We start from the raw sequence: 57,671 nt of genomic DNA, 5'->3' as shown, positions 1-57,671 counted from the left end.
CGCCGGGTCGGCGCATACAGCCCCAGCGGCTGGTAGCCCCAGCTGCCGTCGAACGGGTGCTCGTTGACCGGCAGCAGCTCGATATGGGTGAATCCCATGTCCTTCACATAGTCGATCAGCTGCACCGCCAGTTCACCGTAGCTGAGCCAAAAGTGGTTATCGGTGTGGCGGCGCCATGAGCCGAGATGCACCTCGTAAATGGCGATCGGCTGGTCAAAATCGTTGGCGCGGCGGCGCGCCGGCGTCGGCGGCACCACCTCCGGCAGCGGCGCCACCAGCGAGGCGGTATCCGGGCGCATCTGCGCCTCAAAGGCGTAAGGATCGGCTTTCAGTTGGGTATTGCCATAGCAATCGACGATTTCATATTTGTACAGCTGCCCGGCCCGCACGCCGGGCAAGAACAGCTCCCAGATGCCGTTCTCACGCCGCAGACGCATCGGGTGGCGGCGGCCGTCCCAGAAGTTGAATTCCCCCACCACCGAGACGCGCTGCGCGTTGGGCGCCCAGACCGCAAAGCTGACGCCGTCGACGCCATCCAGCGTGACGAGGTGAGCGCCCAGCCGTTCATAGGGGCGCAGGTGCGTGCCTTCGGCCAATAACCAGCTGTCGATATCCTGCAGCAGCGGGCCGAACCGGTAGGGATCGTCGACGATCTGTTGATGATCGCGCCAGCTGACCTGCAGCTGATAGCGGAAAGGATTTTTTCGCCGCGGCACCACGGCGCTGAAGAAACCGCGCGGATCGTCGCAGTTCAGCTGCACCAGTCGCCGGCCGGTTTGCTGTTCCACCAGCCAGACTGCGCCGGCGTCCGGCAGCAGCGCGCGCACTTGCAGACCGTTATCGGTCGCATGCATGCCAAGCAGAGCAAAGGGATCGGCGTAATGGCCGGAGATGATCTGATCAATCACGTCACGATCGGGAAGTACAGGCATAGTCTTCTTCCTTAGATTAACAGCATGATCTAAGCACGGCTTGTTGGTTATTCCTTGGCCGTTTTGGTCATCATGCAATGCATTCGGACTCTAAAGCGTGATTGCGGTCGGTTATTGACCAATCTTTACTCTGCCGACCTGAATTTCGCTCTTTATGCTTATTTTTTGAAATATTTCAGTCATGGTGAAAAAGTGTTCACCCCTGCGTTAAGCATAGCCAATGTCTGTTAAAAACTGCTCGGCATTGGTGAGGAAAATTCTTCATTAAGAAAACTGCCAGCCTGACGGCATCTGCATGCGGCGGCCGACGAGAAGAGATGCGGGGTACAGCCCAATGAAACGAGACTTGCGATAACGCTGCCCGACGCGGCGCGCAGCGAACAAAAAAGCGGAAAATAAGGCGTTAGGGGGCTGAAAGCGCTCAGCCCCCAGGAAGTATGGGTTTACAGCAGGATGCGCAGCATGCGGCGCAGCGGCTCGGCCGCGCCCCACAGCAGTTGGTCACCCACGGTGAACGCCGACAGGTACTCCGGCCCCATATTCAGCTTGCGCAGACGGCCGACCGGCGTATTCAGCGTGCCGGTCACCGCCGCAGGCGTCAGTTCGCGCATGGTCAGCTCGCGGTCGTTCGGGATCACGCGCACCCAGTCGTTGTGCGTCGCCAGCATCTGCTCGATTTCCGGCAGCGACACGTCTTTTTTCAGCTTCAGGGTGAACGCCTGGCTGTGGCAGCGCAGCGCGCCCACGCGCACGCACAGGCCATCGACCGGGATCACGCTGCCGGTGTTGAGGATCTTGTTGGTCTCCGCCTGGCCTTTCCACTCTTCGCGGCTCTGGCCGTTGTCGAGCTGCTTGTCGATCCACGGGATCAGGCTGCCGGCCAGCGGCACGCCGAAGTTGTCGGTCGGCAGTTTGCCGCTGCGGGTGGCCTCGGTCACCTTGCGCTCGATATCCAGAATGGCGGAGGCCGGATCCTGCAGCTCTTTCGCCACGTCGGCGTGCAGCATGCCCATTTGGGTCAGCAGTTCGCGCATATGGCGCGCGCCGCCGCCGGAGGCCGCCTGGTAGGTGGCGACCGACGCCCACTCCACCAGATCGTTGGCGAACAGGCCGCCGAGGGACATCAGCATCAGGCTGACGGTGCAGTTGCCGCCGACGAAGGTTTTGATGCCTTTGTCCAGGCCCTGCTGGATCACCGCGTGGTTGACCGGATCCAGAATGATGATGGCGTCATCCTGCATGCGCAGCGACGAGGCCGCGTCGATCCAGTAACCCTGCCAACCGCTGGCGCGCAGCTTAGGATAAACTTCGTTGGTATAATCGCCGCCCTGACAGGTAATAATGATATCGAGCGCGCTCAGGGCGTCGATGTCATAGGCATCCTGCAGCGTGCCCTGCTGGCCGCCGAAGGCCGGCGCGGCAGAACCGTGCTGCGAGGTGGAGAAAAAGACCGGGCGAATGGCGTCGAAATCGCGCTCTTCCGTCATGCGTTGCATGAGAACCGAGCCGACCATTCCGCGCCAACCGATGAAACCAACGTTTTTCATAATATCTGTGTCCCGCCCGGATAAGGGCTTATTAGGTGATAACGAGTTGTGTGCAATATCTCCTCACCTTACAAAATGTCGGCGCGGGCGCAAAGTGAATTTATTCGATGGCTGGGGATTTCTCAGCAATCCTTCTTATATAGCCGTCGTCTTTCAAACTGCAGCGTTGTTACCTGCACGTAGTTACGTGGCCCATCCGTGGGCCACGCCCCAAGGGGCCGCTGCGAGCAGCGTTCAAATCTGCTCCCGGCAGATTTGTCATACCCCAGTCACTTACTTGAGTAAGCTCCTGGGGATGCGATCGCTGGGCGCCTAGCTGCAATTTGAAATCCATAGGGTATAGGCAAGGACGCGGCCGAAAAGGCCGAGGCGTTTTCCCGATCACGAGGTCACCATGACAGAGATGATTTCCGCTACGGTATTGCTGTTTTTAATTATGGATCCGCTGGGCAACCTGCCGATTTTCATGTCGGTGCTCAAGCACCTGGAACCGCGCCGCCGCCGCGTGGTGTTGATTCGCGAGCTGCTGATCGCCCTGCTGCTGATGCTGATCTTCCTGTTCGCCGGCGAGAAAATTCTGGCGTTCCTCAACCTGCGCACCGAAACCGTCTCCATTTCCGGCGGCATCATCCTGTTTCTGATCGCCATCAAGATGATTTTCCCCTCGCAGGAAGGAAACAGCTCCGGGCTGTCCGCCGGCGAGGAGCCGTTCCTGGTGCCGCTGGCGATCCCGCTGGTGGCCGGGCCGTCGATTCTGGCTGCATTGATGCTGCTGTCGCACCAGTATCCGCATCAACTGCCCCATCTGGTGGCGGCGCTGTTGATCGCCTGGGGCCTCTCTGCGGCCATTTTGCTGATGTCGAACCTGTTCCTGCGCCTGCTGGGCAGCAAAGGCGTCAGCGCGCTGGAGCGGTTGATGGGGCTGATTCTGGTGATGCTGTCGACCCAGATGTTCCTGGACGGCGTGCGGGCTTACATGAAGCTGTAGGCGCCTGGCGGCGCCGACAACGGCCCGCGCTCAGCGGGCGGTAACGCGGCGAATATAGGCGAGCGTATCGGCGACCACGCCGTCCAGCGGCTGGTTGATGTCGATCGCTTGCACATCCGGCTCCTGCTCGCCCGGCTCTTCCAACGTGGCGAACTGCGAAACCAGCATCTGCGGTTTGAAGAAGTGACCTTTGCGCTGCTTCAGGCGCTCCTCGATCACCGCCTTGTCGCCTTTCAGGTAGAGGAAATGCAGGTTGCTATTCCCTTCGCGCAGGCGGTCGCGATAGCTTTTCTTCAGCGCCGAGCAGACCAGCAGCGACACGGGATTGGTGCGTTGCATGGCGAAGATGGCGTCGTTCAAGGCCGCCAGCCACGGGGCACGATCGTTGTCGTCCAGCGCATGCCCGGCAGCCATCTTGTTGATGTTGGCGCGCGGATGCAGATAATCGCCGTCCAGCATGGCGGCATCGGCCTCGCGGGCGACGGCGCTGGCTACGGCGGATTTGCCGCTGCCGGACACGCCCATCAGGATAAATACGTGATTCTGCGGATTGCTCATTGTGTCATGCCCTTATGGGAACTGGCGCAAACGCGCCAAATGCGTCCCGACTGATAAAGATACTTTGGAACGCCGACGCCCCGCAGGGCGCCGGATAACGATTATACAACCGTCGCCAGCAGCAGGCAGCCCACCAGGCCGCACACCGAGATGATGGTTTCCAGCACCGACCAGGATTTGATGGTTTCCATGATGCTCAGGTTGAAGTACTCCTTGAACAGCCAGAAACCCGGATCGTTGACGTGCGAGAAGATAACGCTGCCGGAACCGACCGCAATCACCATCAGCTCAGGGCTGACGCCGGTAGTGGCGATCAGCGGCGCCACGATGCCGCCGGCGGTGATTGCCGCCACGGTGGCGGAACCCAGCGCCAGACGCAGCGCGGCGGCGATCGACCAGGCCATCAGGATCGGCGAAACGTTGCTGCCTTCCATCAGACCGGCGATGTACTTCTCAACGCCGCTGTCCACCAGCACCTGCTTGAAGGCGCCGCCGCCGCCGATGATCAACAGCATCATGGCGATGATTTTAATCGAATCGGTGATGGTGCCCATCACTTCATCCATGGTGCGGCCGCGGTTCAGGCCGAAGGTGAAGATAGCGATCAGCACGGCGATCAGGGTCGCCATCACCGGGTCGCCGAAGAACTCGGCGAAGCGCAGCAGGCTGTGGCCCTTCGGCAGCACCATTTCAGCGACCGCGCGCAGCGCCATCAGGATCACCGGCACCAGCGACGTGGCGACGCTGACGCCAAAGCTCGGCATCTCCGCGTCGGTAAAGGTTTTCGGGTTGTACAGGCCTTCCGGCACCGGCTTGTCGATGCCTTTCAGGAAGCGGGCATAGACCGGGCCGGCCAGGATCACCGTCGGGATCGCCAGCAGCGTGCCGTACAACAGGGTTTTACCCATGTCGGCATGGAAGATGGTGGCGATGGCGGTCGGGCCCGGGTGCGGCGGCAGGAAGCCGTGAGTCACCGACAGCGCGGCGGCCATCGGCACGCCGACGTACAGCAGCGGAATGCGCGCGGAGGCGGCGATGGTGAACACCAGCGGCAGCAACAGCACGAAGCCCACTTCGTAGAACAGCGCGAAGCCGACGGTGAAACCGGTCAGCACCACCGCCCATTGAATGTGTTTTCTGCCGAACTTGTCGATCAGCGTGGTGGCGATGCGCTGTGCGCCGCCGCAGTCCGCCAGCAGCTTGCCGAGCATGGCGCCGAAGCCCATGATCAGCGCCAGGCTGCCCAGCGTGCCGCCCACGCCGGCCTTGATGGAGCCGATGACCTTATCGACCGGCATCCCCTGTGCAATCCCGACCGCCAGAGCAACCAGAACCAGAGAGATAAAGCCGTTCAGCTTGAAGCGGATCATCAGCAGCAGCAGCAGCGCTACGCCGCCTGCAACAATCACTAATGGCATAGTTTTTCTCCAACCTTTTATCGCGACTCTCTTTACGATAGGCGTAAAGCGTGCGGTTGTTTTATTTTTAGGCTCTTTCCCGGTGTTTAAGAAGAGCTGTAGGTGTTGTTGATTCAGAGGTTCAGTCTTGCAGCAAGATGACCGCCCACTCGTTGTTACCGGTATCATGATACCGGTAACAACATAAGCCTCGGAACCGGGTAAGCGGCTAAAATTCGCGTTCTGGGACAGAGATCAAACTTATGTCGGCAACGAGCGGCGGGCTTACAGGCGGGATAACCAGCGCGCCTCAGGACGCGCTGCAAAAAGAAAGGGTGTTAAAACAGAACGTTAAAATGGCTCAGATGCTGCCGCCTGGGATCACGGTGAAACCGACGTCCACCATGCGCGGGCACACCGTTTCGCCGCGCAGCCGGGCCAGCAGGCGCTCGGCGCCGATCTGCCCCATGCGTTCGCGCGGGGTCAGCACGCTGGCCAGCTTCGGCACCATCACCTGACCGATGTCATGGCCGTGGAAACCGGCGATCGCCATGTCCTGCGGGATCGACAGCCCCTGTCGCTGGCACTCGAAGGCCGCGCCGATCGCCAGGTCATCGTTGGTGCAGAAGATACTGTCGATCTGCGGATAATCGCGCTGCGCCTGGCGCAGCAGCTCGCCGCCGGCGGAATAGGAGGAAGACCGCGCGGTCATGATGCTGTACGGCTCCAGGCCGGATTCACGCATCGCCTGCTCATACCCCTGTTGTTTGATGATGGTACGTTCATCCTGACGGGCGCCGAAGTAGACCACGTGACGGTGGCCGTGCGCGATGATTTGCTGCGTCATCTGGCGCGCCGCCTCGAAGTTGTTGAAGCCCACCGCCAGATCGATGCACGGCGAGACGCAGTCCATCAGCTCTACCACCGGAATGCCCGCCACCTCGATCATCTTCAGGGTGCGCGGCGTGTGGTGGCGCTCGGACAGGATCAAACCGTCGATATTGTAAGACAGCAGCGAGGTCAGACGCTCTTCTTCACGCTCCGGCAGATAGCCGTAGTGCGCCAGCATGGTCTGGTAGTTGTGCGCGTCGGTCACGCTTTCGATGCCGCGCAGCACTTCGGCGAACACCTGGTTGGTCAGCGACGGCAACAGCACGCCAATCGCCCGGCTGGTGGCGTTGGAGAGAATGTCCGGCGCGCGGTTGGGGATGTAGCCCAGCTCATCCAGCGCGACGGCGATTTTTTGCTGCAGGGCGGCGGAAACCTGGTCGGGATTGCGCAGATAACGGCTCACCGTCATCTTGGTCACGCCCACCTTGTCCGCCACATCCTGGAGTACCGGCCGTTTTTTCTTCATTATCAATGAACTGACTAACCGTGAATGGGCAGTCATTTTAGCAAAAAAAACGGCGCGCCGATATTGTCGGTTATGCGACGGCCAACGCAAAAAGGGCTCACACCGTGAGCCCTTCATACGCAGACAAAGGGGGAAAAAGCGTGGTTTCTCCCCCTTTGTGACGAGCAGCCGAAAATCAATAAATTGATTTTCCTTGTTTTTATATGTTTTGCCGGCGTTAAGTCAGGCAACGTCGGCAGGCGAATCACTCACTTCAAGGGCTCACACCGTGAGCCCTTGATATTTACCGCTTAATCACACCGGCGGCAGATCGAACAGCAGGATTTCGCTCTCTTCGTCGGCCTGAATCGTCAGCGCCGATTCATCCCACACCGCAAACGCGTCGCTGATGCCGGCGGCCTGGCCATTGACCGAGACCTTGCCGCGCACCACCTGGATCCAAATGCGGCGTCCGGCGTCGATCGCGTATTCCGCCTGCTCACCTTTATTCAGCGCCCAACGCGACAGCGTCATGTCCTGGAACACCTTCAGCGAGCCGTCACGCGCATCCGGCGACAGCACCAGCTGACAGCCCTGCGGCGCGTCGAACATGCGCTGTTCGTAGCGCGGCTCCAGCCCGACCTGATCCGGGATGATCCAAATCTGGTACAGGTGCAACGGACGATCCTGATTGGCGTTGTACTCGGAGTGACGCACGCCGGTGCCCGCACTCATGATCTGGAATTCGCCGGCCTGGATCTGCTCCTTGTTGCCCATGCTGTCCTGGTGTTCCACCGTGCCGCTCAGCACGTAGGTCAGGATTTCCATGTCTTTATGCGGGTGGGTACCGAAGCCCTGCCCTGCGTCGATCACATCTTCGTTGATCACCCGCAGCGCCGAGAACCCCATAAAGTTCGGATCGTAGTAATCGGCAAATGAGAAGGTGTGCCAGCTATCCAGCCAGCCATGATTGGCGTGGCCGCGGTCTTCCGCTTTACGTACATAAATCATATTCAACTCTCCTCAATGTTTTTTTACAGTCTAGTCCTGCCAGCAGAATAAGAAAGCGTAAAAAACTCATGCCTCTGTTCAAAAATTTCGATGAAATGAAACGGCGGATGGGCAGCGGATTTGTTGAAAGCGGGAACGACTGAAAAATGGCAAAAAAAAAGCCAGCACCCGAGCTGGCTAAGTAAACACTGGAAGCAATGTGAGCAATGTCGTGCCTTCGCAGCGAGAGTATCAAGGGTTGATGCCCTCCCCGGAACGCATCGCAATAATAATCATTATCATTCGCACCTGTAAAGCGTTTTTTTTGACCCGTTTAAATAATATTGACTCAAGGCAGTAAACGGATAAATTCAGAGGTTATTCAACCGGTAAGCGACAGGAGCAGCGAGATGAGCGAGATCGTGATACGCCACGTGGAAACAACGGATGCGCAGGCCCTGCATCATCTTTATTCTCAGACGCCCGTCTACCGCGATACGCTGCAGCTCCCGCTACCGTCCGTCGAGTCCTGGCAGAAGCGCCTCGCCAATCCCGAACCGGGCACGCATAACCTGGCCGCCATCATCGACGGGCAGCTTGCCGGCCAGTTGGTTGTGATGCTGAATCAGCGCGTTCGCCGCCGCCACGTCGCCACCTTTGGCATCGGCGTCGATCCGCGCTACCACGGTAAAGGCGTCGGCAGCCGCCTGATGCAGACGATGCTCGACCTGTGCGACAACTGGGCGGCCATCGAGCGCATCGAACTGACGGTGTTCACCGATAACCCGGCGGCCATCGCGCTGTACCGCAAATTCGGCTTTGAGATAGAGGGCACCAGCCGCGCCTATGCCATGCGCGACGGCGTGCTGGTCGATGCCTACCATATGGCGCGTCTGCGCTCCGGGCAGCCACGCGCAGATGCGTGATCTCATCCCCCCGCAGGGGCCGCTGCACCGGCCCCTTAACATCAACCGCCGAACTTTTTTACAAGCGCTGGCCGGCCTGACCGCCGCCGCCGGCATGTTCTCTCCCCTCACCCCATTAGGTGCCGCTATGCCAACTTCCGCCACCGGGCGCCCTGGCGCCCGCAACCTGATTACCGATGTGCCGGGCCTGAAGGTCGGCGTGGCGCAGGACAGCCGGGTGCGCACCGGCGCGACGGTGATCCTGCCGGACAGCCCAGCGATGGCCGCCGTGGACGTGCGCGGCGGCGGCCCCGCTACCCGGGAAACCGACGCCTTGGGCGAAGACAATCTGGTGCAAACCATCGATGCGCTGACGTTCAGCGGCGGTTCAGTTTACGGCCTGGCGGCGGCGGACGGCGTCGCGGCCTGGCTGGGGCAACAGGGCCGAGGCTACGCGCTGCGCCCAGCGCCCGGCGTGCCGGTCTCCCCGATCGTGCCCACCGCCTGCCTGTACGATCTGGCCAACGGCGGTGACAAAAACTGGCAGCTCACGCCGCCGTATCGCCAGTTGGGCATCGACGCGGTCGGCAAGGCTGGATTGGACTTTCCGCTGGGCACCGTCGGCGCCGGCTACGGCGCCATGACCGGCATGGGCAAGCTGAAAGGCGGCCTCGGTTCGGCGTCTATCGTCGCCGCCAACGGCGCTACCGTCGGCGCGCTGGTGGCGGTCAACAGCCTGGGTGCGGTGGTAGCGCCCGGCACCCGCGCCTTCTGGGCGACGCCCTATGAAATTGACGGTGAATTCGGCAACGGCGGCGCGGCGGCGCTGGCGCAACTGCGCGCTCAGGGCGAAGACTGGATGGTGCAAGAGCCGCAGGGCGGCAGAAAGAACACCACCCTGGCCTGCATCGCCACCGATCTGGCGCTGACGCGCGTGGAGTTGAAACGGGTGGCCATCATGGCGCAAGACGGCATGGCGCGCGCTATTCGCCCGCTGCACAGCCCGTTTGACGGCGACGTGGTGTTCGCCCTGTCCACCGGGCAGCGCGAAGTACAGGGCAGCCGCGAACTGGCGGTGCTGCAGATCGGCGCGCTGGCGGCGGACACCCTCGCTCGGGCGATCGCCCGTGGCGTATACGCCGCCACGCCGTGGCCGGGCAGCCAGGTTGCCACCTGGCGAACGCTCGGCGGCTAACGCGCCGCCATCAAAAAGGGGCGCTGGCGCCCCTTAATCATAATTAACCCTCGCCGCTTAAATGCCGGCGGTTTCCCGAATATAACGGCGCGCTTTTACCGCATACTCGAACGGGTTGGCCAGCGCCGGATCCTGCTCGGCCTCCACCACCATCCACCCTTTGTAACCGCGCTCGTCCAGCAGCTTGAACACCGGCCTGAAGTCGATCACGCCATCACCCGGCACGGTGAAGGTGCCCTTCTTCACGCCGTCGAGGAAGCTCAGCTTGTTGGCCTTCACTTCCGCCACCACCTCATCGCGCACGTCCTTCAGATGGATGTGGTTGATGCGCGGCAGATACTTCTCCAGGATCGCCATCATCGCCTGCTGGCTGCCTTCCGAATAGTAGGCGTGGCCGGTATCGAACAGCAGGTAGACGTCGTCGTTGACCATGCTCATGTAGCGATCGATTTCGGCGGTGGTCTGAATGCCGGTGCCCATGTGGTGGTGCAGACACACCTGCATGCCTTTGCCGGCGGCGATCTTCGCCAGCTCGTTGTAACCGTCGGCCACCCGCCGCCACTCTTCATCGCTGAAGTACGGCTTCTCTTCGAACACCCCTTTGGTGGTGCCCTGAATGCTCTTGCTCTGTTCGGAACAGCCGATCACCCTGGCGCCCATGGCATGCAGGAAATTCATGTGGTTGATAAATTCATCGATGGTTTTGTCTTTCTGACCATCGGCGAAAAAGGTGCTGAACCAGGCGTTGCAGATCTGGATGCCGCGAATATCCAGCATCGGCTTCAGCACCGCCGGATCGCGCGGATATTTGCTGCCCACTTCGCTGCCGGTGAAGCCGGCCAGCGCCATTTCGCTGACGCACTGCTGAAAGGTGTTTTCCTTGCCCAGATCGGGCATGTCGTCGTTGGTCCAGCCGATCGGCGCAATGGCCAATTTCACGTTGTCTTTATTCATGGTCTGCCTCGGTCCTTGGAGGGCCGCCGGTGCAAACGCCGCCGGCGAGCCGAATAAGATTAGTTGCCCAACAGCTCTCTTTCGATGCGCTCTCTGGTCGCCACCGCCTGGCTCGGCATCTTTTCCGGATAGCCGAACAGCGAGGTGCAGATGATCGATTCGCCGCCGACCTTGAAGTTGCGGTTGGCGAATTCCATGTCGCGCAGCGTCTGGAACAGGGCGTCGAAATTCACCTCACCTTCGCCGATGCCGACATGCTGGTGCACCGCGGCGTCAACGCCCGGCGGGTTGACGATATAGCGGCAGTGCTTGGTGTGGTTCATGGTGTCGGCGATCAGCACGTGGGAAAGATCGTCCCCGGCGTACTTCAGCATGCCGGCCACGTCGCCCTGACCCTTGTCGTAGTAGAAGGTGTGCGGCACGCTGTAGAGGTATTTGACGTGGTCGCTGCGCAGCGATTTCACCAGATCGGCGGTTTCGTTGCTCAGCTCACAGAAGTCCCACGGATGCGACTGGATCTCCATACGGATGCCCTCACGCTCGACGATCGGCAGCAGCTCCTCCATCGAGCGATACCACAGCTCCTCGCAGAGCTCCGGCTCGTTGGGGTTACCGGCCAACTCGGTGTTGATCACCTGCACGCCCATCTCCACCGCGATTTCGATCATCCGTCGCCAGTTTTTGACCGCCGCCTGGCGGCGATCTTCCCCCGGCCCGGACCAGCGATACACCACGATAAATGAGGATATTTCCACGCCGGTCGCTTTCAGGGCGTTTTTATACTCCGCCATGATTTCGCGGCTGGCCTTCGGATGCTTGTAAAACGGGTTGATCTGCGGGTGCGGCGACTGCTCGATGTACTTATAGCCCCAGTCCGCCACCTGCTGAACCATTTTGGTCACGCCCAAATCCCGGATAACGTCGACATCAAAAGCGATCTTCATGGTCACTCCTCTGCAATCGTGGGTACGGGGTTCAAGCCGATGGCTTGTTGTAAAACGCCGGGCGCGCCGGCAGGGTCACCGGTACGATCTCGCCGCTGAGCTGGGCCGCCACGCAGGCGTCGGCGGTCACGGCGGCGGCGTAGCCGTCCCAGGCGGAAGGCCCGGTCAGTTGGCCCGCGGCCACGTCGTTGATGAACCCCTGCAGCTCGACGTCATAGGCGTCGATAAAGCGATCCTTCCAGTCGGTCAGGATTTCGGTCGACAGGCGGGCGCCGCTGCGCAGCTGCACCGAGGACGGCTCCGGCAGTTTGGCGATGCCGGTTTCCCCCACCACTTCACACTGAATGTCGTAGCCGTACTGGCAGTTGACGAAAATCTCGACGTCGATGCGGGTGCCTTTGGCGGTTTCGAACAGCACAATCTGCGGATCTTTCAGATGCGGGAACGCCTTCGGGCTCTTGCGCGGGAATACCACCTGCACCGACACATAGTCGTCGTCGAGCAGCCAGCGCAGCACGTCGATTTCGTGGATCAGGGTGTCGGTGATCGCCATATCGGTGGTGTAAGCCTCGCCGACCGTCGGGTTGCGGTGCGCGCAGTGCAACATCAGCGGTTCGCCGATCTGGCCGCTGGTCAGCACCTGTTTCAGCGCGCGATAGCCTTGGTCATAGGGGCGCATAAAGCCGACCTGCACCAGCCGCTTGCCGTGCTTCGCTTCGGCATCGACGATGTTTTTGCAGCCCTGCGCGGTCACCGCCAGCGGTTTCTCGCAGAACACCGGTTTGCCGGCGGCGATGGCCGCCAGCACGAATTCTTCGTGGCTCGGCCCCCAGGAGGTGACCAGCACCGCCTGCACGTCGGCGGCCTTGATCAGATCGTGGCCGCTGTCATACACCCGCGCATCCAGCTGCAGATCGTTCACCGCCTTGGCGGCGTTGTCGCGATTGATGTCGTTCACCGCCACGACGCGGGCGCCCTGCAAAACTTTACTGCAGCGACGGATATGATCGCGGCCGATGGCGCCGGTGCCGATAACCCCAATGTTCAAAGTCATTTTCGCTACCCTCTGGAAAGTGTGTTGTGTTCGAAAACGAATCAGTAATCGCGCGCCTTATCGATGTTTTCCTGCAGATTGCGCGCCACTGCGACGATTTTCTCGCTGTCGGCCACCTGAGCGCCGCCCACGCGCCACCAGCTGAGGTACTTGTGCACCATGGTCTTCGGCAGCACTTTGATGTCGAGCAGCGTGGACACGGTTTGCCTGCGGGCGTCGGCCAGCGCGTCGAGCAGCTGCTGCTCGGTGGTGACGCGATAGGTTTTGCACCCGTAAGCCGCCGCCAGCATGGCGAAATCGACCGGCACCAGTTTGCCGTCGAGCTTGCCGCCCTCTGGATTACGGAAGCGGAATTCGGTGGTGTAACTGTCCATGCCGTGTTCCATCTGCAGGTTGTTGATGCAGCCGTTGGTCATGTTGTCAAACAGCACCACGTTGATCTTGCAGCCTTCCTGAATCGAAGTGACCAGCTCGGAATGGAGCATCATGAAGGCGCCGTCGCCCACCATCGCGTACACCTCGCGCTGCGGCTCGGCCAGCTTGACCCCCAATGCGGCGTTCACCTCGTACCCCATGCAGGAGTAGCCGTATTCCACGTGGTAACCGTGCTCGCCATGGTTGTGCCACACCCGCTGCAGGTCGCCCGGCAGGCTGCCGGCGGCGGCCACAATCACGCTGTCCGGCGGCAGCTCGCGGTTCAGCACCCCCAGCACCCGGCTTTGCGTCATCGCCGAGTCGGTCTGCGCGATAAATTCGGCGAACACCCGTTCGCGATCGAGGTGATCGTCTATTTCCGGCACAAAGCCTGCGCCGCTGTATTCCACCGCGTAAACCCGCTCGGTCTCTTCACGCTGGGCGCCGCGCGCAGCGGCGATGGCGTCGCCCCAGCCGGCGCGATAATCAGCCTGCGCCAGCAGCGCGCTCAGTTCGCTCAGGCCCTCGCGGGCGTCCGCCAGCACCTGCACGCCGTCGAGCTTGCCGGCATCAAAGGCGCTGACGTTGATATTGAGGAAGCTGACGTCCGGATGTTGAAACAGCCATTTGGACGAGGTGGTGAAATCGGTGTAACGGGTGCCGACGCCAATCACCAGATCGGCCTGTCGAGCCAGCGTGTTGGCCGCCAGGCAGCCGGTTTCGCCGATGCCGCCGAGGTTGAATTCATGATCGCTCGGCACCGCGCCTTTGCCGGCCTGGGTTTCGGCGAACGGAATGCCGAAGCGCTCGGCGAATTCGCGCAGCGCCCGCCCGGCCTGCGAGTACTTCACGCCGCCGCCGCACACCAGCAGCGGTTTGCGTTTGGCCGTCAGCAGCGCCAAGGCGTCCGCCAACATGCCATCGGTCGCCGGGCGGCGATCGAGCCGGTGCACGCGTTTTTGGAAGAAATAGTCGGGGTAGTCGTAGGCTTCCCCCTGCACGTCCTGCGGCAGACACAGCGTCACCGCGCCGGTTTCCGCCGGATCGGTCAGCACGCGCATCGCGTTGATGCAGGCGCTCATCAGCTGCTCCGGCCGCACGATGCGGTCCCAGTACTTGCTCACCGCGCGGAACGCGTCGTTGGTGCTGATGCTGAGATCGTAAGACTGTTCGATTTGCTGCAGCACCGGGTCCGGCTGGCGGGAAGCGTAAACGTCGCCCGGCAGCAGCAATAAAGGGATGCGGTTGGCGGTGGCGGTAGCCGCGGCGGTGATCATATTGGCGGCACCGGGGCCGACCGAGGAGGTGCAGGCGTAAATCTGCCGGCGCAATTTCTGCTTGGCGAAGCCGATCGCCGCGTGGGCCATCCCCTGTTCGTTACGGCCCTGGTGCACCCGCAGATCGCCACTATCCTGTTCCAGCGCTTGCCCCAACCCCAGTACGTTGCCGTGGCCGAAAATCGCGAAAATGCCCGCGACGAATTTGGTTTCCACCCCGTCGGCCAGCAGATACTGGTTATCGAGAAATCTGACGAGCGCCTGCGCCATGGTTAGCCTGATCTTGCCCATTTACTCACCCTTTAGATTGAGGGCCGCCCCGGAAAGGGCTCGCTCCGAGCCGACAATCCCGTGTTTGTGTTACGCGGCGGCAGCTATTATCTTGAGCAGGCGATGCCCGCTGCTCACGAAGTCGACAACCTGAAACGTGAAGCGATTATAAACAAATATATTTTTCATAAAATCACATTACAGAAGAAACATTTCATTTTGCGATAAAGATCGCATATTAGATGAAAAGCCCGTTTCATCTCGTGGTTTGGCCTTTACCGGCTTAGCGCCGCGCACCGGCCGGGGAACCCCATCAGCACTCAGGGCGACCGTCTTTCATCCTGCCCCGGCGCCTCTTTGCCGCACGCCCTCCGCCACCCTCTCATGGCGACTTAATCCGCTTTTTCCGCTCCTCCGTCGATGTTTTAAACGCATCACATTTTTGGGGTGTAAATTTCATTTCATATTGAAATTGAAATTTTCATTCCCCATACTGTTCCCATGCTTCCTGCAAGGCGCCACGCTCGGGCCGCCGCCGGAGTTTTGCTTAAACAGAAGGAAACGGGTATGGCTACACAAGAAAAACAGCTTGATGTCATTTGTCTCGGGCGCATCGCCGTCGATTTCTATGCTCAGCAGATCGGCGCGCGTCTGGAAGACGCCGGCACATTCGCCAAATACCTCGGCGGCTCTTCCGGCAACGTGGCCTACGGCACCGCCATTCAGGGGTTGAAATCCGGCATGCTGGCCCGCGTCGGCGATGAACACATGGGCCGCTTTCTGCGTGAAGAGCTGCAGCGCGTCGGGGCCGATACCCGCTGTCTGATCACCGACAAACACCGGTTAACTGGCCTGGTGATCCTCGGCATCAAGGATCAGGAAACCTTCCCGCTGATCTTCTACCGCGAAAACTGCGCGGACATGGCGCTGACGCCGGACGACATCGACGAAACCTACATCGCCAGCGCGCGCGCGCTGGCCATCACCGGCACGCACCTGTCGCACCCGAACACCCGCGCCGCCGTGTTGAAGGCGCTGGAATACGCGCGCCGCCACGGTTTGCGCACCGCGCTCGACATCGATTATCGCCCGGTGCTGTGGGGGCTGACGTCGCTGGGCGACGGCGAAACCCGCTTTGTGGAATCGGCACAGGTGACCCGCGAGCTGCAGGAAGTGCTGCACCAATTCGATCTGATCGTCGGCACCGAAGAGGAATTTCATATCGCCGGCGGCAGCACCGATACGCTGACGGCGCTGAAAAACGTGCGCCGGACGACCGCGGCCACGCTGGTGTGCAAGCGCGGCGCGCAGGGCTGCTCGGTGTTCGAAGATGACATCGCCGACGACTGGGCGCAGGTGAAGCTGCACGCCGGCGTGCGGGTGGAGGTGCTGAACGTGCTGGGGGCCGGCGACGCCTTTATGTCCGGTCTGCTGCGCGGCTATCTGAACGATGAGGGTTGGGATCAGTCCTGCCGCTACGCCAACGCCTGCGGCGCATTGGTGGTCTCGCGCCACGGCTGCGCGCCGGCCATGCCGACCAAACGGGAGCTGGACGACTACCTGCAGCGTGAACAACAGGTCACGCGCCCGGACCGCGACGCGCGCCTGAACCACCTGCACCGGGTCACCACCCGCAAGCAACAGTGGCCGGAACTGTGCGTGTTCGCCTTCGATCACCGCAAGCAGCTGGCGGACATGGCGCGCGAAGCCGGCGTCGGCGAGGAACGCATCCCGCGTCTGAAGACCCTGCTGCTCACTGCGGCGCGACAGGCCGCCGCGCAGGCCGGCCTCAACGGCAACAGCGGCATTCTGGCCGACACCACCTACGGGCAGGCGGCGCTGAACGAGATCACCGGCCAGGGATGGTGGATCGGCCGGCCGGTGGAGCTGCCCAGCTCGCGCCCGCTGCGCCTGGAGCACGGCAATATCGGTTCGCAATTGATCGACTGGCCGCAGGAGCACGTGGTGAAGTGCCTGGTGTTTTATCACCCGCACGACGCGGCGGAACTGCGCCGCGAACAGGATGCGCTGATCGCCGACGTCTACCGCGGCTGCTGCAAATCCGGTCACGAACTGCTGCTGGAAGTGATCCTGCCGGACAGCAACGCCGACAAGGACGAGCGCTATTACCTGGAGATGATTGAACACTTCTACCAGTTGGGCATTCAGCCGGACTGGTGGAAACTGCCGCCGCTGAGCGCGGAAAACTGGCAGCGGGTCGGCGCGCTGATCGACGCCTGCGATCCCGACTGCCGCGGCGTGCTGATCCTGGGGCTCGACTCCCCGGAGGCGGTGCTGAAGGCGGGCTTTGCCGCCGCCGCAGATGCGCGCTGGGTGAAAGGTTTCGCCGTCGGCCGCACCATTTTCGGCCAACCTTCGCGCCGCTGGCTACAGGGGGAAATCGACGACGCGGCCCTGATCGAGCAGGTGAAACAAAAATACCTGACGCTGATCGGTTTCTGGCGCCAGTACCGTCCGCAGGCGGGCGGCGCGCACTGACAGCAACAGCAGGTTCACGTCCCCTTAAGGCCATTTCGCCGCTTTAAGGGGATTTTTTTGCCCATTTTCTGTGAAGTCGCGCAATGTGCGATCGAATAAATCGCTTTTTGAGGAAATGAAATTTCCGCTCCGTCTGTTAAAATACCCTGTCAATATTTCAGGCGTCAGGCCAATGCGCCTTCACCCCACTGCGAGCCGAATGGATGAACAACCCAACTCAACTTTCGCTGTTACAGGACGAGATCCGCCACCGTTATGAAACGCTGAGCAAGCGTTTGAAGCAGGTGGCGCGCTACATTTTGGATAACAGTAACAGCATCGCTTTCGATACCGTTGCCTCCATCGCCGCACAGGCCAGCGTGCCGCCCTCCACGCTGATCCGTTTCGCCAACGCCTTCGGCTTCAGCGGCTTCAACGAAATGAAGCAGGTGTTCCGTCAGCATCTGATGGAAGAGACGGTGAACTATACCGAGCGCGCGCGTCTGTTCCGCCAAACCTCCACCGACGACAACGTCGCGCCGGAGAAACCGGCGGAGATTCTCAACGTATTCACCATGGTCAACGCGCAGGCGCTGCAGCAACTGGCGATGCAAATCGCCCCCGAGCAGCTGGATCGCGCCGTCGAGCTGCTCAACAACGCCGAAAACATCTACGTGATCGGCCTGCGCCGCTCGTTCAGCGTCGCTTCCTACCTCACCTATGCGCTGCGCCATCTGGAGCGCCGCGCGTTTCTGATCGACGGCCTGGGCGGAATGTTCACCGAACAGCTGAGCATGGTGAAACCGAAGGACGTAGTGATCGCCATCAGCTATTCGCCGTACGCCCGCGAGGCGGTGGAACTGGTGGAATTGGGCGCCAAGCGCGGCGCGCAGCAGATCGCCATCACCGACAGCCAGGTCAGCCCGCTGGCCGCCTTCAGCGACGTCTGTTTCGTGGTGCGCGAAGCGCAGGTGGACGGGTTCCGCTCGCAGGTGGCTTCGATGTGCCTGGCGCAGACGCTGGCGGTCTCGCTGGCGCTGAATAACGCCCGGGACGAGTAAAGCTGACAAAAAAGCCCGGCAAGCCGGGCCTCAAGCGCCTATTGCGCGGCGGGGTAGCCGTCGCCGTTAATCCAGGCGTGGTCTTTTTCCCAGGTGAACTTCCACTGCCGCACCGGCCCGGCCATCACGTTGAGGTAATAGTTGTCGTAACCCGCCAGGGTCGCCACCGGGTGATAACCGCGCGGCACTTTCACCACGTCGCGATTGTAGACCGGCATGCACTCGTCGAGCGTGCGGTCGTCGGTATAGACGCGCTGCATGCAGAACCCTTGCTCCGGCTGAATGCGGTGATAGTACGTCTCTTCCAGATAGGTTTCGTCCGGCGAGTCTTCTTGATCGTGCTTGTGGCTCGGATAGGAGCTGGTGTTGCCCTCGTCGGTGTAAACCTCCACCACCAGCAGACTGTCGGCCGGCTCGCTGTCCGGCAGAATGTTGTGCACCAGCCGCTGGTTGCGCCCCTTGCCGCGCCGCTCCACGCCGATATCCGCCGGCGTGATCAGCCGTGAAGGCAGGTGGCCGCCGCCGGGCGCGCTGCACACCGCCAGCTCCACATCGGTTTCTGCCCGCACGTCGATGCGATCGTGGTGCGGCACATACACCGCGTAAGGCGGCGTACGTTCGAACGGACTCATGCGTTTGCCGATATGCGGGTATTCGGCGCGCCGCGTGGCGACGGAGGCGATACCGGCCACCAGCACCAGACACAGTTCCTTGTCGCCGCATTCCAGCTGCAGCGACTGCCCGGCAGCCAGGCGGTAAACGTCAAAGCCGACATAGCGCCAACCGGCATTTTCCGGCGTCACGTGCTGGATACGCCCCTCGGCGTTTGGCGTCTGACATTTGGCAAGCAGTGAAGACATTTCGATTCTCCTGTTAACTCGCAGTGCAAAGGCCGTTGCTCCGAAGGAGCAACGGCCTGGCCTGAGTGTGAAAGCGCTTAGCCCAGCGTCGGCATGCTGAATTCGGACACCGTCTGCTGCCCGGCCGGCCAGCGCGCGGTGGCGGTCTTCATGCGCGTGTAGAAGCGCACGCCGTCGGTGCCGTGCACGTTCAACGCGCCGAACACCGAGCGCTTCCAGCCGCCGAAGCTGTGGAACGCCATCGGCACCGGCACCGGCACGTTGACGCCGACCATTCCGGCCTGCACGTCTTGCACGAACTGGCGCGCATAGTGGCCGCTGCCGGTGAAGATGGCGCTGCCGTTGCCGAATTCATGGCCGTTCACCGTGTCGATGGCGGTGCGGTAGTCCGGCACCCGTACGATGCCCAGCACCGGCCCAAAAATCTCTTCGCGGTAGATGCGCATGTTCGGCGTCACATGGTCGAACAGCGTGCCGCCGACGTAGTAGCCTTCAGGATAGCCCGGCACCTGATAGTTGCGGCCGTCGGCCACCAGGGTGGCGCCTTCTTCCACGCCCAAATCGATGTAGCCCAGCACCTTTTTCTGGTGAGCGGACGACACCAGCGGCCCCATTTCATTCTCTTCGCCGCCCTGCTGCAAGCCCGGCCCGACGCGCAGCTGCGCGATCAGCGGCTTCAGTTTGGCGATCAGTTTATCGGCAGTGTCGTCACCGACCACCACGGCGATCGGCAACGCCATGCAGCGCTCGCCGGCAGAGCCGAACGCGCCGCCCATCAGCGCGTTGACCGTGGCGTCCAGATCGGCGTCCGGCATGACGATCGCCTGGTTCTTCGCCGCGCCGAAGGCCTGCACCCGCTTGCCGTGCGCGCTGGCGGTGGTATAGATATGTTCCGCCACGGTGGAGGAGCCGACGAAGCTCACCGCCTGAATGCGCGGATCGGTACACAGCTGCGCCGCATCTTCATTGGCGCAGTGCACCACGTTGAACACGCCGTCCGGCAAACCGGCTTCCTTCAACAGTTCCGCCAGGCGCACCGAGGCCGAAGGCACCAGCGCCGGCGGCTTGAGGACGAAGGTGTTGCCGCAGGCCAGCGCGATGGGGAACATCCACATCGGCACCATCGCCGGGAAGTTGAACGGAGTAATGCCCGCCACCACGCCCAGCGGCTGCATCAGCGAGAAGCTGTCGACGCCGCTGCCGACGTCCGGCGAGTACTCGCCTTTGATCAGATGCGGGATGCCGCAGGCGAATTCGACCACTTCCATGCCGCGCGTCAGTTCGCCCAGCGCATCCGAATACACTTTGCCGTGCTCGCTGACGATAAGCTCGGCCAGCTCGTCGCGGTGCTGTTCCAGCAGCGCCTTGAAATTGAACATGATGCGCGCGCGGCGCAGCGGCGTAGTGCGCGACCAGTCGGCGAACGCCCGGTGGGCCACGTCGATGGCCTGCTTGACTTCGGCGGCGGTGCTCTGCGTGACGCGCCGCTCAACCTGCCCGCTGGCCGGGTTGTGCACGTCGACGGTCTGATTGCTGCTGCTCAGGCACACCTGCCCGTCAATAAAGTTACCCACGGTTTTCATGTCACGCCCTCTTTTCAAGTCCGCTGTCGCCTGGCCACACGCAGGCGGCGCGGCGTTAATCGTCCCGCTCGCCAAACCCCGTCGGCAAGCCGGCTACATCCTGACCGGATGCAGCAAACTCTATTTCATTGAAAAAAAAGTTTCAAATAAATTGTTTTGAAAAATTTATTTTTAGTGCGTGAGGTCGCAATTTTGCGGTGTCGATCGGGTTGGCGCTTTCATTACCGCGCCAATCAAGGCGCGGTTTCGCAGGAGAGTCCATCGCTAATGCACACTGACTTTGCTACAGAAAATCCGCACTGCGCCTGACCTGCGGCCGTTACCGCCTCCCTCCGAGCGCCCAAGGCGCCCGGATCGCTCGCGACGGTTTTTTTTGAACTGGATCTAAAAATCAATATTCCATTATTCACTAATTATGAAATAAATGTTCTTGTTTGTTCCAGCATTTATCAACGACATCGCCTTGATGACAGGCACGGTTCACACCCTTCCGCTCGCCCTCTTCCCGACACCCCAACCGTGCGGACGGAAGCCAGGATAAAAATCGGAGCAACACATGTCATATCAGCGTAAGCACAATACCGGTTACATATTGCGAATTTGCGGCATCGCCGCCCTGGGCGGCATTCTGTTCGGCTACGACACCGCCGTGATCTCCGGCGCGATCGAAGCGTTGAAAACCTATTTCGATCTCAGCCCGGCCGAAACCGGCTGGGCCGTCTCCAACGTGGTGATTGGCTGCGTGATCGGCGCCTTCGCCGCCGGGCCGCTGGCGGCGCGCTGGGGCCGTAAAAAGGCGCTGATGCTGGCGGCGCTGCTGTTCACCGTTTCCGCCGTCGGCGCCGCATTGGCCCCGACCTTCACCTGGTTCGTCATTTACCGCATCATCGGCGGGCTGGCGGTCGGCATCGCCGCCACCGTGTCGCCGATGTACATGTCGGAAGTGTCGCCGAAAGACATGCGCGGGCGGGCGCTCAGCATGCAGCAGTTCGCCATCGTCTTCGGTCAGATCGTGATTTTCTACGTCAACTTCAAAATCGCCAGCCTCGCCAGCGAAGCCTGGCTGGTGGAAATGGGCTGGCGCTGGATGTTCGCCTCGGGCGTGATCCCCTGCATTCTGTTCTGCATACTGGTGTTCGTCATTCCGGAATCGCCGCGCTGGAACGTGATGATGGGCCGCGACGATCAGGCGCTGGCGATGTTGACCAAAGTCTCCAACGCCGCCCACGCGCAGAATCTGCTGAAAGAAATCAAAGACTCGCTGCAGCAGGATCAACAGCAGCAGCACCGGAAGCTGAACTACGGCGATGTGCGGGTGCGTTTCATCCTGTTCGTCGGCTGTATGATCGCCATGCTGCAACAGGTCACCGGCGTTAACGTGATGATGTACTACGCGCCGGTGGTGCTGAAAACCGTCACCGAAAACGCGCAGGAAGCGCTGTTCCAGACCATCTGGATCGGCGTGCTGCAGCTGGTCGGTTCGGTCATCGGCGCCATGCTGATGGATCGCATGGGCCGCATTCCGTTGATGCGTTACGGCACGCTGGGCGCCATCGCCGGCCTGCTGCTCACCTCGTACGCGCTCTACACCCAGGCCACCGGCTATTTCGCGCTGTTCGGCATGCTGTTCTTCATGGTGTTTTATGCGCTCTCCTGGGGCGTCGGCGCCTGGGTGCTGGTGTCGGAGATCTTCCCGAACCGCATGCGCGCGCAGGGGATGAGCATCGCCGTCGGCTGCATGTGGGTCGCCAACTTCGCGGTGTCGCAGTCGTTCCCGATGATCAACGATCACCCTTACCTGTTCTCGCATTTCCACGGCGCCTTCCCGATGTGGATCTTCGCCGCCTGCTGTCTGTTCAGCTACTGGTTCATCGGCCGCTATATTCCGGAAACCAAAGGCGTCTCGCTGGAAAAAATGGAGCAGGTGGTGTTGGCCAAACGCCACCGCCAATCCCAGACCGACGGCAAGCCGCTGCCGCTGGAAAACGGCAAATCCTGATCTCTCAACCCTGACCGCTGGAGTCATGCCCATGAACATTGCGCTGGACCGCTTCTGCATTAACCGCAAGATCGCACCGAATCTCGATCTGGACCGTTTTTTCCGCCTGGTGAAACGCTGCGGGCTCAGCAAAGTCGAGCTGCGCAACGACATGCCCAGCGGCAAGGTGACCGACGATCTGAGCGACGCGCAGCTCAACGCGCTCGCCGCGCAATACGGCATCGAGATCGTCACGATCAACGCCCTCGGCAGGTTCAATCTGATGGATGACACGGCGGCGCTGCAACAGCGCGCCGAAACGATGCTGGCGCAGGCGCAGGCCATCCGCAGCCGGGCGCTGGTGCTGTGCCCGCACTGCAGCGCCGACGACACGCGCAGCGAGCAGCAAAAACGGGACGACACCCTCGCGGCGTTGCGGCTGCTGGCGCCGCTGTTTGCCCGCTATGGCGTACAGGGATACGTCGAACCGCTGGGCTTCGGCATCAGCTCGCTGCGATCGTCGCTGCTGACCCAGGCGCTCATCCGCGACTCGGGCGCGCCGTACCGCATCGTGCTCGATACGTTCCACCACTATCTGAGTGGCGTGACGCAGGCCGACTTCGACGCGCAGATCCAGGTGGCGCAGATCGGCCTGGTGCATCTGTCCGGCGTGGAGGACGGGCGGGATAAAAGCGCGCTGAGCGACGAAGAGCGCATCATGCTGAGTGAGAGCGATCGGCTGGAGAGCCGCCGCCAGGTGCAGAACCTGGAACGCCTGGGCTACACCGGCGTCTATGCCTTCGAACCGTTCTCTTCACAGCTGGACCGCTGGAGCGAGGCGGATATCGAACGGGAAATCCGCCAGAGCATCGCCCTGCTGCAAGGGTAAAAAAACGGCCTCCGCGGAGGCCGTTTTTCATGGCGTTACTTCAGGTTGCCGACCACCAGCTGATGGCGCTCATTGTAAAACTTACGGTAGGCCAGATAGCAGGCGATGATGGTCGACAGGCTGGCGGTGGAAAGCAGCATGAAGGTCACCATAATCTGATATTTGATCGCTTTCACCGGATCGATGCCGGCGAAGATAAGCCCGGACATCATGCCCGGCAGGCTGACCAGCCCAACGGTTTTCGCCGAGTCGACGGTCGGGATCAGCGAAGCGCGGATGCTGTCGCGGATCAGCGCCGCCGACGCGAACTTGGGCGTCGCCCCCAGGCTGAGCATTTCCTGAATCTTCTGCTGCTCGCTTTTGAAACGCTGGCCGAGGTTGGTATAGCACAGCCCCACCGCCACCATGGCGTTACCGGCGATCATCCCGGAGATGGGGATCACCTGCATCGGCGTAAATTCAATGGAGCCGGTCAACACCAGTACCGCCAGCGTCAGCACCGCGCCGGTGGTGATGGCGATAAACGACGTCACGAAAGCGTGTTCGACGTACTTGCTGCGTTTCTTGGCGTTGTAGGCCGCGTTAAAGCAGATGAACAGCACCATCAACACGGTGAGAACGGCGTTATCCAGGTCGAAAATATACTTCAGCACGTAGCCGACGATGATCAGCTGCACCACCGCGCGGCAGATGCTCCAGATGATGTCCTTTTCCAGCGCCAGCTTTTCCCGGTGGCTGATCAGGATGGCGACCACCACCAGCACCATCGACAAGCCCAAGGATTCGTTGGTGATATTATGCTGATTCATGCTGTTGCTCCTGTTGCTCGGCGCCGTGCGCGCGCAGGGTGATCACCTCGTCCGCATGCGCTATCTCTTCGGTATCGTGCGTCACCCACAGCACCGCCAGCCGGTGTTCCGCCACCAGCTGATGCACGATTTCGTTGACGTTGCGCTTATTTTCCTCGTCCAACGCGCTGGTGATCTCATCGAGCAACAGCACCCGCGGCATAAACTGCAGGTTGCGGATCAGGGACACGCGCTGCTTCTCCCCGCCGGACAGTTCATTGATGCTTTTCGTCAGCATCGCCTCCGGCAGGCCGAAACGCGCCAGATCGGCCTTCATTTTTCGCTCGGCCGGCGGTTCCTGGCGGATCTGATACGGCAGCGCCAGATTGTCGTAAACCGTATTACCGAACAGCGCCGGCGTCTGGAAGCAATAAGAGACCTGCTTGCGATACGCCTCCGGCGACATCTCGTCGATCGCCTGGCCGTCGAAATAGAGGCTTCCACTGGTCGGATTCATTAAGGAAGAGATGATTTTCAGCAGCGTGCTTTTTCCGCAGCCGGAAGGCCCGGTGATCAGTTTGAACTCGCCCTCACCCAACGTGAAAGAGACGGAGTCCAGGATCACCTGGCGGTCTATTTGATAATGAATATCATCCAATCTCAGTATGTCTTTCTTTTCCTTCATTACGATGCCGGCTCCCTACACCTGTTCCCGTCTGAGCGATAAGTATATGGTCGCAAAAAACATCTTAGCAATGCCTGCGCGGAGGGCGGAAAGCGGAGAGGAGGATTGGCGGAGCGAAATGCCCCGCCAAATAATAAGATTAATTAATGTTTAGCTGTAAGATAGTCAAAAGCGACCGTCAGGGTCGAATCACTCTTTTTTTATCGCTGCCTGTTCGTCGCAGCTGTACCAGCGTAGAGAATTGTTGATGCTGCGGTGGGTGCAGCGGACCTTGCCCTCCTTTTCCAGCGCCAGCAGCAGGGTGCGGGTGGTATAAATGTTTTCACCGCATTTATCCGCCAGCTCGCGGGTCTTCGGCCATTGCTCCGGCGGGGGATGATGGCCGCCGGAGCCTTCCACACGATCCCTGCACAATCCTTGCAACACATTCAGCATCAGCGATTTTCTGCTTTCAAACGTTTTCGGCGCCTTGGCCATAGCATTCCTCCTGAGTGGTTACTGCTGAGCTCCCCGCTCACGACTGCACGTCAGCGATGCGCAGGGTATAAATCATGGTGGCGTCCGGAGGGATCGCCGGCGGGCTGCCCTGCTTGCCGTACGCCAGCGCCGGCGGCACCACCAGCGTGATCGAGCCGTGGCGCTGCAGCTTCTCGATAGCCGCGCGAAACAGCGGCGGATAGCGCGTCAATGGCTGCGAGATCACCGTTCCCGCCAGCTCCATGTCTTTGATCACCCGGCCGTCGGTCAGGCTTTCGCGCACCACGATATCCACCCGATCGTCGGCGCCGATCGCACCGCTGCCGGCATAGTCCACCCGGTAGTAGAAACCGAGCGCATCTTGCTTGACTCCCTCCTGGCGGGCGAAATCGGCCAGATAGGCCTTGCCGTCCGGAGGGGGAGCCTGTGTCTGTTGCGTCTGCTGCAAACGTTGCTGCGCCGTGCGCAGCGCGCTGTCGATGGCGGCCTCATCCAGCCGCAACCGCCCGGCCAGGGTATCGGCGATGCCCGCCAGCAAAAGCCGCCGATCCGCCTCCAGTCCCGCACGCCGGTTCTCCTGTTGCAGATGCAAAATATCGCGCCCCAGCGATACGCCGGCGGCATACGCCTGCTTGTCCGCCTCGCTGGCCAGCACCGGGGCCTCAGCCGCCTGCCGCCGCTCAGCCAGCAAGGTGTCTACCCGCTGTCGTTGCTGTGCCAACTGCGCCGTCAAGCTTGCGCTGCGCTGTTCGGCCCGCGTGAGCGAAGCGGCCAGCGCGGTGACCTCAGGCAACGGCGCAACGGCCTGCCGCAACGCCTTCAGGGCATCGGCCAGCGGCCGAATATCGACATCGGTCCGCGCGCTTTTCGGCGCCGCGGCGGCCTGAGCCGCCGCCAACTGGCGCTCCAGCTGACGGATTTTCTCCGCCTGCTGTTGTACAGAGTGCTTCAGAGAAGTTAAACGAGCGCCGTCTGCCCCCGCGACGGCGGCCGGTTTGGCGGCCGGTGCGGGCGCCGGTTTACGCGCGGTTTCCTCCTTGAGCGCGGCCGGTGGAGCCTGCCGCTGTTCGGCAAACTTCAACAGGGCGGGAATGCCGTCGTCAGCGGCGCAAACGGCACCGCTCAGCGCCAACAGCCAAAGCCCCATCGCCCATCTTTGCGCGCATCGCTTCATGGCTACAGATTCTCGACCCGGTTGGACAGATCGGACATCAGCTCATGTTCAACGTCGGCGCAGAATTTCTCGGTTTTATATTGATAAAGAGCATCAATCGCTTTACGGGTGCTTTCATCCACATTGCCGCGCACGCCGGCATATCCGGAAGCGTTGGAAAGCAGACCGTTAAAATAGGCAATGCGTTTTTGGTAACTCTGCGGATTAATATTTTTTAATGAGTTAACCCGTTGCTGGCAAAGCGCGATACGTTGTTCATCGGATTTATCATTAGGATTGTTCTGTGAAAGTTTTTTCACGGAATTCAGGTTTGTCTTGCTACCGCCCACGCAGCCTGACAGCGACATGACAGACAGTAAAAATATAGCAGAAACTACCGTACGGCGGCTGCCGCAAGCATTAATCATCGTTATCATTCCGTTTATAATCCTTTAATTGTCACTTAGGTCATCATTATGTGGCGAACGGCAACAGCACATGCCTTAATTTGATTAATCAAAATGGGTTAGGCAGTGAAAAATCCCTATACCGCAGTGCGATAGAATAATTCACTACCGATGACATTGTTATTTAATTGTTAATGAATTAGACCTAAACGCGGGCTAAACACGAATAAAAAAGCCAATCCCTTAGGGGGAGAAAACCACGAAACAACAATAAAAACAATAGATTATGTTTTATATTTTGTTTCTAAAGGGAAATTCATCATCTGCTGCCTCAGGGCGATATTAGCAAAACAATATGGCGAATTGTAGGTATCAGCCTATTTCCCCCGATCTAATATCTCGCATATCGTTATTTATATAGTGATTTATACTGGATAATATTTGTATACGATCTATTGGTTTTAAAGCAAATATATTTCTTTTTCCTTTTGGTTTTATATTCTGAATTTGACTTAATTTAATAAAATCTATTTCCAAGCAATACTATTATTTGCAAGAATATTCCCAGCAACACGCCACACGTAAAACTCGTATTTTATTTACCAGAAAATCCATTGTCGATTTTCCCAATCTCGTTATTTCTCATAAATAACGGATGTTGGCGTATTGCCCAGAGCAAAAGGATCTGGCTCCAACCGTACGGCCGGCGACATGACGTTGCCACCGCTGCGGGGGATTTAGATGTGCTGTTCTTTTTATTTAAAAACTCTCTACAGGAACCTGAGAAATGAAACTGAATAAATTAATGCTGGCAACCGTGATTGCTTTCGCTTCTGCATCTGTTGCTCACGCCGCATCTAATCAGGGCAGTGGTAAAGTCACCTTTACCGGCGAAATTATCGATGCGCCATGCAGCGTCGCGCCGGAATCCGTTGACCAAACCGTACCAATGGGCCAAATCAGCAGCCGCATCCTGGCTAACCAGGGTAAATCCAGCATGCAACCTTTCAACATCGAACTGAAAGATTGCTCCATCTCCACCATGAAAAACGTCAAGGTGACCTTTACCGGCACGCCTGATCCGGTCAACAACAAACTGCTGGCCCTGAGCGGCACGGCAACCGGCGCCGGCATCGTGATCTACGACAACCTGCACTCCAAGGAAGTGGAACTGGGCACGGCAACCGACGGTCAGGGCCTGAACGACGGCGACAACTCGCTGAAATTCGCCGCTTACCTGCAGGGCAGCAGCGCCTCCGCCGCCGTGGTGCCGGGCGACTTCACCAGCGTGGCCAACTTCACCCTGGCTTACCTGTAATACCCCACAGGGGATGTCTCAGGGCATCCCCCGCTTGATTGCATGCCGACGAGAGCGGCAAGGGAACAGGGCAAGACAGGGAGACGCCAGCATGACTATCCGCCTTTGCGGCCTGTTGCTCATCGCGCTCAGCGTAGGCAGCGCGGCGGCGGCAGTGAAAAATCAGGGCCACGGCAAAGTCAGCCTGGGCGGCACCATCGTTGAAACGCCGTGCGGCATCGCCAGCGACAGCCTGGATCAAACCGTCGATTTCGGTCTGATCGCCATGACCGATGCCTCGCAGGACGGGCAATCGGTGCTGATCGGCAGCCGCCGTCATTTCACGATCAAACTGGTGAACTGCGAACTGGCCAGCCAGGTGAAGCCTGACTTCATCTATCGCGCGGCCAACGTCACCTTCGACGGCACCGCCGACAGCCGGGATCCTTCCCTGCTGGGCGTCTACGGCGAGGCGCAGGGCGTGGCTATCGAGCTGTTGACCGATGCCGGCACCCCGATCCCGCTCGGCAGCACGACGGCGGATTACCAGATCGTCGCCGGCGACAACACGCTGCGTTTTGGCGCGCAGTTGCGCCTGCATCCCGATAAGGCGCGGGCGGGCGGCTTCAGCTCTCTGGCCAAATTCACCCTGTCTTATCTCTAGCGCCGGCGGGCGCTGCACAGCATTACGTATTCAGGTCGCACGGATGACCTGCTATTGGGCGCGGACTTGCCATGAGTGATTATGCTATGACGTCATTACTGACACGGAAACACCTACCTCTTCTCGTCATTCTATCTTTCCTCTGGGTGCGTCCGGCATTTTCCGCCACGGAATTCAATACCGACGTCCTGGATATCGGCGAGCGCAGCAAAGTGGATCTTTCGCGTTTCTCCGATGCCGACTACGTCATGCCCGGCGCTTATTTGCTGGACATCAAGATCAACCAGAAAACGCTGCCCCAGCGCAGCATTCAGTATTTCCCGTCGCCGGATAACAAGAGCGGCAGCCAGGTGTGCCTGCCGCCTGATCTGGTGGAAAAAATGGCGCTGAAAGAAGAAGCGGCCAAAAAAGTCACCCTGTGGCACGACAACCAGTGCGCCGACATTCGCGGCATCAAAGGCGCGACCGTCTCCGATCGCATCGGCGGCGGCGTGCTGGCGATCACCATCCCGCAGGCGTGGATGAAATACTCCGATCCCGACTGGACGCCGCCCGAGCAGTGGGACGACGGCATTCCCGGCCTGCTGCTGGACTACAACCTGAGCGGCCAGTTAGGCAAGCAGAATCACAACAACAACACCGCCCAGAACCTGAGCAGCTACGGCACGCTGGGCGCCAACCTGGGCCCCTGGCGCCTGCGCGCGGACTACCAGGCCAATTACAATCAGCAGGCCGGCGATCGCAGCACCGGCTTCGACTGGAACCAGATCTACGCCTACCGCGCGCTGCCGATGCAGGCCGCCAAGCTGACGCTGGGTGAGATTTATCTCGACTCCGGGGTGTTCGACGCCTATCGCTTCACCGGCCTCAATCTGGCCAGCGACGAGCGCATGCTGCCGCCGAACCTGCAGGGCTACGCGCCGGAAGTGCGCGGCATCGCCAAGAGCAACGCCAAGATCACCGTCTCGCAGGAAGGCCGCACGCTGTACGAAACCACCGTGCCCGCCGGGCCGTTCGCCATTCAGGATCTCAACAGCTCGGTGCGCGGCAAGCTGGACGTCAAGGTGGAAGAGCAGGACGGCACCGTCTCGACCTTCCAGGTGGATACCGCCACCATTCCGTACCTGACCCGCCCGGGCTACGTGCGCTACAACGTGGCGCTCGGCAAAACCTCGGCCTACGACCACCGCACCCAGGGCCCGCTGTTTTCCGCCAGCGACTTCTCCTGGGGGCTGAGCAACGCCTGGTCGCTGTATGGCGGGGCGCTGCTCGGCGGCGACTATAACGCCTGGGCGCTCGGCCTCGGCCGCGATCTGAACGTGTTCGGCGCCATGTCGCTGGACGTCACCCAGTCGATCGCCCGTCTGCCCGGCGAGCCGACCGCCAGCGGCATGTCGTTCAAGCTCAACTACGCCAAACGGTTCGATGAGCTGAACAGCCAGATCACCTTCGCCGGCTACCGCTTCTCGCAGCGCAAGTTCATGAACATGTCGCAGTACCTGCAGGAGCGTTACGGCGATTACGACAAGAATTACAACGGCCGCCAGAAAGAGCTGTACACCATCACCGCCAGCAAAACCTTTATGGCGGAAGACAGCGCCAAGGCGATCACCGCCTACCTGACCTACTCGCACCAGACCTATTGGGATGCGCGAACCCAGGACCGTTACGGGCTGTCGGCCAGCAAGCTGTTCAGCGTCGGCGATATCAGCAACATCACCGCCTCGCTGTCGGCTTACCGCACCTATTACCAGGGCCGCACCGACGACAGCGTGATGCTCAACTTCACCGTGCCGATCGGCGACCGTCGGCGCGTCGGTTATGCGCTGCAAACCAACAACGGCGATGTCACGCAGACCGCGTCGTACAACGACTACAGCGATCCGGACAATACCTGGCAGGTCAGCGGCGGCTTTAATCAGTCCGGCAAATCGCTGGCGCGCGGGTACTACACCCACAACGCCTCGTTCGGCTCGCTGAACGCCAGCGCCTCTTACCAGCAGGACAGCTACTCGTCGATCGGCGGCTCGTTCCGCGGCGGCCTCACCGCCACCCGGCACGGCATCGCGGCGCATCAGAACTCGAGCAACGGCGGCAGCCGCATGATGCTCGACACCGACGGCATCGCCGGCGTGCCGCTCAACAACGGCCGCGCCTACAGCAACCGTTTCGGGCTGGCGGTGATTTCCGACATCACCAGCTACTACAACACCGACACCCGCATCGACGTCAACAAGCTGGCGGACGACGTCGAGGCCACTCGCGCCGTGGTGCAAGGCACGCTGACCGAAGGCGCCATCGGCTACCGCCACTTCGAGGTGGTGAAAGGCAGCAAGCTGTTGGCCACCATTCGCCTCGCGGACGGCAGCGAACCGCCGTTCGGCGCCGCGGTGCTGAGCGAGAAAGGCCGCGAGGTCGCGGTGGTCAACGACGGCGGCTCGGTCTACCTGACCGGCGTGCAGCCGGAGGAAAAACTGGACGTCGCCTGGGAAGGCCAACGCCGCTGCCGCATCGTGATCCCGGGCGCCGCCAAGCCGCTGGACCAGCTGCTGCTGCCGTGCGCCACCCTGTAATCCGTAACGCTGAGAAATAATGACATGAACAAACACCCGATAACGCTACTGACCGCCGCCGGCCTGGCCCTGAGCGCCGTACTGCCCACCGCCGACGCGGCGATATCGCTGGATCGCACGCGCGCCGTTTATGTGAGCGACGCCAAATCGATCAGCCTGAATATCGTCAACGAAAACAAAGAGCTGCCCTTCCTGGCGCAATCCTGGCTTGAGAACGAGCAGCACCAGAAAATCACCTCGCCGCTGGTGGTGCTACCGCCGCTGCAGCGCGTGGAACCAAGCGAGCGCAGCGTGGTGCGCATCACCAAGACGCCGGAGGCGGATCGCCTGCCGCAGGATCGCGAGTCGGTGTTCTACTTCAACCTGCGCGAAATTCCGCCGAAAAGCACCAAAACCAACGTGATGCAGCTGGCGTTGCAAACGCAGATCAAACTGTTCTATCGGCCGAAAGCCATCGTCGCGCCCAAGGGCCAGGTGTGGCAGGAAAAGCTGGTGTTCCGTAAAAGCGGCGGCGCCATCACCGTCGACAACCCGACGCCGTTTTACATCACCCTGACCGGCATGACGCGGCAGACGCAAAAACAGGGCGGCGGCGCGATCGGCGGTTTTCAGCCGCTGATGCTGAAGCCGAAATCCAGCGAAAGCCTCAAGCTGCAAGAGACCGGCATGAACAGCTTCGTCATCACCTACATCAACGACTACGGCGGCCATCCGGAGCTGCGCTTCGTCTGCAATGGCGGCGTTTGCACCGCCGTGCCCGAGAAAAAATAAGGAGGTCCAGCATGGCTGAATTCACCGATCGACTGCGCCCACTGCTGCTCGGCGCACTGCTGTGCGGCGGCGGCGCGATGGCGGCAACGCCGCTGGGCGTGATTGAAGGCACCACCGGCACCGTCAGCTTTCACGGCGGCCTGCTCAGCTCTCCCTGCAGCCTGACTCCGGACAGCCGGGATCAGTCCGTCGATCTGGGCGACGTCAGCGCACGCGACTTCCGCAACGCCGGCGATCGCAGCGCGCCGGTGCGTTTTCGCCTCTCGTTCCGCAACTGCCTGCTGGGCGCGCGCGCGCTGGCGGATAACCCGGCCGGCCCGCGCAACGGCGACGCCGGCCGCCTCTACCTGCAAGGTGAGCAGGCCGCCACGCTGGTGTTTCTCGGCGAAAGCGACGTCGATAACCCATCGCTGCTGAAGCTGAACGGCGGCGTGCAGGGCATCGGTCTGCGGCTGCAAGACCAACAAGGCCAGGCGCTGGAGCTGAATCAACGCAGCCGCCCTTACATTCTGCAACCCGGTAGCAACACCCTGTGGTTCAGCGCCAGCGTGGAATCCACCCAGCGGGCGGTGATGGCGGCCGGGTTTGCCGCCGTGGCGCACATTCAGGTGATTTACCTGTGAGGTTCGAGAACGCGATGAAAACTCAACTGACCAAATTCTGCCTGCCGCTGGCGATCGCGCTGGCGGCCCCCGCCGCCTGGGCCAACGGCTACGTCACGCCGGACGGCGGCCCCAAACAGTTCTATATCGATCTGAATGAAAGCAACATCACCAACCAGGTGGGGTTCACCAAACTGTTTCCCTATGATCTGGGCGGCACCTATACCGGCAAGGTGTATTGCGATACCCCTATTCCCACCAGCCCGCACTTTTACAAGTCGGATTCGGCGTTGCCCCCCTCCGACTACGGCAACGGCTATTTAAAACTGAATGACTTTTTGGATTTAAAAGCCGAGGTGTGGATCGCCGGCAACAAGAACGCCTACGTCACAGTGCCTTTTTACAACGAATCGAATTTGCTGAGCCAACACCGCTGCCAGCCGCCGTACTTACAGGTCAACAACTACGGCAGCGGTTCCAAAGGCAAGATCACCTTCCGGGTGCGCAAAAAGATCATCAACGGCGTCGAGATTAACGATCGGCAGATCATCGAGATGTACGGCCGCCTCGGCTCGACCGACGGCGGTTTCGGCCCCAATCCGATGGCGCAGGTGTTTATCCAGTCCGCGATCCTCTACGTGCCGGATAAATGCGTGGTGAACGAAGGCCAGCTGATCAACGTGGAGTTCGGCGAAATCGGCGGCAGCGATCTCAACGGCTCGAACTACCCGCAAAGCATTCCGGTGCGCTTCCAGTGCGAGGGCGGCAGCTTCGAGGACGGCACGCTGAACATCAAGCTGGCGGTCTCGGGCACGGCCGCTTCCTTCAGCAACGAGGTGTTCAAAACCGACAAGAACGATCTCGGCATCCGGCTGACGCACAACGGCCAGCTGGTCATTCCGAACGAGTTTTACCCGGTGCCGAACATCGGCAACGGCGGCTCCTGGAACCTGGTGGCGGCGCCGTTCGCCAACGGCGGCGCGGAGATCGGCGAAGGGGAATTCAACGCGTCGGCCACCATCGTGGCGGCATTCCAGTAACCGAGGGAGGAACGGAAAATGCGTCTACGCGCTTTAGCGCTGCTCAGCTGCGCGTCCTGGTGGTTTGCCGCCATGCCGGCGGCGGCGAACACCGAGCTTATCGGCGCGCCGGTGCAGTTCCACGGTACCGTGGTGAGCCGGCCGTGCAATATCGAACCGCAGTCCGCCGATCAGCTGGTGGAGATGGGCACGGTGATCGTCAAAACCCTGTATCGCTACGGCCACACCACACCGGTACCGTTCAGCATCAAGCTGACCGACTGCAAGACCACGGTATTCAAATCCGTCAGCGTAACCTTCAGCGGCACCGAAGACGGTGAGCTGCCGGGCAAGCTGGCGATCAACAACGGCGCGAACGGCGCCGCCATCGCCCTGTTCGATCATCAGGGCGCAGACATCGATTTGAATAAGGCCACCAGCGCCGTCGCGCTGCAAAACGGCCCCAACAGCCTGAACTTCACCGCCTACGTGCAAGGGCGGCCCAGCGCGATTCAAAACCAAAGCATTACCGAAGGCGAATTCACGTCCATCGCCAATTTTGTGCTGGCGTACCAATAAGCCCCGCACCGTCCCAGGGAAATCAGGAAAACGACCGGCGCGCGAACGCCGGCGATGGGCCGTCACCGTTTGCTCCGGCGCGGCGCCACGGCTTTTTAAGGAGTCACCCATGCCAGATATTCGCTTCACGCTGTTCGACAGCGATAACTTCTACCAGCAGGGGCTGCGTCTGCTGCTGCAGGACTATCTGCACTCCCTGAACGAATGCCACCACCGGTACCCGCAGTTCTCGCCGCTGGCGCTGCAGGCGTTGGATAACATCGAAATCGTGTTCCGCACGCCGGAAGAGCGCTGGGGCTGCGCCTGTTGTTATCAAAGCCCTCACGGCGTTCCGCGCCAGCGGCAGCTGACCCTGCTGATCCTCGACGACGCGACCCAGCAACAGGTGAAAAACCTGCCGCCGCTGTTCAGCATCCATCGGCGCGATTCGGCCTACGCCATTCGCCTCAAGCTGCAGATGGCGTTGGAAAAGTTCATCCTGCATCCATGGGTGGCGCTGCACGCCGCGGGCCAGTGGAAATGCCAGGCTTGCCGCATCGCCGCGCTCAGCCACTGCGAGAAAAAGGTGCTGGGGTTGATGAGCAGCGGCATGTCCGCCTGCAGCATCGCCGGCCTGCTGCAGCGCAGCCAGAAAACCATCAGCGCCCATAAGCGTTCGGCGATGCGCAAGCTCAACGTGCGTAAAAACAGCGAGCTGAATAAGGTGCTGCTGAATCAGCGCGGGCTGAGTTGACCAGCCCGCCCACTCAATAATAATTGATGTTAAAGGTCACGGTCGCGTCGGCGGCGCCCGGCGTGACGGTAGGCTCGGTTTGAATATAACGCGCCTGCAACGGGATGGTGAAAGACGTGGGCGTGGCGGGGGAAAGCGGCACCTTAATTTCCCGCGAGAACTGCACCGGCCGCGGCGATGACGCGCCATAGGCCAACTGGATGCCGACGCCGCTTGCGCTGCCGCTGCCGTCTTTAAGCCCCATAATGCCGTTGTCGCCATCGACCACCGCCGTATTGGGCGCTAACGACACCCCTAAACTGTTGGCGGTTGCGCTGACGATGCCGCTGTTGCCGCTATCGGAATAATGGGCTTCGGCCGTACCGTAAAATTTTGGGCAATCCATCAGGCGGATCGAGGCGTCTTTCCATTCGGTTACGCTGCCTTTTCCGGTGAAATCTCGTCCCATATCGTATTTCCCCATGGCGACGAAAACATCGGGCGTGGTGCAACTCTGCGCGACGATATTGATCGAGCCGGTAAAACACAGCCGCATAGCGGTAAACGGCGAGCTTGCCGGCCCAACCTGGGTCACCAAACAGGGCAAATCGGCGCCGGTGATGGTGCCGGGTTGAATATCGCCGGTCTTTATCAGCCGAATGCGGTATTTGAAAAGATTCGACGACCACCCGTACAGGGTATGACTCTCCGTGCTCCGCGACGTGTACGGCAGGGTGAAGGACAAAGCGTGGTTATCGATAAACACGCCAACGCCCGGCACGCCCGTCTGATAAACCTTGCCAAAACCGCCACTCCACTCCGACAGAGGATGCGGCGGCGGCTCATAACCCATGTCTATCGCGATGAACGGTTGCGCCGTCGAACATTCGACGTACACATTCCTGAAAGTGGGGTTAAAATTTTGCGTATACAGCGTAGCGCCCCGGGCCACTTCTGCCCCCACGGTGATATTGCTGGATACAATGGGCGCAGTGATATTCAGATCGTTTTTAACGTCCGACTTATCGCTGTAATAACAGTCGGCCCACACCGATTGGGCCAGCAACAGCGCCAACAAGGCAATGCCGCGCCAAATACCCTGGCGGTTTTTCTGTGTCATCTCATTCTCTCCCGTGCGCTGAAACGCCGTCGCTGCAGCCGTGCCCGACGGCGTTCCCGAGCAAAAAATAGGTCTCATCGTTCTGCGCCAACGCCGCTGCGACACGGCGCGCTAAAGCGCTGCAATACCGGCCGGCTGCCTTTCTGCTGCGGCATCAGCACGTAATTCAGGGCGCACTGCGCAGCGCGATCCGCCCCCCAGTGAACGCGCAACGCGCCCCTGTCCTGAGCGACGCGCGCATAAACCAGCCCGCCCTGCCCCACGGCGCCAACCACGGCGCCGCCTTCGTCGAGCACTTCGGCGCCGAACGGCGCCGGCGCGCCGGCGGCAGCGGTATCGATCAGAATCGGGGAGCCCTGGCGGGCGTTGTATTTCACTTTCACCACCGCGCCGGAATAAGGCGCGACCTTCTGCGTGGTCTCATCCATTTCAAGATCAGGGGCGCTTCCCTTGGGATCCAGACTGATTTCATTCAGCTGATACGGCGTCAAATACGGCACCAGCGCATAGCCTTGCGCATCCACATACACCCCTGGATATGCGGAGACGCTGGCGCCTTCGGCCCCTTTCGCCTCCACCAACGCGAACGTTTCCGAGCCGTAAGAGCTGAACGAGACGCCGCCGGCATGCCCCACGACGGTGCCGCTTAACCCGGCGGAGGCGCTGCGGTAGCCTTTACCGGAACTGTAAGCGCCGCTGAGCAGCGCTGCCTGACTGCGATACTGGCCGTTTACCGAGCCGCTGCCGCCATTGCGATTGGCGTTCATTGCGCTCATGCCGTAACTGAAGCGACTGTCGGCCCCCAGGTTGCCGGAGAGGGTGGCCTGCTGGCTCGACAACCCGTCGCTGTCATGCGCCAATCCGAGCCGCAGCTGCGGCGTGCCGGCCTTGTCACGACGCCCTAACGGCAGGCTGAAATTCAGCAGATAGCTGTTTTGCGCCCGGCCATTGCTCGCCTGGCTGCGCGTCATGCTCAACCCGTAGGTGACGGCTTTATAGCTGTTGCTATACCCCAACTGATACTGCTTGTCGCTGCCCTGCCCGTTCCAGTAATCCTGCACAGAGCCGCTGACATACAGCTGTCCCCATCCAGACGCCAACTCCTGCGAAATGGAAAACGTCACCCGATTGCGAGCGCGCGCGATATCGCCCTCTCCGCCGCCTTGCCTCAGCCGGTCGCGCGTTTGCATGGCGGTCATGAAATCCATATAGCCGGAGGTAGAGAATCGGTAAGCGGCCAGCGACAGGCTGCTGCCGATGTCATTCACGGTCTTGCTGTAGCTGAGGCGGTAGCTCTGCCCGCTCTGACGCCGTTCGCGGCCCAAACGACTGTCGCTTTGCGTCACATCGAAGCCAAGTGCGCCCAGCGAGGAACCGACGGCCCCGCCCAACTGCACCGCCTGATAATCTCGGGCGGCCTGCAGGCCGCCGTAGGCGGTGAGCGCATTGGATAAACCACGCTGGTAGGTGGCCTGATACAGCCAGGGCTTTTCCCGCAGGCTGTCACTGTCGGCCTTGCCAACGACGACTTCGTACCGATCGGCGCCAGGTCGCAGCAGTTGGGTGACCGCCGCATAAGCCACGGTAAAGACGCTTTGCGCGCCGTCAGCTTCACGCACCGTCACTTCCAGATCGCCGCCGTAACCGGTGGGATACAGATCGTCGATCAGAAATGCCCCCGGCGTTACCGTGGTCTGATAGATGACCTGCCCCCCTTGCCGCACGGTCACCTGCGCGTTGCTTCTGGCGATGCCGCGGATTTCCGGCGCATAGCCGCGCTGCGATTCCGGCAACATGCGCTCATCGCTGGCAAGCTGCACGCCGTTAAACGCCAGCGTATCGAACAGTTGGCCGGTGGTGTTCGCCTGGCCGATCACGCCTCTGCCCTTCAGCGGCGGAATATCGCGCTGCAGGAAGGTGTTAATGCTGTCGTATTGCGAAATGCCGTTTTGCGTCCAGCTATAGGCACCGTTATGGCGCAAATACCAGGCGCCGAAGTTGGCCCCGCCGGACAAACCGGCGTAGACGGAGTTATAGTCCGCTCCGCGTGACGTGCTGGAATACCCGTTCAGGTTGTAATTAAGAAACAACGTCGAGACGCCGCTGTCCCACTGCGCGGCGTCAACGCTGCCGCGCGCGGTCTTGCGCATATAAATCTGCGGCACCACGATATCCAGCCGCTGCTCGCCGCTGTCGAAGTTGACCTGCGCATCCGGAATCTGCCGCGGCAGATTAAAACAGGGTTCGCCCTGCGCCAATGGCGCCAGCGCCCCTGCCGGCAGCGCGGCGTCGTTAAAAGCGATGCTATTGACGATAGCCGGCGTCAGGCAGGGATACAGACTCTCATCGGCGCGGCTGCGAAATTCGATCTCTTTATTGCCAAAGGCCTCGTCATTGATAAACAACGCCACCCGATGCGTGCCGGCCAGCCCGGCCGCCCCGCGCGCAAAGCGCGCCAGATCGACGCCGGCGCGATCGCTCAGGTTAAGAAACGACGGGTCGAATTCGACCTTTCCGGCGATGGCCTGCGGCGCACGGTCGTCGGCCCACGCCTGAGCGCCACTTAATGCGCCGAGCACGCACAGCGCCGCCGGCGTTAAGCGCGCAGAGGCCGTGCGAAGGCCATGCGCAACGCTAACATATTCGGTCATGAACTTTTTTCCGCAAGGTTCGGCTGCTGCCGATGAGGCATTAAATGGCGATGTGCTTCGCTTACTTCACCAGCGCATCGAATTTATTGACGGCGCCGTAGTCATTGACGAATTCAATGGCGATCTGGGTTCCTGCGGCGGCGCGAATGCCGTTAAACATCAGCGAGGAATACGGCGCGATCATTTGCCCTTCACGTTCCTTACCATTGACGGCCAGGCTCACCAACGAGACGAAATACGGCGTCGGGTTGAACGCCTTCACGCCGCCCGGCGCGGCGGACCACGTCACTTTCTGCGCCGCGTCATTGGCGTCGCCGTTCAAGCCCGCCGGACGGAAAAACAGCTTGATGCGCGAACGGAAAGCCATTTGCAGCAGGCTGGCATCATCTTTGAGCTGTTTTTTGGCCGGGATTTCCAGCACGTTCAACCAGAAAACGCTTTCTTTATCCATCGGCAGCGCCGCCCCGGTATAGCTCAGGCGCAAGGTTTGCCCTTTGCCCGGATCGACGCGATTAATCGGCGGCGTCAAAATAAAAGGCACGCGGATATTTTCCGGCTTCACCGTCATATCACCGTCATCGATCCAGCTTTGAATCAATACCGGCGCTTTACCGACATTGTTCAATTTAACGGTGACATCCTTCGCCTCCGAGGAATAAATAACGCGCGTACCGCTAATCACCACGCTGGCGAATGTCATCGCCGAAAAAAGAGAAATAACTGCAAGCAAGAAAGCCTGCGATAAAATACGAGCCTGTCTGCTCATAATAATCGCCCCAATAAATAGCTGAGAAACAGGGGGGAAACTCCCCCCTTGAAATACGGGTTATTTGTATTGCAGTGAATATACGACGTTGCTTACCACCGAGCCGGCGGTCGCGGCGCCCATGGCGTAATATTCAACCGTATACGGCAAGGTCGCCATGCCATTGGTGATGGTGTAATAGGTAGCGTTCGCTATCTGGTTTTGACTGCCTGCAACGATCGGATTGAACGCTCCAGAGCCTTCACGCAGCTGCAGCACGACGTTTTTCGCCGTGCCCGTGAGGTTGCGCAGGCGCCCGCTCGAATCCACGCCAGGGCCGGCTTCAAAGAACGCCGTCGTGGTTTTCAAGGCGCCCTGGCAATTATTCAACTTCAGCTCAAACGCCGTACGACCTGCAGTCCAGCTCATCACGCTCAGCTGACTCTCGCTTACAACCGGCAAAGCAACATTACCATCGGCTTCCTGCCCATTGACCCGTACATCACAGGTCATCGCAGATACAGTACCGCTAAAATTGATCGTCCCGGTGCTGGCGGCTTGCACCTGACCAACGCAGCCCAGCAAGGCCAATCCTATTACGGAGGTCTTTTTCATATATACTCCTGATGATTTTAATTATAACGCGTTCTATTTCCGTAGGTGATAGCCAGCGGGAACGAGCTCCTTAAGCAATACGTTATTTCTTGCAACGCACGTTCAATAAGCTCACTCGTAGAACAAAGGCGTAACGATAGGATTATTCAGGGTATAACCCGACCCCCTCACATTCACTATGAAGTCGTGCGGCAAACCGATGGCATCGAGCCTTATCCTCAGCTCTTTCATGGTTTGCCAGAGTTTTTGACTGGACGAAGAATAATGATTTTCATCCCAGACTTTTTTCAGTATTTCATTCTTCGAAAGCTGTCGGCCTTTACCATATTGGATCAGCAAAAAAACCAGCAGCCGCACCATGGCATCATTGAGCGTCACGGCACTAAACAACACCAGTTTTTCCGGCGATAAAGAATTAATGCGCACCAGCCGCTTATTAGCGATATCGAGTTGTATATCGTTATCGATGATAAAACCAAAAAGATTGCGTTCCATCATGTCAATTCCCTGGATAAAATAAAAAACAAATAACTCAGAATCATAATATCGCTATGACATTATAATTTCAGAACACTCTGAGACAATCCCTGCTAACTCATCAGCCATAATGACCATAAACGTCTTAAAACAGATTTAATATCCATTAAAAGCCGGCCTCACCTTATTTTTGACCAAGGCAAGAAAGTTATCAGAAAAAAAATATCAACTCCGTCATTCCTTTTGCGGTGAGTCTTTCACTCTGCATTTTCGGATAAACTAGCTGAAAACTTCAAAAACACAAAAAAGCGTTACTTTTTTTAGACTCAACCTCTCATCAGCATTCCGCATTACAACGCTGAGAACTTGTCCTCTGCGCACCAACAGCGGCTCTCGCCTCGTTTGAATGACCTGGAGCAATGATACAGAAAAAAACATTCTTGCAGATGTATATGTTGCTTTTTTAATATTGTTTAAAATAAAATAATATGGAATGACTAAAAATAGATTTTAATAAACAAAAAATAGATTTAATTAATAGTTTGCAGCATATCTGACTTATACTGTCGATAAATTTTAATATTTTAAATAGCATTAAATTTCATACAAAACGCCAATTAACAAACATAAACACCAAAAAATTAACATTTACACCATTAATGAACCGCATTTAGGCTCTTACAGTGCAAAGGCCCCCCTATATTCACAAATCACCGTCACGCGCCCTATCCGGGAACAATCTCGCAAACTTATTCATTTGCCGCGCCCCTCCTCACATCGTTTATTATCGTGCGCTTTATTCAGCGCCGCTCCTGTTCACTCAGGCAAACCATATTCAACGCCGCTCGCAATATAAATGCTCTACGTCCGCGATGAAAACAGTCGCCACGCTGACAGGCACAAGCAATCAACAACATGCCCCCTCTATATTGATCGTCAGACGTCACTAAATTATGGCGAGGCAGACACAACCGCCATGCCGCGACACCGCGAATTCGGCAACGCATGCATGGCGAGATAAAGTGGTTTACTCTGCCTAAGCAATTTCTTTTTTTAATATGGACCGGAATGCATGCCCAGAACAGCCCAAGTCGTTGACGTCCCCGCCCTCGGCGAGATTGACCGCCAGGCGGGGCAGCTAAGCCACCAACTGGCGCAGGCCCTGCGCCGGGCCATCCACAAAGGCGATCTGAAAGCGGGCGATCTGCTGCCTTCGACGCGCCGGCTGTCGGCGGCGCTGAATCTGGCGCGCGGCACGGTATTGGAGGCGTTTGCTCAGCTGACGGCGGAAGGCTTTCTTGAACCGCAGCCCGGCTCCGGCACCCGGATCGCCCACTATCAGGCGCCGCGCCGCACGCCACACGCCACGGTGCAAACCGCTCCGGCCACAGCCGTGCCGCTTTCTTCACAGGCGCAGCATCTGGCGCGCTTTGCCGCCCAGGCGCGGGCGCTGCCGTCGGTGCCATTCACCGTGTCGGTCCCGATCGGCGATACCGCGCCCGACGATATCTGGCGGCGGCTCGGCAACCGCATCCGGGCGCGCGGCCCCGGCGCCCCGTCCGGCTATGGCGATCCGTTGGGCGCCCTGCCGCTGCGCGAAGCCATCTGCGATTATGTGCGCCGTTCCCGCTCGGTAAACTGCACGCCGCAGCAAATCCTCATCACCGCCGGCACCCAGCAGGGACTGTATCTGGCCGCGCAGATCCTGTTGGACGCCGGCGACAGCGCCTGGGTCGAGGACCCCGCCTACGCCGGCATCACCGCCCTTTTTAACAGCCTGTTTCGCGATCGGCACATGATCAGAGTGCCCGTCGCCGACGACGGCATCGACGTCGCCGCCGGCGTGCGCCTGGCCGCCGACGCCCGAGCCGCTTTTGTCACGCCGTCGCATCAATATCCGCTGGGCATGCCGATGAGCATGGCGAAAAGAAGCGCCCTGCTGGCCTGGGCCAGAGAACGGCAGGCCTGGATCGTGGAAGACGATTACGACAGCGAGATGCGCTACGCCGGCCACCCGTTCCCTTCGCTGCAAGGGTTGGCGCCCGAGCGGACGCTCTATCTCGGCACCTTCAGCAAGGTGCTGTTCCCTTCGCTGCGGTTGGGTTACGCCATCGTGCCGCCGCCGCTGGTCGACGCCTTTTGCGGCGCCCGGATCCTGATGGATCGTCACCCGCCCAGCGCGGATCAACACGTACTGGCCGCCTTTATCGCCGAAGGGTATCTCGACCGGCATATCCGCAAAATGCGCGGCGTCTACGCCGAGAAACGCCGGGTGCTGATCGAGGCGATCAACGCGCGCATCCCGGCCGAATTGGGGAGGGTGCAGCCCTGCGATCAGGGCATGCACATGGTGCTGTGGCTGAGGAAAGATCTCGACGACGTGCAGGTCGCCCAGCAGGCCAACGAAGCCGGATTGGCGCTGCGGGCGGTATCGCCGATGTATGCGCCCGGCCACGGTGAGCCGGGTCTGGTGCTGGGGTTGGGCGGTTACGATGACCGCCAGGTGCAGCAGGCGGTGGAACGGCTCGGCGAGGTGATCCGCGCCTGCGCCCGCAACGGGGCCTAGCGAGAAAAGCGCTTAGCGCCGAACACGCAAACCACCACGCCGGCCATCACAGCGATCATCATCGGCTGGACGGTTTCCTGCAGCAGCCAGCCCGCCAGCGCCAGGCCGAAGAACGGCTGCAGCAGCTGCAATTGCCCGACGGCGGCGATGCCGCCCTGCGCCAGGCCGCGATACCAGAAGATAAAGCCGATCCACATGCTGAACACCGAGACGTAAGCCAGCGACAGCCAGGCGGCGCCGCTGACGACGGGCCAAGCGGCCGGCGCCGCCCACCATGCGGCCGCCAGCGTCAACGGCAACGCCGCCACCAGCGCCCAGGAGATCACCTGCCAGCCGCCGATCCGGCGCGACAGCACCGCGCCTTCGGCATAACCCAAACCGCACAGCAGCACCGCGCCGACCATCAGCGCATCTCCCTGCCAGGCGCCGCCGCTCCCCTGGCTCAGCGCGAACGCCCCCACCAGTGCGGCGCCGATGCCCGAAAAAGCCCAAAAAGCGGGCTTGGGGCGCTCACCGCCGCGCAAGACGCCAAAACCGGCGGTCGCCAGCGGCAGCAGGCCGACATACACCAGCGAATGCGCCGAGGTGGTGTGCTGCAGCGCCAGCGCCGTCAGCAGCGGAAAACCGATGACCACGCCGAGCGCTACAAACAGCAACGGCGGCAAATCGGCCCGCGTCGGCCGCGCCTGGCGAGTGATCCGCAGCGCGCACAGGGCCAGCAAAGCGGCGATCGCCGCCCTGATCGCCGTCAGAAACAGCGGATCGAGCTCCAGCACCGCCACCCGGGTGGCGGGCAACGAGCCGCTGAAGATAATCATGCCGAGGAAACCGTTCATCCAGCCCTGAGCCGAATGCCCGACGGCGGGATGAGCAGGGGTAACAACAAGCGTTTTTTCAGACTGACTGTCCATCATGCAAATGCTCCGCACGCCTGAGGCATACCGAAATCGGCAACCCGCGAGGCGAGGTCATAGTGAAAGAGAACATCGTTCCCCGGCGTCGCTTGCCGGGGCTGCGTTCTATTTTTCAGATAAAGCGGTTCACAGACAGGTCCAGATAGCGAGATTTTCACTGTGCCGGTTGCCAAAGTGCGCCGCTAACGCCAAAGAAGGGCGTTTTTCGGGCTGTCCTTGGCCGTTTGGCGGCATCGCCGGCGGGGTACCATGGACTTTTATGCGTTTTTGCAGAACAGGACAAGGTGCGGCGCCGTGGTGAAACCCTTCTTACGCAGTGGCAGTTTGGATGATGTGCTGGCTTTAGGCGAAAACGGGCAACCGATCTACGCCTGCGCGCAGCAGCTGCGGGAAACCCTGCGTCTTCGCCGACAGCAGCAGGCCGCCGACTGTCTGGCGATCCCCCAGCCGAACGAAAGCGGCACGCGCATCGACTGGTATGCGCCCTTTCCGGGCAAGGTGACCTCCTGGCTGGCGGCAAGCGATGCCCAGCGCGCGCAGGCGGTGCGCCACCTGGAACACTGTCTGGCGACCTTCCGCAGCCTGACCGAACAGACCCGGGCGACCGATCACCCCAGCCACCGCCTGTTCGGCGCGCTGCTGGCCAAAGCGATGCACATTCCCGACCCCAACCACGTCTACCTGGTGGACGATCGGCCGGTGCTGACCTTTTGGGGCTTTATCAAACCGCAGGCGCAGAGCCCGGACGATCCGTTAGCCTGCCTGCGCCCGCTCGAATCGGAAGTGGAAAAACCGGCGCCGATCGCCGCCGCGCCGCGCAAACCGGCCGTTGTCGAACCGGTAAAACCGGCCCCGGCCGCCGAGCCTGAACCGGTGCCCGCCCCGACGGCGCCCGCCGAATCCCGCGCCGTTGTTCGCCCGCGTCGACGCCACGCGCTGTGGCTGTTGCCGGTACTGCTGCTAGGCAGCGCGGCGCTGGCCGCCTGGCTGCACCGCTCACCGCCGCCGCAACCGGCGATGCCGGCTGAGGTGCGCCATCCGGCACCGCCGGAAAAAACCGCCGCGCCGTTGCCTGAGCTGCGCTTGCCGCTGGCGCACGCCACGCTGATGCCGCCGCCCCCGGCGCCGGTCATCCCGCAGCCGGCGGACAAAAATGCGCTGGTGCTGCCGCCCGAGGCGGTGAAGGCCGGCTCCACCCGTTTCCTTAACGGCAAATGGCGCGCCACGGTGGCGCTGAAAGATCCGATCACCGGCAAGCGCCCCAGCCTGCAATACCGCCTGAACGCGGGCAAAGGCAGCGCCGTCATCGCCTACGGCGACGGCGTCACCTGCCGGGTGGCGGTCGAGGCCGGGCTGATGCAGTCCGGCAATCTGGTGATCAACAGCCGCACCAAAGCGCGCTGCAGCGACGGCAGCCGCTACCAGATCCCGGAAATCGTCTGCCGCCAGGGCGAGACCGGGGCCGCGGAATGCACCGGCCGCTACGATGCGGACACCACCTATCCCATGACGTTCAAGCGCGAGAGTAAATGATGCTGGCACCCCTTACGGACTACAAACACGGCATTACGCTGATTCAGGACAGCGGCATTCAGTTTATGGACTTTGCCCTGACCCCGCGGCTGGACGCCGAGTTTCCCGGCAAATTCGTGCGCAAGACCGCCAGCGGCCCGCTGCTGCGCCTGCAATGGGAGGCCGAGAGCGGCAAATATCAGCTGCCGGCCGAGGGCGGGCAAGCCGCCGAAGTGGTGCGGCCGGAGTTCAGCTACCCGCTGCAGCAGTCGCTGCGCCTGCTGGATAAGCTCTGGCTGCCGTTGCCGTTCTTGCGCTATACCGCCTCGGGGATATTTTTGTCAGGCCCGGATAACTGGGCTCGCCTGCAGGTGGTGCAACTGGATGAACCGGATCAGGACGGCAACCTGCTGCGGGTGGTGCTGGCCTTCGATACCCGCGCCGCCGTGCCCGGCCAGGAAGCGCTGGCGCCGGGCGAGAGCGATCTCGGCGCCGATCTGAGCTTCGCGCTGGCGCACCGCAACCACGAGCTGGGCGAGTTCCTCGATCTGACCTGGGTGGACGGCTGGCTGCGCGAGGCGTTCAGCCAGCGCGCCGCCGAGCGGGAACAGCGCGCCGAGGCGGAGATCAACGCCGGGCTGAAAACCTTCGAGTATCAGGCGCACTACCTCAACCTATTGCACATGCTCGGCCATCAGCTGACGGTGCCGCAGATAAAAATGGCGGCGGCGACGCTGCAACAGCCGGCGATCGACGTCGATCTGGTGCTGGACGTCGGCAATTCTCACACCTGCGGCGTGCTGGTCGAAGACCATCCGGAAGAGAGCAACGGCCTGAAGCAAACCTATGAGCTGCAGCTGCGCTCGCTGTCCGAACCGCATCACGTCTACAACGAACTGTTCGAGAGCCGGGTGGAGTTTTCTCGGGCCGCGTTCGGCAAGCCGCATCTGTCCTTCCAGAGCGGACGCGACGACGCCTTCCAATGGCCGTCCATCACCCGCGTCGGCCGTGAAGCCGCGCAATTGGCGCAGCGACGCGAAGGGCATGAAGGCACCACCGGCATCTCCAGCCCGCGCCGCTATCTGTGGGACGAAGAGCGCTATGCGCCCGGCTGGCGCTTCAACGAGCGTCACGAGCCGATGGCCGCCGCCGCGCCGTTGACCACCTTGATCAACGACGAGGGCGTGCCGCTGTCCGCCCTGCCGACGGCCGAACGGCTGCCGGTGTTCGCCGCCCATTACAGCCGCAGCGCGGTGATGAGCCTGATGCTGAGCGAGCTGTTGGCGCAGGCGCTGATGCAGATCAACAGCATCGCCCAGCGCAGCCGCATGCCGAACGCCGCCGCCCCGCGCCGTTTACGCGCCATCATCCTGACGCTGCCGTCGGCGATGCCGAAGCCGGAGCGCGAGATCTTCCGCCGCCGCATGCAGGAAGCGATCGGGCTGGTGTGGAAAGCCCTCGGCTGGCACCCGCAGGATGCGCCGTTCGACGGCGCGCACACTCGCTTCCCGGCGCCGCAGGTGCAGATCGAGTGGGACGAAGCCACCTGCGGCCAGATGGTCTATCTGTACAACGAAACCCAGGTGAACTTCGCCGGCCGCACCGACGCCTTCTTCGCCGCCATGGCTCGGCCCGATCGGCCGCTGACGCCGGGTGAACAGCCCGGCAAGACGCTGCGCATCGCCTCCATCGACATCGGCGGCGGCACCACCGATCTGGCGATCACGCACTACTCGCTCGATGACGGCGTAGGCAACAACATCAAAATCAACCCGCGCCTGCTGTTCCGCGAGGGCTTTAAGGTCGCCGGCGACGATATCTTGCTGGACATCATCCAGCAGTTTGTCTTGCCCGCCGTGCAACAGGCGTTCGAGGCCGCCGGCGTGAGCGCCGCTGCGGCGCTGATGGACAAACTGTTCGGCAACGAAGGGCGCATGGACGGGCTTTCCACCCTGCGTCAACAGGCCGCGCTGCAGATCTTCATGCCCGCCGGACGCGCGCTGCTCGCCGCCTATGAGCAGTACGATCCGCTGGACAGCCGCGCGGAAATCGCCGCCGGCCTCGGCGATCTGCTGCCGCAGCGGCCGACGCCGCAGGTGCTGGCGTTTATCAACGGCGAAGTGCAGCGCGAAGCCGACAGCGACGCCTTCGATATCCTGCACACCCCGCTGGTGATCCGTCTGGCCGACCTGCACGCCGCTTTCTTGTCCGATCGCATCGGCATCGGCCGCTGTCTGCGCCTGCTGGCCGAAGTGGTGGCGCTGTACACCTGCGACGTGTTGCTGCTGACCGGCCGCCCGGCGCGCTTCCCCGGCGTGCAGGCGCTGCTGCGCCATCTGCAGCCGCTGCCCGCCAGCCGCATTCTGCCGCTCGAGGGCTACCACACCCGCAGCTGGTACCCGTTCAACAAACGCGGCCGCATCGACAACCCGAAATCCACCGCTGCCGTGGGCGCCATGCTGTGCCTGCTGGCGATCGATCTGCGGCTGGAGAGCTTTTACTTCAACGTCGGCGATTTCCAGCCCTACTCCACCATTCGCTATCTGGGCATGCTGGACGGCAACAACATGCTGGCGGACGATAACGTCTATTACCGCGACATCGATCTGGATCGCGCCGATTTCGCGCTCGATCCCGCCGGCAGCTTCCAGCTGCGCGGCCCGCTGCGTCTGGGCTTCCGCCAGCTGGACAACGAACGCTGGCCGGCCTCGCCGCTCTATACGCTGACCATCAATGACGCCCAGTTGGCGCGCAAGCTGGCCGGCGACGCGGTGATCGGCCTGCGGCTGGCCATCACCGCCAGCGCCGAGCAGGGCGCCGAGAGCGTCAAGATCGCCCAGGCGCTGCTGGCCGACGGCAGCCCCGTCCCGGCGCACCACCTGCAACTGAAACTCAATACCCTGGCTGCCAGCGCCTCCGGTGCGACCCACTACTGGATAGACAGCGGGAGCATTTACCCACGATGAACACGCAAACCCTCGCCCCAGCGGCTCCGAATAACGCGCTCAGCGCCGGCATTTTGCAGGCGATCGACTGGGTGGACGCCGCACGCCGTCACTCCGCCCGCCTGGAGCGGGAAGCCGATCGGCTGATACAGCGTTTGCGGCGTTGCCATAACCGCGCCGCACTGTTGGAAAACACACGGTCTGCGCAGGTCGCCATCGGTTTATATGGCCACAACGCCGCCGCCAAAGCCCATCTGTTGGCGGCGCTGGCGCCCGGCGCGAAGCGCTTCGACGCGGACCTTTCGCTCGCGGTGCGCTACTGCACGGCGGCCGAGGCGGGGCCCGCCGATTATCCGATCGCCCTCGCCTTGCTCGATGAAGCGCAGTGGTTGGCCATGACGATTGACGCCGCCGCGATGAGCGGCTTCCGCACGGACTGGGACGCCCGCGCCATCGCCGACCACCTGCAAGCGCTGACGCGCCACCGACAGGCGATCGCCATCGATGGCCTCGACGGCAATGCCGTACTGGCGCTGTGGGACAGCCTGCGCCGCCACGGCGACAAAGAGCAATCCACGCTCGACAGGCACTTCTGGCCGCAGGCGGTGACGCTGGCGCCGCAGTTGAGCATCGATGACCGCGCGCGCCTGTTTGCGCCGCTGTGGGGAGAGGAAGCGACGCTGACGGCGCGTTACCGCCAGCTGGCGCACGCGTTGCAGGCGCTCGACGGCAGCAGACGGGTTCATGCCCCGCGCCGCGCGTTGGCGCTGCTGACCGCAAGCGCCGCACCGGAAAACGCCACGATCGCCGTCATGACCGAAAACGGCGATCAACGGGAGATCGCACTGAGCGATCTGGCCTGGCTGACCGCAGAAGTGACCACCCTGCTGCCGCAGACGACGCAGGCAGGCTTGCCCGCCGACGTGGCGCTGATCGACCTGCCCGGCAGCCGCATCTGTCCGCAGGCAGAGCCGGCGCAGCGTCTGCAGCAGGCGAAGCGCGCCCATTTACTGGCCCGTTGCGCCGACGGCCTGCACGCCAGCCTGCTGCTGGTGACCGATGCCGCCGCCACGCCGCAGGACGCCGCGCGCGTCGGCCAGGCGCTCGCCGATTGGGTCAACCACACCCAGGGGGAAACCCCGGCGCTGCGCCAGCGCCGCAAGCCCGGTTTAATCTGGGCAATCACGCCGTTCGATCTGCGTCAGGAAGGCAAAGCGCGGCCCGACGATGCCGTCCAGCGTCAGGTCGGCGAGCCCGGCGACAGCTGGGCCACGCTGCTGGCGCTGGATGAACAGGACTGCCGCCGGATGGTGAACTACCTGGCTGCACAGGCGCGCCCGGCCCACAAACAAGCGCGCTTGCTCGAACAGCGTGAAGAGTTGCAGCGCGAACTGACGGAAAGCCTGCTCGGCAACTGGCTCTCCGTCGCCGATCCGCACGCGGCGCAGCAACGCGCCCAGCAGCTGTTGCGCGCGTTGCAGGCGCAGGCCGGCCGCCACGGCGAACTGCTGGAACGGTTGCTGCCCCAGCGCGATACGCTGCGCCAGCTTTATCAGCAACAGCAGCATACGACGCCGTCCCAGACGACGCCGACTTCGCCGTTTGGGCTGGATATCGATCTGTTCGGTGCGCAAGACCCTGCGGCGCCCGGCGAGCAGCCCGCATCGCCTTTCGCCGCGCGGATCTTCGCCGACTGGGTCAACCATCTGCGCGCGCTGCCAGACAGCCGCCGGTTGCTGGATCTGCTCGGCGTCGACAGGCCGCACCTCGAACTGCTGGTCGATGCGCTGATCGGCGCCGCCTGCCGCCTGCGGCTCGACGACGAACTGGAGCGCGCGCTGTGCGCCGGGAGCTTGCCGGAACAGGGTGAAGATCGGCAGATCAGCCAGGCGCTGGCGCTACTGGGCGACTTCGTCGCCTGGCTCGGCTTCCAGCGGCGCGACGCGGCCACGCGCCCCGAGAGCCGCGTCAATCCCGGCCAGCCGATCTTTACCCCGCCGCCGCAGCCGGCGGTGGACTGGAGTGGCCAGCAGCGGCTAACCCGGCTGGCGCCGACGCCGACCAAAAATACCGCGTTTTATATCTATGACTGGCTGATCGGCCTGCAAACCCTGCTGGCGGAGAATGCCGCGATGGACAGCGCACTTGGTGAGGCGCAGCGTGCTAAGCTGGAGGAGATCGTGGCCGCTTTGCGATAAGCGGCGGCGCTGACAGCAATAGGGGAGAAAAGAGGATAAATCGGGCACGACCGCTTAAGCTAAAGAGTCACGTACCGCTCTTGGGAGAGAACCATGCCCCCTTTCAGCCTGAAGAATATCGATCATGTGGTTCTGCGCGTGCGCGATATGCAGAACAGCCTGCGTTTTTATACCCAGGTCATCGGTTGTGATATCGCCAAACAGCGGCCGGATTTGGGGCTGGTGCACCTGCGCGCCGGCGCCTCCATGATCGATCTGGTGGACGTCAACGGCATGCTAGGAAGAAAAGGCGGCATGCCGCCCGATGCCAGACAGCAGAACGTCGATCACTTTTGCCTGCGCATCGATCCGTTCAACGAAGACGCGTTGCTGACCTACCTGCGATCGCAGGGGATCGACGCTGATCCCGCCGAATCGCGCTACGGCGCGGAAGGCGACGGGCCGTCCATCTATTTCAGCGATCCGGACGGCAATCGCGTGGAATTGAAAGGGCCGGCGCTCGATTAACCGCTTTGGTTACCTTCGATAGCAGACAGCCGTTGGCGATCCGTCACCCGCAGTGATTTGTTTTTAAACTGAATGATGCCTTCCGCCGCGAGCTGCGCCAACGCGCGGCTCAGCTGTCTGACGGAGATGCCCAATCTCGCCGCCAGCGCCTCCCGGTTTTCCAGCTCAATCAATTCCCCTTCGCTCTTTATCTTGAACAATAAAAATTTTCGCAGTTTATATTCCGCCGTCAAAACGCCGTTCGCATGCAGCAAGGAGGAATGCAGCAGCTTATTGCTCAATTGCCGGCAGATAAAGGTGAGAAACGCCGGGTCGCTCAGGGCGTGATTGTTGATGACCTCTATCGGTGCCGCGAGGAGCAGCGCGTCGGTCACCGCCTGCACGGTGCTGAACAGCGTGCGCTGCGCCTGGGAGAACAGCTCCAGATCGCCAATTACCGAGAAATCCGTTTCGAAGGAAAAGACAATGTGCGCACCATTCACATCAAAATTCTCAACCTGCAATTTTCCCTGCACGAGAAAAAACAGGTGGGTCAAACGATCGCTTTGCGTCACCAGGTATTCGCCGGCTTCGACGCTCACCAGGCGCAGTGCGGCGAGCAGCGTGGGCGAAAGCGCCGTTTGCATATCGTGAACCTCAATGAACGCTTCTTTTAGCTTGCTGTCACCGACCGTTTTCAAGGCGATTCACTCCCAAGGCTCATCCTTAAACGTCTTGCCTCCTCGCTTTCGACTGCGTTCAGCATAGCCGACGCGCTTCAGAACGAAAAAGGACATCTGACCTTTTTTGCCTTGGGCCGCCTGGGTATTTTCTCCGTACCCCCTACGAGGAGATTGCCATGCGACACATTCTGATAGACACCGATACCGCTTCCGACGATGCCGTTGCGCTGCTGATGGCGTTGCGCGAACCTGGCGTGAAAGTGGAAGCGATCACCGCGGTCGCCGGAAACTGCCCGCTAGAACACTGCGTCAAAAATGCGCTCATTTGCGTGGAAAAAGCGGGAACCTATGCTCCTCCGGTTTACGCCGGCATGGCGAAACCACTGTTTCGCACGCGCTATCACTCGCACCATATTCACGGTGAAGACGGCATGGGCGACATGGCCTTGCCGACCCCACGCTTGGCCGTAGAACCCGTTCATGCCGTGGACGCCATCATCGACTGCGCCGCACGGCTCAAGGGCGAGCTGGAAATCGTCACCCTGGGGCCGCTGACCAATCTCGCGATGGCGGTGCTGAAAGCGCCCGCGCTGGCCGAAAAGGTGAAGCGCGTGTATGTCATGGGCGGTTCCGGACTGACGCCCGGCAATATCACCCCGCTGGCCGAATTTAATTTTTACGCCGACGCCGAGGCTGCGCATCTGGTGCTCACTGCCGGGCTGCCGCTCACTCTCGTCGGCTGGGAGATCGGCATGGGGGAAGCCTTTATCGACGAACGCGATATAGAACGATTGAATAACCTCGGCGAACTGGGACGCTTTGCCGTGCGCTGCAATCGCGCGCTGATGGCGTTCAACGCACGGCGCACCGAACGCAAAGGGTTTGATTTGCCCGATCCGACCACCATGGCGGTGGCGCTCTATCCGGATATCGTCGAGACCAGTCTGGAAGCGTATTCATGGGTAGAATATAAAAGTGAGAGGTCTTACGGCCATTACGTCATCGATTCCACTCAGCTTACCGGCGAACCGGCCAATGCGCGCGTGATTACCCGCATTAAGCCCGGCCTGTTTAAAGAAAAACTGTTCTCGTTGTTATCTCAGCCGTTAATGAAATAAGTGACCCGCATGAAATTCGATCCAAGAAAATTGAAGAAAGTGGAATTACACGTCCATTTGGATACCTGTTTAAGCTACCACTATTTAAAAAAGGTCGACCCGCAAATAACCAGAACGGCATTTAATCGGCAATTTGTCGCGCCGAAACGATGCGCCGATCTGGGGGACTTTCTAAGCAAGATAGCGCCGCAAATAGATCTATTGCAGACAAGCCAGGCGATAACGCTGGCCGTCGAGGACTTATTCGCGCAGTTGGCGGCGGATAATGTCATCTATGCCGAGCTGCGCTTCGCGCCGCTGCTGCATACCCGGCTGGGGTTAAGCGGTGAAGCGGTGGTCGAGACGGTGCTGGCGGCCATGCATAACGCCTCGCGGGCTTACGGCATCGCCGCCGGGCTGATCCTATGCACGCTGCGGCATTTCGACGCGGCCACCAGCCTGCAAACGGCGAAGCTGGTTATCGATTATCAGGGAAGCGGCGTGGTGGCGCTGGATTTGGCCGCCGATGAAGCGCGTTACCCGCTGACCCACCATGTGGCGGCCTTTCGCGCCGTGCGTGCCGCCGGCGGCAACGTCATCGCCCACGCCGGCGAGGCGAAGGGCCCCGACAGCGTGCGGGAGACGCTAGATAGGCTGCAGGTGTCACGCATCGGCCACGGCGTCAGAAGCATCGAGGACCCTGCGCTCGTCGAGCGCCTGGTAGCCACCGGCGTCCTGCTCGAGATATGCCCCAGCTGCAATCTCACCTGCAATTTGTTCGACAGCATCGACGATCATCCGATAGATCGGCTGAAAAAGTGGGGGGTGCGGCTAAACGTGAATACCGATGCGCGCACCGTCGTCGATACCACGCTGAACAAGGAGTACCAGCTGTTGCATGACGCCTTCGGCTGGCAGGATGACGATTTTAACCGCAGCAACCGACAGGCGCTGGAGGCGAGTTTTCTCGACGGCGATACTAAAATTAAATTAATGAGTCAGCTCAATGCCGGGTCGATGTGACCCGGCGCGTTTCAAGGCCAAGCGGCGTTTTACCGCCCCTGCGCCGCCAGCGCCTGGGCGCAGGCCCAGGCCGAACTCCAGGCCCACTGGAAGTTGTAACCGCCCAGCCACCCGGTCACGTCCACCACTTCGCCGATAAAATAGAGCCCCGGCGCCTTGTGGGCTTCCATCGTCTTGGAAGAAAGTTCGTTGGTGTCGACGCCGCCGAGCGTCACCTCCGCCGTGCGATAACCCTCGGTGCCGTTCGGCTGCACGCGCCAGTTCTGCAACAGATCCACCAGCGCCGCCTGTTGCGGCGCATTCAGCTGCTTCAGCGTCGCCTCCGGCAGTTGTCCCAGGGTCTGCAAGCATTCTACCAGCCGCTTCGGCAAGTGCAGCGCCAGGGTGTTTTTCAGGCTTTGGTTCGGGTGCTGCAGGCGCTGTTCCTCAAGGAAGCCCGCCATATCAAGCTCAGGAAGTAAGTTAATGCTCACATACTCACCTGGTTGCCAGTAGCTGGACAGCTGCAATACCGCCGGGCCGGACAGGCCGCGATGGGTGAACAGGATGCTTTCACGGAAGCTGACGCCGTTCTCGGCGGTGATCACCGCCGGCACCGACACGCCGGACAGCGTTTGCACATGCTCCAGCAGCGGCTTATGCAGGGTAAACGGCACCAGCCCGGCGCGCGTCGGCAGCACCCTGAGGCCGAACTGCTCCGCCAGCTTGTAACCGAACGGCGAGGCGCCCAGCCCCGGCATGGATAATCCGCCGCTGGCCACCACAAGTGAGCGAGCACTTACTTTTTCGCCATTCAGCGCCAGCGCATAGCCGTTCTCGGTTTTCTCCACGCCCAGCACTTCGCTGCGCAGGCGCATCGTCACCTGGCCCAGCTCGCACTCTTTGACCAGCAGATCCACCACCTGCTGCGCCGAATCGTCGCAGAACAGCTGCCCCAGCGTTTTTTCATGGTAGGCGATGCCGTAACGGTTGATCAGATCGATGAAGTCCCACTGGGTGTAGCGCGCCAGCGCCGACTTGCAAAAATGCGGGTTGTTCGACAGATAGGCCGCCGGTTCGGCGTACATGTTGGTGAAGTTGCAGCGCCCACCGCCGGACATCAGGATCTTGCGGCCCGGTTTTTTGCCGTTGTCGAGCAGCAACACGCGGCAACCGAGTTGCCCCGCCTGCGCGGCGCAAAACATGCCGGCGGCGCCCGCCCCAATCACTACGACATCAAACTGTTCCACCTGAGCCTCACTTATCAAAACCACAATCGCGACAAAAGAGCGCCATATTACGCCGTTTCGCCGCCGGTCACCGCCAAATTCACGGCGGCAGATTGTAAAGCCCCCGCGCCGCCAACGCCATAGTAAGAAAATATTACAGAGGTCAGAGCAGATTAACGCGTTGATATTCCATATTTTTGTTATAGACACGCCACCATTTCGTCATGTCCAAATCAAAAAAACGTCATATTTTCCTTTTCCCCGGCACCGGTTGTCACTGATAATGCGCGGCGTTCATGTCCACAAACTGGCGTAACGCTTATGCTGCATTTGTTCGCTGGCCTGGATTTCCATACCGGCCTGATGTTAATTCTCGCATTGTTGTTCGTGTTGTTTTATGAAGCCATCAACGGTTTTCATGATACGGCCAATGCGGTCGCTACAGTTATTTATACCCGCGCCATGCGCTCGCAACTTGCGGTCGTGATGGCAGGTTTGTTCAACTTTCTTGGCGTAATGCTCGGCGGTTTGAGTGTTGCTTACGCCATCGTCCACTTGTTGCCTACCGATCTGTTGTTGAACGTCAGTTCAGCACACGGATTAGCCATGGTCTTCTCCATGCTGTTGGCGGCAATCATCTGGAACCTCGGCACCTGGTATTTCGGTCTGCCGGCGTCCAGTTCCCATACGCTGATAGGCGCAATCATCGGTGTCGGTTTAACCAACGCCCTGATGACCCACACTTCGGTCGTGGATGCGCTTAACGTCCCGAAAATGATTGGCATTTTCCTTTCTCTGCTGTTCTCGCCGCTGGTCGGCATGATGGTGGCGGGAGTGATGGTGTTCGCCTTGCGCCGCTATTGGAGTGGCACCAAGAAACGCCAGCGTATCCACATGACCCCAGCGGAACGTGAAAAGGTCGACGGCAAACGCAAGCCGCCGTTCTGGACCCGTATCGCGCTGATCCTGTCGGCGATTGGCGTCAGCTTCTCGCACGGCGCCAACGACGGTCAGAAAGGCATCGGCCTTATCATGCTAGTGCTGATCGGCGTTGCCCCGGCCGGCTTCGTGGTCAATATGAATGCAACCGGTTATGACATCACCCGTACGCGTGACGCCGTGACCCACCTGCAGCAATATTACCAGCAGCACGGCGACGCGCTGTCGCATGCGGTGTCGTTGACGCCGCTGGTGCCAAGCCCGGATGACGAAGCCACGCCTGGCAAACCGGCCGAGTTCCACTGCGACAGTTCGCGCGCCATGCCGGCGATCGAGCTGGCTCAGGGCATGCTGACCAACCTGCAAAGCTACGATCAGTTGACGGTTGAGCAGCGCAGCCATTTGCGCCGCCTGCTGATGTGCGTGACCGACACGGCGGATAAAGTCGCCAAGCTGCCGGAAACCTCATCCGCCGACCAGCGCTTCCTGAAGAACCTGCGTCAGGATCTGCTGCAGACCGTCGAGTACGCGCCGATGTGGATCATCGTCGCCGTCGCGCTGGCGCTGTCGCTCGGCACCATGGTGGGCTGGAAACGCGTAGCCACCACCATCGGCGAGAAGATCGGCAAGAAAGGCATGACCTACGCCCAGGGCGTATCGGCCCAGATGACCGCGGCGCTGTCGATCGGCGTGGCGAGTTATACCGGCATGCCGGTCTCCACCACCCACGTTCTCTCTTCGGCGGTTGCCGGGACGATGATCGTGGACGGCGGCGGCGTGCAGAGCAAAACCGTGAAGAACATCCTGTTGGCCTGGGTGCTCACCCTGCCAATCTCGATTCTGCTTTCCGGTGCGCTGTATTGGGTCGCGTTGAAGCTGATCTAAGCGACAAGCATCATGAGGAAGGCGGCCGCATGGCCTAATGCCAGTCAGTTAAGCCTGACTGGCATTTTTTTATCCATCCTCTGGGCGTTTTGTGCAGGAGAATTGCCGTAAATACCCCGAATTTCTCTGTTACCACAATGAACGGCAATTGGAGGGGCCGAAGGCGCGGCCCCTCCACCCGCGCCTTCGCTTAACACCGTCTGTCCGCTATGCGGATACCCTCGCCGCGTCTGCATTGTCGGGCGGGTCGGCTGCGACAAACGTCCCTGT

The 57,671-nt window shown here is 60.8% G+C and carries 48 protein-coding genes (1 of these 48 running past the window's edge); 23 read left to right on the top strand and 25 right to left on the bottom strand.

Annotation, left to right across the window (positions count from 1 at the left end; translation table 11 throughout):
* Nucleotides 1-932, bottom strand: the start of a protein-coding gene (gene glgB, locus H7A77_RS11450) for a 1,4-alpha-glucan branching enzyme (protein ID WP_042785516.1). 1,255 nt of this gene lie to the left of the window's left edge; 932 of the gene's 2,187 nt are visible here — the first part of the coding sequence; it begins with the start codon at nucleotides 930-932; the stop codon falls past the left edge of the window.
* A gap of 443 nt (nucleotides 933-1,375) precedes the next feature.
* On the bottom strand, nucleotides 1,376-2,479 hold the full coding sequence (asd, locus tag H7A77_RS11445; RefSeq protein WP_016930397.1) for an aspartate-semialdehyde dehydrogenase: 1,104 nt from the start codon (nucleotides 2,477-2,479) through the stop codon (nucleotides 1,376-1,378).
* A gap of 394 nt (nucleotides 2,480-2,873) precedes the next feature.
* Between asd and H7A77_RS11440 the strand changes: the two genes are divergently transcribed.
* Complete coding sequence (locus tag H7A77_RS11440; protein WP_025159894.1) at nucleotides 2,874-3,467, top strand: YhgN family NAAT transporter; 594 nt, start codon at nucleotides 2,874-2,876, stop codon at nucleotides 3,465-3,467.
* A gap of 30 nt (nucleotides 3,468-3,497) precedes the next feature.
* Here the strand turns inward: H7A77_RS11440 and gntK are convergent, their stop codons facing one another.
* The 4 genes from gntK to H7A77_RS11420 form a co-directional block, all read right to left on the bottom strand.
* Nucleotides 3,498-4,025 carry a gluconokinase gene (gene gntK, locus H7A77_RS11435; RefSeq protein WP_046687937.1) on the bottom strand — a complete coding sequence of 176 codons (528 nt, stop codon included), beginning with the start codon at nucleotides 4,023-4,025 and terminating at the stop codon, nucleotides 3,498-3,500.
* Nucleotides 4,026-4,126: 101 nt separating this feature from the next.
* Nucleotides 4,127-5,443: a gluconate transporter gene (gene gntT / locus H7A77_RS11430; protein ID WP_004930830.1), complete on the bottom strand. Its 1,317-nt coding sequence runs from the start codon at nucleotides 5,441-5,443 to the stop codon at nucleotides 4,127-4,129.
* Between the two features lie 340 nt (nucleotides 5,444-5,783).
* On the bottom strand, nucleotides 5,784-6,779 hold the full coding sequence (gene gntR, locus H7A77_RS11425; protein WP_004930833.1) for a gluconate operon transcriptional repressor GntR: 996 nt from the start codon (nucleotides 6,777-6,779) through the stop codon (nucleotides 5,784-5,786).
* Between the two features lie 294 nt (nucleotides 6,780-7,073).
* Nucleotides 7,074-7,769, bottom strand: a complete 696-nt coding sequence (locus H7A77_RS11420) for a pirin family protein (protein ID WP_182074208.1) — start codon at nucleotides 7,767-7,769, stop codon at nucleotides 7,074-7,076.
* 389 nt (nucleotides 7,770-8,158) lie between these two features.
* On the opposite strand from H7A77_RS11420, the gene H7A77_RS11415 reads away from it, so the two are divergent.
* Nucleotides 8,159-8,674, top strand: coding sequence for a GNAT family N-acetyltransferase (locus H7A77_RS11415; RefSeq protein ID WP_182074207.1), 516 nt, complete (start codon nucleotides 8,159-8,161; stop codon nucleotides 8,672-8,674).
* On the top strand, nucleotides 8,667-9,848 hold the full coding sequence (locus H7A77_RS11410; RefSeq protein WP_182074206.1) for a P1 family peptidase: 1,182 nt from the start codon (nucleotides 8,667-8,669) through the stop codon (nucleotides 9,846-9,848). The genes H7A77_RS11415 and H7A77_RS11410 overlap by 8 nt, the downstream gene beginning before the upstream one ends.
* A 57-nt stretch (nucleotides 9,849-9,905) precedes the next feature.
* Here H7A77_RS11410 and iolE read toward each other — a convergent pair whose 3' ends face one another.
* Genes iolE through iolD form a run of 4 tightly spaced genes read right to left on the bottom strand, consistent with a single transcriptional unit; the run spans nucleotide 9,906 to nucleotide 14,782 of the window.
* Nucleotides 9,906-10,802: a myo-inosose-2 dehydratase gene (gene iolE / locus H7A77_RS11405; protein ID WP_182074205.1), complete on the bottom strand. Its 897-nt coding sequence runs from the start codon at nucleotides 10,800-10,802 to the stop codon at nucleotides 9,906-9,908.
* Nucleotides 10,803-10,861: 59 nt separating this feature from the next.
* Nucleotides 10,862-11,746: a sugar phosphate isomerase/epimerase family protein gene (locus H7A77_RS11400; protein ID WP_182074204.1), complete on the bottom strand. Its 885-nt coding sequence runs from the start codon at nucleotides 11,744-11,746 to the stop codon at nucleotides 10,862-10,864.
* A 31-nt stretch (nucleotides 11,747-11,777) separates the two neighbouring features.
* Nucleotides 11,778-12,800 carry a Gfo/Idh/MocA family protein gene (locus H7A77_RS11395; protein WP_042785519.1) on the bottom strand — a complete coding sequence of 341 codons (1,023 nt, stop codon included), beginning with the start codon at nucleotides 12,798-12,800 and terminating at the stop codon, nucleotides 11,778-11,780.
* Nucleotides 12,801-12,841: 41 nt separating this feature from the next.
* Entirely contained in the window at nucleotides 12,842-14,782 is a 1,941-nt protein-coding gene (gene iolD / locus H7A77_RS11390; RefSeq protein WP_182074203.1) for a 3D-(3,5/4)-trihydroxycyclohexane-1,2-dione acylhydrolase (decyclizing), read from the bottom strand.
* A gap of 546 nt (nucleotides 14,783-15,328) precedes the next feature.
* Here iolD and iolC point away from each other — a divergent pair.
* Nucleotides 15,329-17,260 carry a 5-dehydro-2-deoxygluconokinase gene (gene iolC, locus H7A77_RS11385; protein WP_047573408.1) on the top strand — a complete coding sequence of 644 codons (1,932 nt, stop codon included), beginning with the start codon at nucleotides 15,329-15,331 and terminating at the stop codon, nucleotides 17,258-17,260.
* A gap of 203 nt (nucleotides 17,261-17,463) precedes the next feature.
* On the top strand, nucleotides 17,464-18,300 hold the full coding sequence (locus H7A77_RS11380) for a MurR/RpiR family transcriptional regulator (protein WP_004930856.1): 837 nt from the start codon (nucleotides 17,464-17,466) through the stop codon (nucleotides 18,298-18,300).
* A gap of 38 nt (nucleotides 18,301-18,338) precedes the next feature.
* On the opposite strand, the gene iolB is transcribed toward H7A77_RS11380, so the two are convergent.
* Both iolB and H7A77_RS11370 read right to left on the bottom strand, forming a co-directional pair.
* Complete coding sequence (gene iolB / locus H7A77_RS11375) at nucleotides 18,339-19,160, bottom strand: 5-deoxy-glucuronate isomerase (protein WP_060660156.1); 822 nt, start codon at nucleotides 19,158-19,160, stop codon at nucleotides 18,339-18,341.
* Nucleotides 19,161-19,237: 77 nt separating this feature from the next.
* Nucleotides 19,238-20,743, bottom strand: coding sequence for a CoA-acylating methylmalonate-semialdehyde dehydrogenase (locus H7A77_RS11370; protein WP_046687940.1), 1,506 nt, complete (start codon nucleotides 20,741-20,743; stop codon nucleotides 19,238-19,240).
* 556 nt (nucleotides 20,744-21,299) lie between these two features.
* Here H7A77_RS11370 and H7A77_RS11365 point away from each other — a divergent pair.
* Nucleotides 21,300-22,742, top strand: a complete 1,443-nt coding sequence (locus H7A77_RS11365) for a sugar porter family MFS transporter (RefSeq protein ID WP_182074202.1) — start codon at nucleotides 21,300-21,302, stop codon at nucleotides 22,740-22,742.
* 31 nt (nucleotides 22,743-22,773) lie between these two features.
* The gene (locus H7A77_RS11360; protein WP_182074201.1) at nucleotides 22,774-23,610 is read left to right on the top strand and encodes a TIM barrel protein; all 837 of its coding nucleotides are present in this window, start codon (nucleotides 22,774-22,776) and stop codon (nucleotides 23,608-23,610) included.
* 35 nt (nucleotides 23,611-23,645) lie between these two features.
* On the opposite strand, the gene fetB is transcribed toward H7A77_RS11360, so the two are convergent.
* From fetB to H7A77_RS11335, 5 genes are all read right to left on the bottom strand, one after another.
* The gene (fetB, locus tag H7A77_RS11355) at nucleotides 23,646-24,419 is read right to left on the bottom strand and encodes an iron export ABC transporter permease subunit FetB (RefSeq protein ID WP_033645324.1); all 774 of its coding nucleotides are present in this window, start codon (nucleotides 24,417-24,419) and stop codon (nucleotides 23,646-23,648) included.
* Nucleotides 24,406-25,083 (bottom strand): iron ABC transporter ATP-binding protein FetA, encoded by a 678-nt coding sequence (fetA, locus tag H7A77_RS11350; protein WP_042785526.1) that lies wholly within the window; start codon nucleotides 25,081-25,083, stop codon nucleotides 24,406-24,408. Before fetA ends, fetB begins: the two co-directional genes overlap by 14 nt.
* 189 nt (nucleotides 25,084-25,272) lie before the next feature.
* Nucleotides 25,273-25,560, bottom strand: a complete 288-nt coding sequence (locus tag H7A77_RS11345; RefSeq protein ID WP_033645326.1) for a FaeA/PapI family transcriptional regulator — start codon at nucleotides 25,558-25,560, stop codon at nucleotides 25,273-25,275.
* Nucleotides 25,561-25,597: 37 nt separating this feature from the next.
* Entirely contained in the window at nucleotides 25,598-26,707 is a 1,110-nt protein-coding gene (locus H7A77_RS11340) for an FKBP-type peptidyl-prolyl cis-trans isomerase N-terminal domain-containing protein (protein ID WP_232091486.1), read from the bottom strand.
* A gap of 29 nt (nucleotides 26,708-26,736) precedes the next feature.
* Nucleotides 26,737-27,150, bottom strand: a complete 414-nt coding sequence (locus H7A77_RS11335) for a hypothetical protein (RefSeq protein WP_182074200.1) — start codon at nucleotides 27,148-27,150, stop codon at nucleotides 26,737-26,739.
* 757 nt (nucleotides 27,151-27,907) lie between these two features.
* Between H7A77_RS11335 and H7A77_RS11330 the strand changes: the two genes are divergently transcribed.
* The 8 genes from H7A77_RS11330 to H7A77_RS11295 all read left to right on the top strand — a co-directional run bounded on the left by H7A77_RS11330 (nucleotide 27,908) and on the right by H7A77_RS11295 (nucleotide 35,358).
* On the top strand, nucleotides 27,908-28,438 hold the full coding sequence (locus H7A77_RS11330; protein WP_019455211.1) for a fimbrial protein: 531 nt from the start codon (nucleotides 27,908-27,910) through the stop codon (nucleotides 28,436-28,438).
* A 91-nt stretch (nucleotides 28,439-28,529) separates the two neighbouring features.
* Nucleotides 28,530-29,081 carry a fimbrial protein gene (locus H7A77_RS11325; RefSeq protein WP_033651771.1) on the top strand — a complete coding sequence of 184 codons (552 nt, stop codon included), beginning with the start codon at nucleotides 28,530-28,532 and terminating at the stop codon, nucleotides 29,079-29,081.
* Nucleotides 29,082-29,152: 71 nt separating this feature from the next.
* Entirely contained in the window at nucleotides 29,153-31,654 is a 2,502-nt protein-coding gene (locus tag H7A77_RS11320) for a fimbria/pilus outer membrane usher protein (protein WP_182074199.1), read from the top strand.
* A gap of 24 nt (nucleotides 31,655-31,678) precedes the next feature.
* Nucleotides 31,679-32,425, top strand: coding sequence for a molecular chaperone (locus H7A77_RS11315; protein WP_033645332.1), 747 nt, complete (start codon nucleotides 31,679-31,681; stop codon nucleotides 32,423-32,425).
* 11 nt (nucleotides 32,426-32,436) lie between these two features.
* Complete coding sequence (locus H7A77_RS11310) at nucleotides 32,437-33,048, top strand: fimbrial protein (protein ID WP_033645333.1); 612 nt, start codon at nucleotides 32,437-32,439, stop codon at nucleotides 33,046-33,048.
* 14 nt (nucleotides 33,049-33,062) lie between these two features.
* Complete coding sequence (locus H7A77_RS11305) at nucleotides 33,063-34,067, top strand: fimbrial protein (protein ID WP_049205605.1); 1,005 nt, start codon at nucleotides 33,063-33,065, stop codon at nucleotides 34,065-34,067.
* Nucleotides 34,068-34,085: 18 nt separating this feature from the next.
* Nucleotides 34,086-34,625 carry a fimbrial protein gene (locus tag H7A77_RS11300; protein ID WP_046687944.1) on the top strand — a complete coding sequence of 180 codons (540 nt, stop codon included), beginning with the start codon at nucleotides 34,086-34,088 and terminating at the stop codon, nucleotides 34,623-34,625.
* A 109-nt stretch (nucleotides 34,626-34,734) separates the two neighbouring features.
* The gene (locus H7A77_RS11295; protein ID WP_182074198.1) at nucleotides 34,735-35,358 is read left to right on the top strand and encodes a LuxR C-terminal-related transcriptional regulator; all 624 of its coding nucleotides are present in this window, start codon (nucleotides 34,735-34,737) and stop codon (nucleotides 35,356-35,358) included.
* A 13-nt stretch (nucleotides 35,359-35,371) separates the two neighbouring features.
* Here H7A77_RS11295 and H7A77_RS11290 read toward each other — a convergent pair whose 3' ends face one another.
* The 5 genes from H7A77_RS11290 to H7A77_RS11270 all read right to left on the bottom strand — a co-directional run bounded on the left by H7A77_RS11290 (nucleotide 35,372) and on the right by H7A77_RS11270 (nucleotide 40,966).
* Nucleotides 35,372-36,457: a fimbrial protein gene (locus H7A77_RS11290; RefSeq protein ID WP_050440144.1), complete on the bottom strand. Its 1,086-nt coding sequence runs from the start codon at nucleotides 36,455-36,457 to the stop codon at nucleotides 35,372-35,374.
* Between the two features lie 74 nt (nucleotides 36,458-36,531).
* Nucleotides 36,532-39,108 (bottom strand): fimbria/pilus outer membrane usher protein, encoded by a 2,577-nt coding sequence (locus H7A77_RS11285; protein ID WP_182074197.1) that lies wholly within the window; start codon nucleotides 39,106-39,108, stop codon nucleotides 36,532-36,534.
* A gap of 61 nt (nucleotides 39,109-39,169) precedes the next feature.
* A complete protein-coding gene (locus H7A77_RS11280) occupies nucleotides 39,170-39,874 on the bottom strand; it encodes a fimbria/pilus periplasmic chaperone (protein ID WP_042785530.1) in 705 nt (234 codons plus the stop codon).
* Nucleotides 39,875-39,934: 60 nt separating this feature from the next.
* Nucleotides 39,935-40,468: a fimbrial protein gene (locus H7A77_RS11275; RefSeq protein ID WP_033651775.1), complete on the bottom strand. Its 534-nt coding sequence runs from the start codon at nucleotides 40,466-40,468 to the stop codon at nucleotides 39,935-39,937.
* Between the two features lie 111 nt (nucleotides 40,469-40,579).
* Entirely contained in the window at nucleotides 40,580-40,966 is a 387-nt protein-coding gene (locus H7A77_RS11270) for a helix-turn-helix domain-containing protein (RefSeq protein WP_050440145.1), read from the bottom strand.
* 1,051 nt (nucleotides 40,967-42,017) lie between these two features.
* Between H7A77_RS11270 and H7A77_RS11265 the strand changes: the two genes are divergently transcribed.
* Complete coding sequence (locus tag H7A77_RS11265) at nucleotides 42,018-43,511, top strand: PLP-dependent aminotransferase family protein (RefSeq protein WP_182074196.1); 1,494 nt, start codon at nucleotides 42,018-42,020, stop codon at nucleotides 43,509-43,511.
* On the opposite strand, the gene H7A77_RS11260 is transcribed toward H7A77_RS11265, so the two are convergent.
* Nucleotides 43,508-44,422 (bottom strand): DMT family transporter, encoded by a 915-nt coding sequence (locus tag H7A77_RS11260; RefSeq protein WP_182074231.1) that lies wholly within the window; start codon nucleotides 44,420-44,422, stop codon nucleotides 43,508-43,510. The genes H7A77_RS11265 and H7A77_RS11260 overlap by 4 nt on opposite strands.
* A 297-nt stretch (nucleotides 44,423-44,719) precedes the next feature.
* On the opposite strand from H7A77_RS11260, the gene H7A77_RS11255 reads away from it, so the two are divergent.
* The 4 genes from H7A77_RS11255 (at nucleotide 44,720) to H7A77_RS11240 (ending at nucleotide 51,587) form a co-directional block, all read left to right on the top strand.
* A complete protein-coding gene (locus tag H7A77_RS11255; RefSeq protein WP_182074195.1) occupies nucleotides 44,720-45,958 on the top strand; it encodes an SrfA family protein in 1,239 nt (412 codons plus the stop codon).
* Entirely contained in the window at nucleotides 45,958-48,903 is a 2,946-nt protein-coding gene (locus H7A77_RS11250; protein WP_182074194.1) for a virulence factor SrfB, read from the top strand. Before H7A77_RS11255 ends, H7A77_RS11250 begins: the two co-directional genes overlap by 1 nt.
* Nucleotides 48,900-51,080: a virulence factor SrfC family protein gene (locus H7A77_RS11245; RefSeq protein ID WP_182074193.1), complete on the top strand. Its 2,181-nt coding sequence runs from the start codon at nucleotides 48,900-48,902 to the stop codon at nucleotides 51,078-51,080. The genes H7A77_RS11250 and H7A77_RS11245 overlap by 4 nt, the downstream gene beginning before the upstream one ends.
* A 93-nt stretch (nucleotides 51,081-51,173) precedes the next feature.
* Nucleotides 51,174-51,587: a VOC family protein gene (locus H7A77_RS11240; protein ID WP_182074192.1), complete on the top strand. Its 414-nt coding sequence runs from the start codon at nucleotides 51,174-51,176 to the stop codon at nucleotides 51,585-51,587.
* Here the strand turns inward: H7A77_RS11240 and H7A77_RS11235 are convergent.
* A complete protein-coding gene (locus H7A77_RS11235; RefSeq protein WP_047026517.1) occupies nucleotides 51,584-52,267 on the bottom strand; it encodes a Crp/Fnr family transcriptional regulator in 684 nt (227 codons plus the stop codon). The genes H7A77_RS11240 and H7A77_RS11235 overlap by 4 nt on opposite strands.
* Before the next feature lie 158 nt (nucleotides 52,268-52,425).
* On the opposite strand from H7A77_RS11235, the gene H7A77_RS11230 reads away from it, so the two are divergent.
* A complete protein-coding gene (locus H7A77_RS11230; protein WP_033645346.1) occupies nucleotides 52,426-53,367 on the top strand; it encodes a nucleoside hydrolase in 942 nt (313 codons plus the stop codon).
* A 9-nt stretch (nucleotides 53,368-53,376) separates the two neighbouring features.
* Nucleotides 53,377-54,369 (top strand): adenosine deaminase, encoded by a 993-nt coding sequence (add, locus tag H7A77_RS11225; protein WP_182074230.1) that lies wholly within the window; start codon nucleotides 53,377-53,379, stop codon nucleotides 54,367-54,369.
* 29 nt (nucleotides 54,370-54,398) lie between these two features.
* Here add and H7A77_RS11220 read toward each other — a convergent pair whose 3' ends face one another.
* Entirely contained in the window at nucleotides 54,399-55,598 is a 1,200-nt protein-coding gene (locus H7A77_RS11220) for an NAD(P)/FAD-dependent oxidoreductase (protein WP_164057857.1), read from the bottom strand.
* A 300-nt stretch (nucleotides 55,599-55,898) separates the two neighbouring features.
* On the opposite strand from H7A77_RS11220, the gene pitA reads away from it, so the two are divergent.
* Nucleotides 55,899-57,401, top strand: coding sequence for an inorganic phosphate transporter PitA (gene pitA / locus H7A77_RS11215; RefSeq protein WP_033645348.1), 1,503 nt, complete (start codon nucleotides 55,899-55,901; stop codon nucleotides 57,399-57,401).
* The last annotated feature ends 270 nt before the right edge of the window (nucleotides 57,402-57,671 follow it).

This window comes from Serratia sp. ME47 (genome assembly GCF_903970925.1).
Lineage (GTDB): Bacteria > Pseudomonadota > Gammaproteobacteria > Enterobacterales > Enterobacteriaceae > Serratia > Serratia ureilytica.
This window is presented reverse-complemented; position numbering and strand designations above follow the sequence as displayed.

Excerpts from the sequence above, each read along its gene's own strand:
- asd (WP_016930397.1), bottom strand. The coding sequence starts at position 2,479 with ATGAAAAACGTTGGTTTCATCGGTTGGCGCGGAATGGTCGGCTCGGTT.
- H7A77_RS11440 (WP_025159894.1), top strand. The coding sequence starts at position 2,874 with ATGACAGAGATGATTTCCGCTACGGTATTGCTGTTTTTAATTATGGAT.
- gntK (WP_046687937.1), bottom strand. The coding sequence starts at position 4,025 with ATGAGCAATCCGCAGAATCACGTATTTATCCTGATGGGCGTGTCCGGC.
- gntT (WP_004930830.1), bottom strand. The coding sequence starts at position 5,443 with ATGCCATTAGTGATTGTTGCAGGCGGCGTAGCGCTGCTGCTGCTGCTG.
- gntR (WP_004930833.1), bottom strand. The coding sequence starts at position 6,779 with ATGAAGAAAAAACGGCCGGTACTCCAGGATGTGGCGGACAAGGTGGGC.
- H7A77_RS11420 (WP_182074208.1), bottom strand. The coding sequence starts at position 7,769 with ATGATTTATGTACGTAAAGCGGAAGACCGCGGCCACGCCAATCATGGC.
- H7A77_RS11415 (WP_182074207.1), top strand. The coding sequence starts at position 8,159 with ATGAGCGAGATCGTGATACGCCACGTGGAAACAACGGATGCGCAGGCC.
- H7A77_RS11410 (WP_182074206.1), top strand. The coding sequence starts at position 8,667 with ATGCGTGATCTCATCCCCCCGCAGGGGCCGCTGCACCGGCCCCTTAAC.
- iolE (WP_182074205.1), bottom strand. The coding sequence starts at position 10,802 with ATGAATAAAGACAACGTGAAATTGGCCATTGCGCCGATCGGCTGGACC.
- H7A77_RS11400 (WP_182074204.1), bottom strand. The coding sequence starts at position 11,746 with ATGAAGATCGCTTTTGATGTCGACGTTATCCGGGATTTGGGCGTGACC.
- H7A77_RS11395 (WP_042785519.1), bottom strand. The coding sequence starts at position 12,800 with ATGACTTTGAACATTGGGGTTATCGGCACCGGCGCCATCGGCCGCGAT.
- iolD (WP_182074203.1), bottom strand. The coding sequence starts at position 14,782 with ATGGGCAAGATCAGGCTAACCATGGCGCAGGCGCTCGTCAGATTTCTC.
- iolC (WP_047573408.1), top strand. The coding sequence starts at position 15,329 with ATGGCTACACAAGAAAAACAGCTTGATGTCATTTGTCTCGGGCGCATC.
- H7A77_RS11380 (WP_004930856.1), top strand. The coding sequence starts at position 17,464 with ATGAACAACCCAACTCAACTTTCGCTGTTACAGGACGAGATCCGCCAC.
- iolB (WP_060660156.1), bottom strand. The coding sequence starts at position 19,160 with ATGTCTTCACTGCTTGCCAAATGTCAGACGCCAAACGCCGAGGGGCGT.
- H7A77_RS11370 (WP_046687940.1), bottom strand. The coding sequence starts at position 20,743 with ATGAAAACCGTGGGTAACTTTATTGACGGGCAGGTGTGCCTGAGCAGC.
- H7A77_RS11365 (WP_182074202.1), top strand. The coding sequence starts at position 21,300 with ATGTCATATCAGCGTAAGCACAATACCGGTTACATATTGCGAATTTGC.
- H7A77_RS11360 (WP_182074201.1), top strand. The coding sequence starts at position 22,774 with ATGAACATTGCGCTGGACCGCTTCTGCATTAACCGCAAGATCGCACCG.
- fetB (WP_033645324.1), bottom strand. The coding sequence starts at position 24,419 with ATGAATCAGCATAATATCACCAACGAATCCTTGGGCTTGTCGATGGTG.
- fetA (WP_042785526.1), bottom strand. The coding sequence starts at position 25,083 with ATGAAGGAAAAGAAAGACATACTGAGATTGGATGATATTCATTATCAA.
- H7A77_RS11345 (WP_033645326.1), bottom strand. The coding sequence starts at position 25,560 with ATGGCCAAGGCGCCGAAAACGTTTGAAAGCAGAAAATCGCTGATGCTG.
- H7A77_RS11340 (WP_232091486.1), bottom strand. The coding sequence starts at position 26,707 with ATGGGGCTTTGGCTGTTGGCGCTGAGCGGTGCCGTTTGCGCCGCTGAC.
- H7A77_RS11335 (WP_182074200.1), bottom strand. The coding sequence starts at position 27,150 with ATGATAACGATGATTAATGCTTGCGGCAGCCGCCGTACGGTAGTTTCT.
- H7A77_RS11330 (WP_019455211.1), top strand. The coding sequence starts at position 27,908 with ATGAAACTGAATAAATTAATGCTGGCAACCGTGATTGCTTTCGCTTCT.
- H7A77_RS11325 (WP_033651771.1), top strand. The coding sequence starts at position 28,530 with ATGACTATCCGCCTTTGCGGCCTGTTGCTCATCGCGCTCAGCGTAGGC.
- H7A77_RS11320 (WP_182074199.1), top strand. The coding sequence starts at position 29,153 with ATGAGTGATTATGCTATGACGTCATTACTGACACGGAAACACCTACCT.
- H7A77_RS11315 (WP_033645332.1), top strand. The coding sequence starts at position 31,679 with ATGAACAAACACCCGATAACGCTACTGACCGCCGCCGGCCTGGCCCTG.
- H7A77_RS11310 (WP_033645333.1), top strand. The coding sequence starts at position 32,437 with ATGGCTGAATTCACCGATCGACTGCGCCCACTGCTGCTCGGCGCACTG.
- H7A77_RS11305 (WP_049205605.1), top strand. The coding sequence starts at position 33,063 with ATGAAAACTCAACTGACCAAATTCTGCCTGCCGCTGGCGATCGCGCTG.
- H7A77_RS11300 (WP_046687944.1), top strand. The coding sequence starts at position 34,086 with ATGCGTCTACGCGCTTTAGCGCTGCTCAGCTGCGCGTCCTGGTGGTTT.
- H7A77_RS11295 (WP_182074198.1), top strand. The coding sequence starts at position 34,735 with ATGCCAGATATTCGCTTCACGCTGTTCGACAGCGATAACTTCTACCAG.
- H7A77_RS11290 (WP_050440144.1), bottom strand. The coding sequence starts at position 36,457 with ATGACACAGAAAAACCGCCAGGGTATTTGGCGCGGCATTGCCTTGTTG.
- H7A77_RS11285 (WP_182074197.1), bottom strand. The coding sequence starts at position 39,108 with ATGACCGAATATGTTAGCGTTGCGCATGGCCTTCGCACGGCCTCTGCG.
- H7A77_RS11280 (WP_042785530.1), bottom strand. The coding sequence starts at position 39,874 with ATGAGCAGACAGGCTCGTATTTTATCGCAGGCTTTCTTGCTTGCAGTT.
- H7A77_RS11275 (WP_033651775.1), bottom strand. The coding sequence starts at position 40,468 with ATGAAAAAGACCTCCGTAATAGGATTGGCCTTGCTGGGCTGCGTTGGT.
- H7A77_RS11270 (WP_050440145.1), bottom strand. The coding sequence starts at position 40,966 with ATGATGGAACGCAATCTTTTTGGTTTTATCATCGATAACGATATACAA.
- H7A77_RS11265 (WP_182074196.1), top strand. The coding sequence starts at position 42,018 with ATGCCCAGAACAGCCCAAGTCGTTGACGTCCCCGCCCTCGGCGAGATT.
- H7A77_RS11260 (WP_182074231.1), bottom strand. The coding sequence starts at position 44,422 with ATGGACAGTCAGTCTGAAAAAACGCTTGTTGTTACCCCTGCTCATCCC.
- H7A77_RS11250 (WP_182074194.1), top strand. The coding sequence starts at position 45,958 with ATGCTGGCACCCCTTACGGACTACAAACACGGCATTACGCTGATTCAG.
- H7A77_RS11245 (WP_182074193.1), top strand. The coding sequence starts at position 48,900 with ATGAACACGCAAACCCTCGCCCCAGCGGCTCCGAATAACGCGCTCAGC.
- H7A77_RS11240 (WP_182074192.1), top strand. The coding sequence starts at position 51,174 with ATGCCCCCTTTCAGCCTGAAGAATATCGATCATGTGGTTCTGCGCGTG.
- H7A77_RS11230 (WP_033645346.1), top strand. The coding sequence starts at position 52,426 with ATGCGACACATTCTGATAGACACCGATACCGCTTCCGACGATGCCGTT.
- add (WP_182074230.1), top strand. The coding sequence starts at position 53,377 with ATGAAATTCGATCCAAGAAAATTGAAGAAAGTGGAATTACACGTCCAT.
- pitA (WP_033645348.1), top strand. The coding sequence starts at position 55,899 with ATGCTGCATTTGTTCGCTGGCCTGGATTTCCATACCGGCCTGATGTTA.